The sequence below is a fragment of the Sphingomonas corticis genome, assembly GCF_012035195.1.
GTDB classification, from domain to species: domain Bacteria; phylum Pseudomonadota; class Alphaproteobacteria; order Sphingomonadales; family Sphingomonadaceae; genus Sphingomonas; species Sphingomonas corticis.
Genome location: NZ_JAAVJH010000008.1, coordinates 56,658 through 111,888, shown reverse-complemented (window position 1 = coordinate 111,888; position 55,231 = coordinate 56,658). Strand labels below are relative to the sequence as shown.

The window sequence follows — 55,231 nt, the reverse complement described above, 5'->3', positions numbered from 1 at the left end:
TGCAGTTCGGCAAGGCGCTGCGCTTCAAGCTGGCCGGCCACGCCGATTTCTGGCGCATCGGCGTGGTGACGCCGACGTTGAAGCCGGTGCGCAAGGGCGACCGGGTGGTGATCGCGTTCTGGGCACGCGCCACCGGCACCGACGCGGGCGCGCCCGGCCGCATCGGGCGGGTGCAGCTGGAGGAGACGCCCGTCGTGCGGGCGCTGTTCGAGAAATCCTTCGAGATCGGACCGGAGTGGAAGATGTATCAACTCGCCGGCACGGTGGCGCGCGACTATGCGCCCGGCCAATTGAACGCCGCGCTGCACATCGACGCGGCGAAGCAGGTGCTGGACGTGGGACCGGTGTTAGTCCTCGACTACGGCCAGGCGGCAGCGGAATGATCCGTCGCCTCGTCGCGCTCGCGCTCCTCGCCACCGCGGCGGTGGCGCCGGCGGAGAACCCGCAGTTCCAGGGCGCCGACCCGCACGCGGTAATGATCGACGGGGAGTTGTGGGTGTTTCCCACCGGCGGCCCGGGCGGCAGCTGGGCCGCCGACCGCTTCGGCGCCTTCTCCTCGCGCGACCTCAAGACGTGGCGCCCGCGCGGCGAGCTGATCCGCCGCGACCAGATCCGCTGGATCGGCGACGATGGCGCGAAGGAGCATTTCCTGTGGGCGCCGGGCGTCGCGACGCGCAACGGCAAATGGTATCTCTACTACTCCGTCGGCCCGCAGAACCCGACGCCGAGCCGCATCGGCGTCGCCGTCGCGAGCCGGCCCGAGGGCCCCTATGTCGACAGCGGCAAGCCGCTGGTGACGGGCGGCCCCGGTCCGACCGGGCGGGGGTTCGAAGCGATCGACCCGATGGTCTTCACCGACAGGCGATCGGGCAAGATCTACCTCTACGCCGGCGGCAGCGCGGGGGCGACGCTGCGCGTGTGGGAACTGGCGCCGGACATGGTGACGATCCGCCGCGAGGTCGCCGTGCCGACGCCGCCGCAATTCACCGAAGGCGCCTTCATGCACGAGCGCCGCGGCACCTATTACCTCAGCTACAGCCACGGCCGCTTCAACGGGCCGGACTATTCGGTCCACTATGCGACGGCGCGCTCCCCGCTGGGGCCGTGGCGCTATCGCGGCGCGATCCTGACCAGCGACGCGCGGCGGCAGGGGCCCGGGCACCACAGCTTCGTGACGACACCCGACGGCCGGACGCTGATCGTCTATCATCGCTGGGAACAGCCCCCTGCCCCCGCGCCGTTGAAGGGCGAGCGGCAGGTGGCGATCGACCGCGTGCGTTACGCCAAGGACGGCCGCATCCTGCCGATCCGCATGACCGAGGGCGCGGCATCGCCCGTCCTGCGCCCGCGCTAGTGCTTCCACACGCAAAACCGATTTTTAACATACATCAGTTACGTTCAGAAACATGGCAGCAGTATTCGACATTGCCTTCGACCACACGCGCGGGCTGATGCGCATCACGCTGGGCGGCTTCTTCGGCGCGACGGAGATGGCCGATTTCGTCGCTGCGCAGGCCGCGGCCTATCGGCGCATGACGACACCGCGCGGACAGCACGTGACACTGGTCGACGTGCGGGCGTGCAAGCTTCAGCCGCAGGAGACGGTGGAGGCGTTCCGCGCCATCCTGCGGGACCCCGCGGGACAGGGCCGGCGCCTCGCCTTCGTCACGGGTGCCTCCACGGTGAAGATGCAGATCCGGCGGCTGCTGGAGCGCGACACCGCGCGGGTGTTCGACGATGCGGAGAGCGCCGAGACGTGGCTCTGCGCCGCGGACGACGCCGCCGCCCGCGCGGCCTGACGCTTCAGCCGAGCGCGCGGCGCAGGTCGCCGCCCGCGCGGTCCAGCCGCGCCTGTGCCTCGTCGGGCGTCGCCCCGCCCGCCACCAGCACCGCCGCCCGTACCGACCAGCCGGTGGCGACAAGTGCCGCCTCGGCCGCGGGAGGATCGACGGTCGCGAGCCCGGCCACCATCGCCACCGCGCGGGCGCGCAGCTTCGCGTTGGTGGCGCGCATCGCCACCATCCGCCCGCGATAGACCCGGCCGAGCCGCAGCATCATCGCCGTCGACAGGATGTTGAGCGCGGCCTTCTGCGCCGTGCCCGCCTGCATCCGCGTCGATCCAGCCACCACCTCCGCCCCGGTATCGAGCACGACGGCATGGTCCGCATCGTCCAGCAGCGGGGCGCCCGGGTTGTTCGCGATGGCGATCGTCAGCGCCCCCGCCGCGCGCGCCGCCGCCACCGCCGCGCGCGTATAGGGCGTGCGGCCCGACGCGGCGACCGCGACCAGCACGTCGTCCCCGCCGAGACCGGCCCCCGCCACCGCGGCGCGGGCGGCGTCGGCATCGTCCTCCGCCCCCTCGATCCCGCGCATCATCGCCGCCGCGCCGCCGGCCAGCAGGAAGACGAGCCGATCGTCCGGCCAGTCGTAGGTCGGCGTCAGCTCCACCCCGTCCTGCACCGCGAGCCGCCCCGACGTGCCCGCGCCGGCATAGGCGAGGCGCCCGCCGCGTGCGAGCCGCGCCGCCCCCGCCTCCGCCGCCGCCGACAGCGCGGGCAGCGCGGGGGAGAGCGCGGCGACCGCCCTGCCCTGCGCGTCGGCCATGGCCGCGACCGCGTCCGCCACGGGCCAGCCGTCGATGTCGACGAAGCGCGGGTCGGCGCCCTCCGTCGTCACGCGGAAAGGCCGGCGAGCAGCAGCGCGCCGTCCAGCGCGTCGCCCTTGGCCTCGGACAGGCGCGCGACGGTGCGCTCGCGCAGCCACGGCCGCAGCCGCGGCGCGAGGCCGCCGAGCAGCGCGCAGGACGGCGCGCCCCGCTCGAAGATCGTCTCGATGAAGCGCTCGACGTGGGTGGCCGCATCCTCGACGATCGAGCGCGCGATGGCGTCGTTCGCCTCGGCGTGCTGGATCACGATCGGTGCCAGCGCGGCATAGTCCGCCGGGGTCGCGCGATCCATCCACGCCACCGCCTGCGGCACCGCGTGGCCGAAGCGTGCGGCGATGGCCAGCGCCAGCGGGGTGCGCGTCGTCCGCCCGTCCAGCGCGCGCAGCGCGTGGCGCATGGCGGACAGGCCGAGCGCGGCGCCGCTCCCCTCGTCGGAGATGGGGAAGCCGTAGCCGCCGATCGCGAAGTCGGTGCCGCCCACGCGCAATTGCGCGATGCTGCCGGTGCCCAGGATCAAGGTCGCGCCATCCGCGCCGCGGTGCGCGCCCAGGTTCGCGATCTGCGCGTCGGTGGCGAGCGCCACGCGGGCAAAGCCGAAGTCCACGTCCTCCAGCGCCGCGGTGGCGCCGGGACGCGAGAGGCCGGCAATACCCATCCCCGCCTGCGCCTCCGCCCGCGCCGCCGCGTCCAGCCCGGCGGCGGCGAACGCCTGCCCGATCGCCTCTTCCAGCGCGGCGGTGAGCGGACCCAGGCCGATTCGCGTGTTGGCCGGACCGGTCTGCCCCGCGCCCACCACGCGTCCATGCGCGTCGGACAGCCGCGCGCGGCAGTGGCTGCCGCCCGCATCGATGCCGAGGTACCAGGTCGCCATGCCCCTATGTGGCCCCTTCGCCGGGCCCGCGTCCATATCCGATCGTCGGCGAGGCATAACCGCGCGGCTTCCGCGGGATTGACGCGCCCGCGCGCGGCGTGGACGTTGACGCGGATGTCGAGCCGCGTGCTTCCTTCCCGACCGGATGCCCGGCTCGAACCGTCGACCCGGGCTTGTCCCGGGGTGGAGGGCCGCCATGGACCGCGGACCGTCGATCGGCTGACCCTGGATGCCGGGACAAGCCCGGCATGACGGAGGGCGGCCGGGAACATGGCGCAAGCATCGAACCGAGCGCCGCCGCCGCCGACCGCCGCGGCATGGCGCTGTACGGCCTGCTCGGCTTCGCGGCGGGGCTGCCGTTCTACATGTTCTCCACCGTGCTGGCGCTCAGGCTGCAGGCGCATCAGGTGCCGCTCGCCGTCATTGGGTTCTTCGCGTGGGTTCAGCTCCTGCCCACGCTGAAGTTCGTGTGGGCGCCGCTGCTGGACCGCTACGTCGTGCCGGGCTTCGCGCGCTTCTTCGGCAAGCGGCGCGGGTGGATCATGCTGGCGCAGCTGGGCATCATCAGCGCGATGGTGGCGATGGCGGCGACCGCGTCGGACGCCAGCCTGCCGCTGACCGCGCTGTTTGCCGTGCTGCTCGCGTTCTGGACGACCACGCTGGAGGTCGCGGCCGACGCCTGGCGTATCGAACTGTACCCGACGCAGGACGAGCAGGGGCCGATCGTGGCGGCCAACCTGTGGGGGTATCGCAGCGCGATGGTGGCGGCGGGATCGGGCGCGCTGATCCTGGCCGACTGGGGCGGGTGGACGATCGCGTATCTCGCCATCGCGGTCGCCGCCTTCCTGCCCTTCCCCATCCTGTCGATGATGCGGCCGGAGGCGGAGGGCGGCGGCGGGCGCGCGGCCGCCCTCGTCACCGGCACCGCCGCCGCGGCGGGGATCCTGCTGGCGACCGCGGCGGCGACGGCGCTGATCGGCTCCGCCCTGCTCGCCTCGGCGTCCGCGATCGGCATCGACGCCAAGGCGAACGTCACCCCCTGGGTCCTCGCGCTCTGCATGGCGCCGTTCCTCGCCATGGCCGCCGCGCTGCCGAAGATCCGCCGCGCCCCCGCGGATGCGCCGATCCGCGCCTCCGCGGCGATCGGACCCTATGTCGATTTCTTCTGGCGCTACGGCTTCGCGGCGCTGGTGCTGATGGCGTTCGTCTCGCTCTATCGCATGGGCGACGTGCTGGCGCTGAACCTGTCCAAGCCGATGATAAAGGAGCTGGGCTACTCGCTGACGCAGATCGGCCGCGCCGACAGCTTCGTGGCGCTCGTCTCCAGCGTGGTGGGCGTGGGGCTGGCCGGGTGGCTCGTCACCCGCTGGCCGATGATGTGGACGCTGGCGCTGGGCGCGATGGTCGCCGCTGTCGGCAATCTCGGCTTCGTGTGGCTGGCGCACCAGCGGGTGGACGAGACGATGCTGTACCTGGCCACCGGCGCCGACCAGTTCGGCAACGGCTTCGCCGGCGCGGTGTTCGTCGTGTACCTCTCGCTGCTGGTGAACCCGCGCTACCCGGGCGCGCAATATGCCTTCCTCACCGGCTTCGCCTTCCTGCTGCCGCGGCTGCTGGCGGGCGCGGGGGGCACGATGGTGAATGCGATCGGGTACGACGGCTTCTTCCTGCTCTCCGGCGTGCTGAGCCTCGCCGCGATCGTCTTCCTGCCGGCGCTGGCGCGGATCAGGGCGAGGGACGCGTGATCGAGACGGCCTTCGCCCCCGCCGCCGCCGCGCTCGCCTCCGGCCGCATCCCCGGTGCGACGCTGGGCATCGTCACCGCCGACGGGCAGCGCCACGTCCGCGTCGCCGGGCTGGCGCAGAAGGTGCCCGAAGCGGAGGTGCTGACGCGCGAGCATTGGTTCGACCTCGCCAGCGTCAGCAAGGTGATCGCCACGACCAGCTTCGTGCTGCGCCTCGCCGACGAGGGGCGGATCGACCTGGACCGGCCGCTGACCGACGCCATTCCCGACCTGCGCCAGTACGACGTCGCCAACGCCGCCGAACGCCGGCTGACCTTCCGCGACTGCCTGGTCCATCGCACCTTCCTTCCCGCGGTGGAGCCGATCTACACCTACGGCGGCGATCCCGATCGCCTGCGCGCCTTCATCCTGCAGCGCGAGTGGCGCCACGGCCCGCCGGTCTATTCCGACATCAATTTCCTGCTGCTGGGCATCGCGGTCGAGCGGATCACCGGCGCGGGGCTGGACGCGCTGCCGCTGGGTGCCGGCCTGTCGTGGGGCCCGCCGCCCGGCCGCGCGGTCGCGACCGAGCGCTGTGCGTGGCGCAGGCGCGTGCTGAAGGGCGAGGTGCACGACGAGAATTGCTCCGCGCTGGGCGGGCGGACGGGCCACGCGGGGCTGTTCGGCACGGTCGACGGCGTGCTCGACTTCGCGCACGGGCTGCTCGACGGCAGCGGCGCGTCGCCGGCGATGCTGGCGGCGATCCGCACCCCGGTGGAGGGGCATCGCACCTGCGGCTGGGAGATCCGCTTTCCCGGCTGGTCGGGCGGGCAGGCGTGCTCGGCGGGCACGATCGGACATACCGGCTTCACCGGCACAGGGTTGTGGGTCGATTTCGACCGCGGCCTGGCCTGGACGCTGCTGACCAATCGCGTCCACCCGACGCGGCACTTCGACAGCGGGATCTTCGACCTGCGCCCGGCGACAGGGGATGCGGTGGTGGCGGCGTTCGACGCTGGCTGACCCGTCAGGACAGCAGCGCCACCAGGCCCGCGATCACCGACGACCCCGCCAGCGGCCCCACGAACATCAGCAGCAGGAACAGCGCGACGAGCCGCATCAGCATCCGCTCCTGCCGCGGCGACAGTCGCGGTGGGGGCGGCGGATCGTCGCCTCCGGCGGGAGGCGGCCAGGCGCGGCTGTCGAAGAACATCGCGCCGCTCCGCCTAATTCGCCGCCGCCACCGCCAGCAGCGCCGCGTCCATCGCGGGCCGCGCGCTCGCGTCGCCGGGCATGTCGTTGGCGTAGATGGCGAAGGTCAACGTGCGGCCCGACGCGGCGGTCATGTAGCCGGCCAGCGCGTTGCTGGCGTTGAGCGAGCCGGTCTTCGCAAACAGCCGGCCTGCCAGCGGCGTGCCCTTGAACCGTCCGGACAGCGTGCCGTCCACGCCCGCGATCGGAAAGGTCGCGCGCCACGACGCGCCCCAAGGCTGCGTCGCGCCCCAGCGCAGCAGCGCCACCGTGCCGCGCGGAGTGACGCGATTGTAGTTGGACATGCCCGATCCGTCAGCGAATTCGTACTGCCAGCGCGGCACGCCCGCCGCGTCCATCATCGCGCGCATCGCCGCCTGCCCGTCCGCCACCGATCCGCTGCCCGTCACCGCGCCGGCGCGGCGCAGCAGCAGTTCGGCGTGCAGGTTCTGACTGACCTTGTTCGTCAGCACGAGGTCCTGGGCGAGCGGCGCCGGGATCAGCCGCGCCAGCGCCGCGGGTTCGGGCGGGCGGGCGGCAGGGCTGTTCCCGCGCGCCGCGGGATCGTCGGCGGCGGACGACGGGCGGTGGCGCACGGCGACCCGCCCCGCCACCCAAACGCCCCGCGCGCGCAGCAGCGTCGCCAGCCGCCAGGCGGCGCGATGCGCGGGATCGTCGACGCCGACGCGCAGCGTCTCCGCCGCACCCGCCGGGATCGTGCCCGACACGCGCAGCACGTCGCTGCCCGGCACCCGCGCGGTCGTCAGCGTCTCGCGCCCGGGAGCGGTCGTGGCGCGATTCTCGATCCGGTAATAGCCGTCCGCCGCGATGGCGGGCGCGGCGCCGGGGGCACCCGGCGTCACCGTCAGCGCGACCTCGTTGTCGTCGATCGTCAGCGCGGAGATGCCGGTGCCGTAGCGGCCGACCTGGTTGTTCCAGCTCATGCCCGCGGACCAGCGCTCGTCGGGAAAGGCGCTGTCGTCGCCGATCACGTCGCCCACGCGGCGGGTGCGCGCCGCGACCGCGTCGGCCAGCGTCGCCAGGCAGTCGACCGTGCAGTCGGCCGCGCTGGAGAGCCGCGCGTCGCCGTGCCCCGCCAGCACCACGTCCGGACGGGCGGGCCGCCCCTCCAGCCGCACCGTGGCGCCGGCATCGTCCGGTCCCGCCACCGGCAGCGTCGCAAAGGCGAGCGCGGTGGTGTAGAGCTTCGTGTTCGAGGCGGGGACGAACCGCTCGTCCGCGCGGATCGCGACGATCTCGCGACCGTCCTCGTCCGCGACGACCAGGCCGATGCGCGTGCCCGGTCCCGCGCTCGCCAGTGCCTGTTCCACCGCGTCCGGCGCCGCGAGCGTCAGCAGAATTGCCAGCACCATGCCTATCTCCCCTCGATCACGTCGCCCAGCACCGTCAGGAACTCCGCCGCCAGCGCGGTCGGCGGCCGGTCGATCAGGTGGATGGCGTGGACGTCGAACGCGATGCTGGGTTTCAGCGGGCGCGACGACAGTCCGGGACCGATCCACGCCTCCGCGGTGAAGCTGTCCACCACCGTCATGCCCACGCCCGCGCGCGCCAGCGCGGCGGCGATGTAGAAAGTGCGCGCCGCCGCCACCTCGTCCAGCGCGACGTCCAGCCGCTCCAGCTCGTCGGCCAGCGCCTGGCCGATCGGGCCGCTGCCCGCCAGCGAGATGAACGGCCGCCCGGCGAGCTGCGCCAGCTCCACCCGCGCGGGCGCGTCGGGCATCTCCTCCTCGCGATAGAGCACCACCAACTCGCCCTCGCCCAGCCAGGTGCGCGCCAGCGGAGCGCCGTGGGGCGGCTCGCTGGCGATGGCGACGTCGGTCTCGCGCTCGTACAATTTGCGCATCAGGTCGTCATGGTGGACGGTCTGCAGGTCGAAGCGCACTTCCGGTCGCTTCGCCAGGAAGCGCGACACGGCGGCGGGCAGCACGCCCAACGCGAGGCTGGGCAGCGCCGAGATGCGCAAGGTGGTGCCCGCGCCCGCGCGCAGGTTGCGCCCGGCCTCCTTCAGCGCGCGCACGCGTTCCTGGATGTCGGCGACGTCGGCGAACAGCGCGTGCGCGTCCTCCGTCGGCACCAGCCGGCCACCGGTGCGATGGAACAGGTCGAAGCCGAGCAGCCCCTCCGCGTGGCGCAGCGTCTTCGACACGGAGGGCTGCGACACGTTCAGCGCGCGCGCGGCGGCGGAGACGGAGCCGTTGACGTAGATGGCGTGGAAAATCTCGATGTGGCGCAATTTCATAGCGCCGTGTCGCCCCTGAACCGCCGTTCGTCCAGCGCGCCTTCGCCCCGTGCGACCAGCGTCGCCACGGTCAGGTTCGCCGACGCGCTGGGCACCGTGCGCGTCATGTCGAGCAGCCGGTCGAACGGCAGGACCAGACCGACGACCAGCGCGGTCTGCTCCGCACCCACGCCCACCGCGGAGAGCATCGCGGCGAGCATGAACAGCGACGCGCTGGGCACCGGCGCGGTGCCGAAGGCGGCGAGCGCCCCGGTCGCCAGCATCACGCCCAGCATCCACGCGTCGGGCACGACGCCCAGCGCCTGGAGCGCGAACTGGCCGAGCAGGCCGACGTACATCGCCGTGCCGTCCTTTCCGATTGCGGCGCCGAGCGGCAGGACGGTGCTGGCGACGGGCCGCGCCACGCCGAGATTGTCCTGCGCCACGCGCAGCGCGACGGGCAGCGTCGCCGAGGAGGAAGCGGTGGAGAAGGCGACCGCCAGCGCATCGACGATGCCGCGGAAGAAGCGCGCCACCGGCAGCCGCGCGACCAGCCGGATCAGCGCGGCGTGGACGACCAGCATCTGGAACAGCGAGGCGAGGACGACGCACAGCGCCAGCCACCCGACGTTGACGAACACCGCCGCGCCCCCGCCCGCCACCGCATTGGCGATCAGCGCGAAGACGCCGAACGGCGTCACCTCCATCACGATGCGCACGACGTGGAGCAGCACCGCGGTGAGCCCCTGGAGCAGCGCGACCACGGGCTTTCCCGCCTCCCCCGCCACCACGCTGCCGACGCCGAGAAGGACGGCGGTGAAGATGATCGCCAGCATGTCGCCCTTCGCCAGCGCCTCGACGATGTTGGCGGGCACGATGCCGAGCAGCTGGTCCGCGGGCGACACGGGCGGACCAAGGACGTGCGGCGCGACCCCGGCGAGCGCGATACCCGCCCCCGGCTGCAAGATCAGCCCCGCCGCCATGCCGACCGACACGGCGACCAGCGTCGTCAGCGCGAACAGCCCGACCGTCCGCCCGCCGATCGGTCCCAGCCGCCGCGGGTCGCCCAGCGCGGCGATCCCCGCGGCGATGGTGACGAGCACGACCGGCACGACCAGCATCTTGATGAGGCGGACGAACAGGTCGCCGACGATCTTCACCGCGGGCGCCGCGGCGGGAAAAAGGACGCCCAGCGCGATGCCGAGCACGAGGCCGCCGACGACACGCTTCCACAAGGGGATGGCGAACCAGCGCGTCATGATGCCGCTGCCTCTTCGTCATGCCGGGCTTGTCCCGGCATCCGGGGTCGCCAACGCCGAGGCTCGTGGCTCTGGATGCCGGGACAAGCCCGGCATGACGCGAGATGATGGCGGGTCAATCCGCCCCACCCCAGAAGCCCGGCACCGGCGGGTGGAGCCAGCCACCCTCGTCGCGCACGCCGCCGTCGCGGTCCTGCGCCAGCCACAGCGGGCCGTCGAGGTCGACGAAGGCGGCGTTGCGCGCCACGCGCAGCGCGGGTGCGATGCCGAGCGACGAGCAGACCATGCAGCCGACCATGATTCCGAAACCCTCCGCCCGCGCTTCCTCCGCCAGCGCCAGCGCCTCCGTCAAGCCGCCGGTCTTGTCGAGCTTGATGTTCACGAAGGCGTAGCGGTCGCGCAGCCGCGGCAGGTCGGCGCGGGTGTGGAGCGATTCATCGGCGCAGATCGGAACCACGCTGTCCAGAGCGGCCAGCCCGGCATCGTCCTCGGCAGGCACGGGCTGTTCCAGCAGGTCGACGCGGTGCGCCACCAGCAGGTCCTGCAGGCGCGCGACGTCCTCCACGCGCCAGCTCTCGTTGGGATCGACGATCAGCCGCGGGGCGGGAGCGGCGGCGCGCACGGCGGCGAGCTGCGCCTCCGCCCCGTCGCGATCCACCTTCACCTTCAGCAGCGGGACATGGGCGTGCCGGGCGGCGACCGCGGCCATCGCCTCCGGCGCGTCGATGCCGATCGTGAGCGCGGAGGGCAGCTTCTCCGCCGCGCCCGGCGCCGCGCGGCCGAGACGGGCGTCGAGGTCCCACAACGCGCAGTCCACCGCGTTGCGCGCGGCCCCTGCGGGCATGGCGGCGGCGAGATCGGCGCGCGTGCCGCCACGCTCGATCAGCCCGCGCGCCGCCTCGATCGCGGCGAGCGCGCCCGCCACCGTTTCGCCGTAGCGCGAATAGGGCACGCCCTCCCCGCGGCCGACGGCATCGCCCTGCCGGATCGTGACGGTGACGACGTCCGCCGCGGTCTTCACCCCCCGCGAGATGCGGAACGGGGTGCTCAGGCCGAAGCGGTCATCGCGGGCGTCGAGGGTGCGAAGCATCGGAGCAGTTCCTCGGCGATGGCGTCGGCGCCGAAGCGCCAGGGATCGGTGCAGGGCAGGCCCATCGCGTCCTGCGTCTCCGCGCACAGGCGCCGCGCCGCCGCCTCGTCCAGCTTGGCGGTGTTGAGCGCGACGCCCACGCCGCGCACGTCCGGGCTGGTCAGCCGCGCGACGCGGAGGTTCGCATCGAGACACTCGGCGAGGCCGGGCATGGGATAATGCGGCAGGCCGCGCATGTGCGGGCGGACCGGATCGTGGCACAGCAACAGCGCGGCGGGCTGCGCGCCGTGCAGCAGGCCGGTGGAGACGCCCGCGAAGCTGGGGTGGAACAGCGATCCCTGTCCCTCGATCAGGTCCCATCCGTCGTCGTCGCGCGCGGGCGCCAGCGTCTCGATCGCGCCGGCGATGAAGTCGGCCACCACGGCGTCCAGCGGCACGCCCCGCCCCGCGATCAGGATGCCGGTCTGCCCGGTGGCGCGGAAATCCGCCGCCACGCCGCGCGCGCGCAGCGCGTCGCGCAGGCACAAGGTCGCGTACATCTTGCCGACCGAGCAATCGGTGCCAACCGTCAGCAGGCGGTTGCCCGCGCGGCGCTTCCCGTTGCCGACCGGCAGGTCGCCGGGCGCGTCGCGCACGTCGAACAGCTCCACGCCGAACGCCTCCGCCGCCGCGACCAGCCGCGGTTCGTCGCGAAGCCGCTGGTGGAGCCCGCACGCCAGGTTCATGCCCGCCGCGATGGCGACGAGCGCGTCGTCGATCATCCACTCGGGAAAGCGCCCGCCCGGATTGGCGATGCCCAGCACCAGCGTGCGCGCGCCGGCCAGCCGCGCCTCCCCCGCGTCCATCCGCGGCAGGCCGAAGGAGAAGGGGCAGTCGTCGTGCCGCCACTCGCCCACGCAATCCTCGCGCCGGAAGGTCGCGAGCCCGCGCGAGGTCTTGAGGCCGACCTCGTCGTCGGAATGACCGAGGTAGAGGAGATAGGGCGCGGGGATCGTCATGCGGGGAGCGTAGCGGGTCTGCGGCGCCCGGCTAGTCGTCCTCGTGCGAGGCGCCATAAACGACGGTTATCCTCCCCGGCACGGGGAGGATGTTCAGCACCCCGCCGGCTTGGCGCGGAGCAGCGCGCGGCCTGCCGCGACGCCGGTGGCGGCACCGTCCTTCAATGCCGGCCTGCCGTTCACGAACAATGCGCGGACGCCGACGGTCGGCTTCTTGGGATGGACGTAGTCGGCGCGCGGGGCGTAGCGGGCGGGATCGAGCACCACCACGTCGGCGAAGGCGCCGGCGCGCAGGTAGCCGCGGTCCTTCAGACGGTACAGGTCCGCGGTCGCGCCGGTCGAGCGGCGGATGAAGTGCGCCAGCGTCACGACGCGGCGCTGCTTCACGTAGGTGTCGTACAGCTTCGGAAAGGTCGCATACTGCCGCGGGTGGCCGTCCGACCCGTCCGACGAGGTGACGACCCACGGCTGCTTCATGATGAGGTCGACGTCGCGGTCCGCCATGTTGAAGCTGGCGATCCCGGTCTTTGCACCCGGCGTCTTGAGGATGCGGATCGCGGCCTCGACCGGATCGAGCCGCCACTGCGCCGCCATCTGCCCGAGCGTCCGGCCGGTCCACGGCTGGTCCTCGCCGGTCAGCAGGATCGCTTCCTTGCCGCCGCGCCGGCGCAGGTTCTCGCGCATCTCCGCGCGCACCTTCGCCGCGGTCGCCGGATCGTCGAAGCGCGCCGCCATCCTCGCGTCACCGCCGTCGAGCGCCCATTTGGGTACCAGTGCCGCCGCCACCGCGCTGCCCGATGCCAGCCAGGGATATTGATCCGCCGTCACGTCCTGCCCGCGCGCGCGCGCCGCCTCGATCGTCGCGATCAGCGCTGGCGCCTGCCCCTGCAGGTCGACTCCCAGCGCCTTCAGGTGCGCGAAATGCACCGGCGTGCCGGCGCGGCGCCCGATCTCGATGGCCTCCTTCGTCGAGGCGATCAGGCCGATGCTGTAGCTCGACTCGTCGCGCTGGTGCGTGTCGTACATGCCGCCGCGCTTTCCCGCTTCCGCGGCGACGGCGGCGACCTCGTCCGTGGTGGCGAAGCTCTGCGGGGCGTAGAACAGCCCGGTGGAGAGGCCCAGCGCGCCCTGGCACATCGCGCCGGCCGCCAGCGCCTTCTCCTGTGCCAGTTCCGCCGCGTTCGGTACGCGATCGTCCTGGCCCATCACGCGGGCGCGGATCGCGCCGAAGCCGACGAAAGGCGCGATGTTGGTGCCGATCCCGCTCGCCTCCAGCTTGCGCGCGTCCGCCGCCACGTCGGGCGTGCCGCCGCCGTCCACGCCGGTCACGATGGTCGACACGCCCTGCGCCAGCCATGGCAGGTTGAGCCGCACCTTCGCGTCCGCGGAGCGGATGTACGTATCCGGATGCGTGTGCGCATCGATGAAGCCGGGGGCGACGATCATGCCCCGCGCATCGACCACGCTCGCCGCCGCGGTGCCACGCGACGGACCGACGTAGACGATGCGGTCGCCCGCGATCTCCACGTCCCCGGTCACCGGAGAAGCCTCCGCGCCGGTGTAGATCGTGCCACCGCGGATCACCACGTCCACCGCCGGGGCGGCGGTGGTGGGGCCGGAACAGGCGGCGAGCAGGGTGGCGAGAAGAAGGCGCTTCATCGTTCTACTTCCTCACTCTAACCCCCGTTCGTGCTGAGGAGGCATCGAGCGAACCTCAGGACGAACGGCGGGCCTCATGGCGGCGACAGCGTCGTGCGCGAGGCCGCCGCCGCGTCCACCGCGGCGCGGCTGAACGGCATCGGCTGCATCGCCCCGGCGATCCAGGGGCCATATTGGTCGCGATAGTGCCGGCTCGCCGGATCGTTCGACTGGCCCGGCAGGTTCAGCATCACCGAGCGATCCCAGTCGCCGACGTCGATGACCTGAAGGTAGCTCGCCCCGCCCCCGGTGCGCCAGCCCGGCCCGCCGCCCAGCCACCGCGCCATGACGGTGAAGCCGTCGCCGCCCGAACCGTCCCCCTCGATCGCCGGAAACGCCGCCGCGATCGCGGGAATGCGCGATAGCGGGTGGGCGATGCGCACCTGATGCAGCGCGCCCCAGCGCCACTGCGCCGGGTCCGGCCCCATCAGCCGCAGCGCCTGCTGCCACCCGCTCGCCAGCGCGGCGTCGACCATCTCCGGCCGCGACCTCGCCCGGTCCAGCAGGACGGAGGGTGCGATCTCGTCCACCAGCCCGCGCGCGCGCTCGGGCACGATCGCGGCCAGCATCCGCTGCGTCAGGTCGCGCCAGACGATCTCGAACAGCGCCGCCGCGCCGCTACCCTTGTCCAGCCGCGCGTCCCAACCGGCCAGCATCCGCGTCGCCGCCGCCGCGTCCTCGCCCGGCCGCTTCGGCAGCAGCGCCAGGAACTGCCGCGCGGGTGTCGACAGCGTATCGTGCTGGAGGGCCACGCTGTCCGCCACGCTGTGCTTCGCCTGCTTCGACAATATGTCGGCGATCCGATCGTAGCGATAGGGATCGCGGAAGGAGAAGGCGGGGATGCGGTCGCGCGGCCAGTTCGGCGGCAGATTGTTCTGATTGGCCGACGCGAACCAGCCCTTCGCCGGATTGTACTCGCTGGGCAGCGCGCGGAAATCGGAGAAGCCGGTCCAGTCGTAGCGGCCGTCGCCCGGCACCGGCATCAGCCCGTCGCCGCGCCTGCGCCGCGGCATGAAGCCGATCACCTGCCAGCCATGATTGCCGTCCACGTCGGCGTAGTGGAAGTTGGTGGGAGACGGATGCAGCCGGAACGCCTCCTTCAGCGACGTCCAGTCGCGCGCCAGGTTGATCGCGACCATCGCGAACGATCCCGCCCCGCCCGGCTGCATCCCGATCGAGGCGAGCGCGGTGGCGCGCCCGCGCGCGGGATCGTGCGACAGCACCGGACCCTGTATCGCGTAGCGCAGCACGACGCGGCGCGGGGCGGCATCCTTCACCGGCACGTCCACCTCGACCCGCTCGAATCGCTTCCACCCGCCCGCGTGGCGATATCGCTCCGGATCGGCGGAATCGAGTTCGAGGACGAACAGGTCCTGCTGGTCGATGTGGAAATTGGTGCGGCCGAAGGCGAAGCGATCGGTGTGGCCCTGCATGATGCCGGGCAGCCCCGGCGCACCGCCGCCGATCACGTCCAGCCCGGGCGCGGTCAGGTGCGCGACGTGACGCGGGCCGAAGCCGCCGATGCCCAGGTGCGGATCGTTCGCCAGGATCGGCCGCCCGGTGGCGGTGCGGCTGCCCGCCACGGTCCAGGCGTTGGAGCCGGCGTTGCCGCGGTCGAGCCGCGCCTCGTCGGGATCGCGCGTCGGCGTGCCCGGGCCGAACGGCAGACCGCCCAGCTGGAGCACGCCGAGGTCCGCCTCCGACACCCTGGCCGGGTCCAGCCCGTCGGGCACGCGCAGCGTCCAGGCGGGGCGCAGCGGCGCGACGACCGCGTCCAGCTCCAGCAGGTCGAGCGCGGCGAGCCGCGCGCGGCGGATCTCGTCGTCCGCGTTGCCGATGGCGCCGCCACGCGCCAGCACCAGCTCGCGCACGTCCCAGCGCATCGGCATGACGCCGAGGATGCGGTACTCCAGGGGAAGCAGCGCGGGGTCGCGCTCCACCTCCGCCACGCGTGCGTTGATGCCAGCGACGTAGCCGCGCACGCAGGCCAGCACCTCTGCCGGCACCGCGCGCAGCTCCGCATCCAGGTCGCCGCGATAGTGGAACAGCCGCGCCGCCGCGTCATGCTCGGCGAAGGCGGCGCCGTAGACCTCCGCCATCCGCCCCAGCTCGCGCCGGTGGGCAAGGTCGATCTGGAACAGCCGGTCGCGCGCGACCACATAGCCCTGGCCGAAGAAGGCGTCGGCCTTCGTGGCGGCGCGGATGTGCGGCACGCCCCAGCGATCGTCGAGGATCTCGACCGGCGCGGAAAGCCCGTCCACGGCGGTACTGCGCGGCGCGGGCGCGACCTGCGCACGGCAGGCGACCGGCAGCAGCGCGACGCCGGCGGCCGAGCCCAGCAGGAACGAGCGCCGGTCTATCGTGGGGCGGGCGAGCATCGGCGGGCCTCCTTCTTGCCGCAGGCTATCCGCCGGGCGCGTGCCGCCGCCCATCTCAACGGGGCCGCACCTCATAGCAAGCGGTTATGCGCCGACGCGCGCGATCATGCCCTGCGGCTATGCCTAAGCCACAGAACGGAAAGCACTTCATGCCTTGACGCCCTTTGCGCACAACCGGCACCTTCCCCCTAGCCGCCGATCCGCGACAACGGCGTGACGGAGGAGGCACCTGACGCCGCAACGGGCGCTTTATCGGGGGATACGGAGCATGATCGATCGCCACGCTCGTCGGAGCAGCTACGCCGGAGCGGCGCTGGCCGCCCTCGCCACCGCCCTCGCCGCGCCCGCCGCCGCGCAGACGCAGCCGAGCAACGCCGCCACCGCGCAGATCGGCGATCCCGCACCCGGAACGCAGGAGGATCCCGCGCAGGGCGACGTCATCGTCACGGGCACGCGGATCGTGCGCGACGGCTTCCAGGCGCCCACCCCGCTGACGGTGCTGACGCAGGAGGAGATCCTCAATTCCTCGCCGTCGAACAACATCGCCGACTTCGTCAACCAGCTGCCCTCGCTGGCGGGATCGACCCGCCCGGCGAACTCGCGCCTGAACCTGTCGAGCGGGCAGGCCGGCATCAACGCGCTGAACCTGCGCAACCTGGGCGAGACGCGCACGCTGGTCCTGCTCGACGGTCGCCGCTCGGTCGCCTCCACCATCACCGGGCTGGTCGACGTGAACACCATCCCGCAATCGCTGGTGAAGAGCGTGGAGGTGGTCACCGGCGGCGCCTCCTCCGCCTACGGCTCCGACGCGGTGGCGGGCGTCGTCAACTTCGTGCTCGACAAGAAGTACAAGGGGTTGAAGGTGCTGGTCGACAGCGGCGTCACCGACAAGGGCGACGGCTTCAATTATTCGTTCAGCGTGGCCGGTGGCACGTCCTTCGGCAGCGAGGGGCGCGGCCACATCCTGCTGTCGGGCGAGGTGGCGCATCGCGACGGCATCTTCGAGGTCGATCGCGACTGGAACGCGACCGGCTACGTCCGCATCCAGGACCCGAACTGGACCGCGACCAGCACGACGCCGCGCTACCTGATCCGTCGCCAGGTCGGCGCGGCGAACTCCACGCCAGGCGGGCTCATTACCAATTCGGCGGGCGGCACCGCCAACAGCCTGCGCGGCCTGTACTTCGGACCGGGCGGCGAGGTGCTGCAATATCAGTATGGCGCGCTCACCTTCCCCTCGCCCACCGGCACCGCCCCGCCCACGCTGACGCAGGGCGGGTCGTGGCAGGTGAACGATTCGGGACGGCGCATCGGCCTCGATCCGGAGGACGACCGCTACGGCCTGTTCGGTCGCGTCAGCTACGAGGTGGCCGACGGCGTGGAGGTGTTCGCCGAGGCGTCGTACAACCGGCAGAAGGTGTTCTTCAACGCCGGGCCGAACCTGGCCACCGGCATCGTGCTGAACGCCACCGGGTGCGGCGCGGCGGCGACCGCGGCGGCGGCGCCGACGACGTGCAACGCCTTCCTCTACAACACGCTGGGGCCGCAGCGGCTGGCCGGGATCACCAGCGTGACGCTGGCGACCACCGCGGTCGACCTGCCCTTCCGCGCGGTCGACAACCGGCGCGAGGTGCAGCGCTATGCGATCGGCGCGGAGGGCGCGTTCGACGCCTTCGGCAAGCGCGCCAACTGGAACGTCTACGGCCAGTACGGCCGCGCCGACCTGCGCGAGCAGCTGCGCAACATCATGAACAACACCCGGATGAACAACGCGACCAATGCGGTGTTCGCGCCCGCCGGCAATGCGGCGGGCTACGCCCCCGGCTCGATCCAGTGCGGCATCAACGTCGATGCCGACGCGACCAACAACGATCCCGCCTGCGTGCCGCTGAACCGGCTGGGCATCGGCGTCGCCAATCCCGCGGCCTTCGGCTACGTGCTGGGCGATCCCTATCGCGAGCAGCGGCTGGAGCAGATCGTCGCGGGCGCGAACTTCTCCGCCACGCCCTTCTCCACCTGGGCGGGCGAGGTCAGCATCGCGGTGGGTGCGGAATATCGCGAGGAGAAGGTCAGCGGCTTCGTGCCGGATGAGTTCCAGCCGGTGCCGATCCGCAACGCCGCCGGCGCGGTGACGGGCGCGACCAACCGCTGGTCGGTGGGCAATTACCTGCCCTCGCGCGGGCGCTTCGACGTGAAGGAGGCCTATCTCGAGACGGTGGTGCCGCTGGGCCTCGGCCTCGAGTTCAACGGCGCGGTGCGCGCCACGGACTATTCCACCGCGGGCTACGTCACGACGTGGAAGGCGGGCGCCACGTGGCAGCCGATCGACGATTTCCGCCTGCGCGTCACCCGCTCGCGCGACATCCGCGCGCCCAACCTGAACGAGTTGTACCAGGCCGGCACCGCGAACAGCGATGCCGTCACCAACCCCGGCTTCCCCAGCGCCAGCCCGCCGTTCGTGCCGGCAGGCCAGCCCCCGGTGGCGAGCTACGGCTACTCCGGCTTCTCCACGGGCAACCCGCTGCTGCAGGAGGAGCGCGCGAACCAGTGGAACGTGGGCGCGGTCTTCACGCCGACGTTCCTGCCGGGTTTCAACCTGTCGGTCGACTATTTCGACATCGACCTGGACCAGGGCATCAGCACGTTCACCGCGGCGCAGATCGTCAACCTGTGCTTCCAGGGTCAGGATGATTTCTGCAATGCGATCACGATCGACGCGGCGCGGACGCAGAACCCGTCGCAGCCGTACCTCATCATCCGCAACCAGCCGTTCAACGCGGCCAGCCAGACCGTGCGCGGGGTCGACTTCGACGTCAGCTATCGCCTGCCCATGGACCGGCTCGGCGCCGGTTCGCAAGGAGCGGTGACGCTGCGCGGGCTCGCGACGCGCTACATCGACAACAAGTTCGACAGCGGCGTGCCCGGCACCGTCGTGCTCAACTCGGTCGGCGTGAACGGCGGGCAGGCGAGCACGCCCGACTGGATCTTCCGCGGCAGCATCGCCTATGACGCGCCCGATTTCTCGATCACCGCGGTGGGACGCGGGGTGAGCGCGGGCAAGTACGTCGCCAACGGCATCGAATGTTCCACCGCCTGCCCGGCGAACGATCCCAACTTCTTCACCTACGACACCAACCGGGTGTCCGGCGTGTTCTACGCCGACCTCAACCTGACGCAGAAGATCGAGATGGGCGGGGCCGAAGCGCAGTTCTTCATCAACGTGACCAACGTGTTCGACCGCTGGCCGCTGCTGCTGCCGGAGACGGGGCTGGCCGCCAACCCGACCTATTCGGACCTGCTGGGCCGCGCGTTCCGCTTCGGCATCCGGATGGAGACGCGCTGACGCGGGCATCCGCCGCGCACCGCATGGGGCCGCCCGCGGCGTCGCGGGCGGCCCCTCATTCGACCGTGAGAACCGGCTCCGGCACGTCCGCAGCCGTCAGGCGGACGCCCGGCCGCCCACGCGGCTGGCCAGCCACAGATAGAGCGCGACGCTGTCGTCGGCGAACTGATGCGCCTTGCGGTCGCCGACGACGGTGGGGCGCAGGATCCCCAGCTCGGCGGCGACGCGGACGGCGGGATCGAATTGCGACGTGGCGTCCGCCGGATCGAGGATGACGCCGAAATGCGCCAGCCCGTCCGCCGCGATGCGGCCGATCTCGGGCATCGGCAACCGCGCCTCGACCGTTTCCACCTGCTGCTGCGAGCGCGGGGACAGGCGCACCCATACGTCGCGCATGGCGCGGCGGATCGCCTCCGTCACATCCTCGCGCGCGACGTCGCGCGCCTCGCGGTCCAGCGCGCGGGCGGCGGCGTGCTGCGCCAGCAGCCCGGTGACGTAGGGCGAGCCCTGCGCCGCGGCGACGATATCGTCCAGCGCGCCGGGCTCGAACGACATCTGCCCGATGGCCTCGCCCAGGGCGATCATCTCCGCCATCTCCTCCCTGGTCATCGCCGGCATCGGCAGGCCCAGGATGTTGCGGCGGATGGAGGGGATGTGCTCGACCAGCTCGGTCAGGTTCGCGGCGACGCCGGCGATGACGATCTGCACGCGGATCGAACGGTCGGACAGGCTCTTGATGAGCTCCGCCACCGACCGCTTGAACTCGGGCGAGGTGGCGCGGTCGAACTCGTCGAGGATGATGAGGAGGCGCGTGCCGGACAGCTTGGCGAACACCTCGGTCAGCGTCGCCACCGTCAGCTCGCGCTCGGGCAGCAGGGTGTCGAGCGCCGCGCCGCGCTCCGCCGGCTCCGACGTGGGATCGAAGTCGGCGTGGTAGAGCAGCGGCACGTCCGCCGCGATCGCGCGGAACGTCGCGTCGAACTCGCTGCGCTCGGTACAGGAGGTGTAGCGCACGATGTAGCGCGCCTCGCGCGCCAGCTGCGCGAAGACGTGGAGCAGGCTGGTCTTGCCGATGCCGCGGTCGCCGAAGACCACGGCGTGCAGCTGCTGGTCCTCGATCGCGCGGATCAGCGACAGCAGGATCTCGCGTCGGCCAGCGAACATGCGCACGTCGCTGACCGGCTGCGACGGGGTGAAGGCGCGCTGGAGCCGCGTGCGCTGCTGGTCCACCGGTCCGTCGCGACCGCGCAGCGGCCGCTCCAGGTCGCTCGCCTCCCCCTTGAACCGGGGCAGGCGCGAGGTGGCCGCGCGCATCCGCGACGGCCGCTGCGGCACGTCCAGCGCGACGATGGGCTGGGGGCGCGGCTTGCGGCCGAGCAGCAGATCGGTGAAACGGGACCAGACCATCATTTCTCTCGCTTGGACACGCGCCACGCGCGCGTGAAGGAACGGACGCGACGCGGATCGCGTCAGAAGTTGAAGCGCGGGCGCAGCACGTAGAAGATATAGGCGACGACGAGCACCAGGCCCAGGATGGCGGGAATCACATACCCCTCGTTACCCAGCCAGTTCACCACCGCGCAGCCGACCGCGGGCGGCGCATATTGCCACAATTTGTCGCCCGGATCCTCCTGGGAGGAGCGCTGCAGCAGGAGCACGACCAGGCCGGTGAAGACCATCAACGTCAGCCAGTCGAAAGGTGTTTCCATCGTGCTCTTCCTGTCCCCCTGCAGGCGAACCGGCCGAAAGGGGCGCCTGTGCCCGATGCCGACCCGTCCACCGTGCCAATCAGGGATGACTATTTCGTTCCCAAGTCGCAAGCGAAGCTTGCGCCAAAAACGGCGGCTGGCGTAATCGCGGGCCGAGCAGACGTTCCGGGGGGATGTACGTCGCATGATCGTCGATGACCAGCTTCTGTCGCCATACCGCAACAACCTGACGCTGGTGCGACTGGTGCTCGCCTCCGCCGTGATCTGGACGCACAGCGTGTGGCGGGTCAGCGGGCGGCAGGGGACGGACGAGTTCGCCGCCGTGCTGGGCGCGCCGATCTCGCAATTCGCCGTGGACGGGTTCTTCTTTCTCAGCGGAATGCTGGTCTACGCCAGCCTGCTTCGCCGCGGCAGCGCGCTGGCCTTCGCCACAGCCCGGTTGGCACGGCTGTGGCCGGCGTTGGCGGTGTCCGTGCTGGCCACCGTGGCCGTGGGCGCGTTCGTGACGACCGCGCCGGGCCTGTCGTACTTCGGCGGCGCGACGGCGCGCTTCGTGCTCGGCAACCTGTCGCTGTCGTCGGGCCATTACCTGCTGACCGGCATCCTGTGCGGCGGCGTGCCGTGCAACGTCAACGGATCGCTGTGGACGATCCCGTGGGAGGTGCGCTGCTACCTCCTCCTGCTGCTGCTGTTCGTGACCGGCCTCTCCTCGCCCGCGGCGATGAAGCGGCTCGTCCTCCCCGCCACCCTCACCTTCGCGCTGGCGATGGACGTGCCGCAGGTGCAGGCGGCGATCGCCGCGGCGGCGGGCAAGGGCGTGCTGTGGAACCTGACGATGATCGACCGGCTGTGGTCGATGTTCGCGCTGGGGATCGCGGCGTACCTGTTCCGCGACAGGATCCGGCTGTCTTGGGCGGCGTGCGCGGGGCTGCTGGCGCTGGTCGTGCTCAGCGCGTGGCTGCTGCCGGTGCCGCACCTTTCCGGCATCTTCGTCGGCTATGCCGTGCTGTGCGCCGGGTTCCTCAGCGCGCGCGGCGGCGCGATCTCCGGTCGGTGGCCCGACTATAGCTACGGCATGTACATCTACGCCTTTCCGGTGATGATGGCGATCGCCGCGCTGCTGCCGGTGAGGCACCATGGGCAGCTGGCGGTGCTGAACGCACTGGTCACGCTGCCGCTGGCGGCGCTGTCGTGGCACGGGGTGGAGAAGCCGGTGCTGGACCTGACGCGCCGCCGCCGCACTCCGCCAGAAGGACGCGGCGCCGTCGCCGCCTAGCGAGGACGCTTGGCTCCGCCCAGCGCGGACAGCACGCCGCGCACCGTGCGTACCTCCTGCGACGACCAGCCCGGCTTGGTCAGCAGCGTGCGCAGCGTGCGGCGCGTCGCCGGCGTGCGATCGGGCGGGTGGTAGAAGCCCGACGCGTCGAGCATCGCGTCCAGCTGCGCGATCATGCCGTCCAGCTCCGCCTGCGGCGCGGGTGGATCGAGCTCCACCTCCGGCGGTGAGGCGAGCGCCACGCCCTTGGACCATTCGTAGGCGACGAGGATCACCGCCTGCGCCAGGTTCAGGCTGCCGAACTCCGGATTGATCGGCACCGTTACGATCGTGCGGGCGAGAGCGACGTCGTCCGTCTCGAGGCCCGACCGCTCGGGACCGAAGAGAATGGCGGAGCGCCCCGCCTCGGCGTGGATCGTGGCGGCGGCCTCCTCGGGCGTCACCACCGGCTTGGTGATCCCGCGCTTGCGCACCGTGGTGGCGTAGACGTGCGCGCAATCCGCCACCGCAGCCGCCACGGTGTCGAAGACCTGCGCCCCCGACAGCACCACGTCCGCGCCCGACGCCGCCGGCCCGGCGGCGGGGTTGGGCCAGCCGTCGCGCGGGGCGACGAGCCGCATCTCGACCAGGCCGAAGTTCAGCATGGCCCGCGCGGCCTTGCCGATGTTCTCGCCCAGTTGCGGTCGGACGAGGACGATGACGGGGGGCGGGGCGGGGGTGGACGGGGTGGTTCGGCTTTGCTCCGGACGAACGGATTGCGGAAGGTGATCGTCAACCCCGGCCGTTGTCACAGGACGGCCACGCTCCTCACCTCCCGTTCGCCCTGAGCGAAGTCGAAGGGCACGTTTCGACGGCGGCATGGCGGCTTCATGCAGATCATACCAGTCACCCGCAATCAACGCTTCCTTCTTCCGGCGTGACCAGCCCTTGATCTGTTGCTCCGCCGCGAGCGCTTCGTCGCGCGACGGAAAGTCCTGCGACCAGACCAGCTCGACCGGCCGGCGATCGTGCGTATCACCGGGCATCTCGCCGGTCCGATGCTGTGCGATCCTCACGTCGAGATTGTCGGTGTGGCCCGTGTAGATGCCGCCATCGGCGCAGCGCAGCATATAGGCGTAGAAACTCATGCCTGCCCCCGCTCGCCCTGAGCGCAGTCGAAGGGCAGCCGCGTCGCATGGGCTGCGACTTCGCTCAGCCCGAACGGAGGTCGCGCGTCGGCGGTCGGCGTCACAGCTACCCTCACCCCCGCCCCGCCTCCTCCACGCTGCCGGCGAACTCCTCGAAGTCGCGCGCCTCGCTGAAGTCGCGGTAGACGCTGGCGAAGCGGATGTAGGCGACCGAATCAAGCCCCTTCAGCCCCTCCATCACCATCTCGCCGATGCGCTTGGCCGCCACCTCGGGTTCGCCGCTGGTTTCCAGCTGGCGCTGGATGCCGCTGACCAGCCGCTCCAGCGCGATGGCGTCGATCGGCCGCTTGCGCGCGGCGACGGAGATCGAGCGGAGCAGCTTCTCGCGGTCGAAGGGCTCGCGCCGCCCCTCGCTCTTCGCGACGGTCAGGTCGCGCAGCTGGATGCGCTCGAACGTGGTGAAGCGGGCCGCGCAGCCCTCGCACTGGCGACGGCGCCGGATCGCGGCGCCGTCGTCGGTCGGTCGGCTGTCCTTTACCTGGCTGGCCTCATGGCCGCAGAAGGGACAGCGCATCAGCTCCGCTTGGTCCCCTTGTGATAGGCGTAGGCCGCGCCCGCCAGCGCGCCGAAGATCGGGCCGACGATCGGGACCGGGATGGCGACCACGGCGCCCAGCGCGCTCCACTTCGCCATGCTCTTGCCCAGGCCGGGGCGGCTCTTCACGTTGGACTGCACCTCGGCGAACTTCTGGTCGATCTGCGCCATCTGATCCTCTTAGCTATAGATGGGGAAGCGCGCGCACAGGGCACGCACGCGGGTCCGAACGTCCGCCTCGACTGCTGGGTCCCCCGCCTCGCCCTTTTTGGCGAGCCCGTCGAGCACGTCGGCGACCATGTTGCCGATCTCGCGGAACTCCGCCGTGCCGAAGCCGCGGGTGGTACCCGCCGGGCTGCCGACGCGGATGCCGCTGGTCTTCACCGGCGGCAGCGGGTCGTTGGGGATGCCATTTTTGTTGCAGGTGATGCCGGCGCGCTCCAGCGCCTCGTCGGCGTCCTTGCCGGTGACGCCCAGCGGCGTGAGATCGACCAGCGCGAGGTGCGTGTCGGTGCCGCCGGAGACGAGGTCCGCGCCGCGCTCCTTCAGCGTCGCCGCCAGCACCTTGGCATTCTCCACCACCGCGGCGGCGTAGCTCCGGAACTCCGGCCGCAGCGCCTCGCCGAAGGCCACCGCCTTCGCCGCGATGACGTGCATCAGCGGCCCGCCCTGCAGGCCGGGGAAGACCGCAGAATTGATCTTCTTCGCGATTCCCTCGTCGTCGGTCAGCACCATGCCGCCGCGGGGGCCGCGCAGCGTCTTGTGCGTGGTCGTCGTCACCACGTGCGCGTGGCCGAAGGGCGACGGGTGGACACCCGCGGCGACCAGCCCGGCGAAATGCGCCATGTCGACCATGAACAGCGCGCCCGCCTTGTCGGCAATGGCGCGGAAACGGGCGAAGTCGATCTGGCGCGGATAGGCGCTGCCCCCGGTGATGATGAGCTTGGGCTTCTTCTCGAGCGCCAGCCGCTCGACCGCGTCATAGTCGATCAGGTGGGTGTCGGGCGTGACGCCGTACTGGACCGCGTCGAACCATTTGCCGCTCATCGCCGCGCGCGCCCCGTGGGTCAGGTGCCCGCCGGCGTCGAGGCTCAATCCCATGATCGTGTCGCCCGGCTTCACCAGCGCCAGCATCACCGCGCCGTTCGCCTGCGCGCCCGAGTGCGGCTGGACGTTGGCGAAGCCGCAACCGAACAGCTGCTTGGCGCGGTCGATCGCCAGTTGCTCCACCTCGTCGGAGGGATGGCAGCCCTGGTAGTAGCGCTTGCCGGGATAGCCCTCGGCGTATTTGTTCGTGAAGACGCTGCCCTGCGCCTCGAGCACCGCGCGGCTGACGATGTTCTCGCTGGCGATCAGCTCGATCTGCGTCTGCTCGCGATCCAGCTCGTGCTCGACCCCCGCGAACACCGCCGGATCGGCATCGGCGAGACCGCGGGTGAAGAAGCCATCAGGCTGGACGTCGGCGATGCTCTGCGGGTTGGTGCTCATGCCGGCTCCTTCAGCTTGGCGACGCGGGCGGCGTGGCGGCCGCCCAGGAAATCGGTGGACAGGAACGCGCGGACGCAGGCGCGGGCCATCTCCGGCCCCACCAGCCGCGCGCCCAGGGCGATGGCGTTGGCGTCGTTGTGGCTGCGCGCCAGTTCCGCGGACAGCGGCTCGCTGACCAGCGCGCACCGCACCGCCGGGTTGCGGTTCGCCGCGATCATGATGCCGATGCCGGAACCGCACAGCGCGATGCCGCGATCCGCGCTGCCGTCCGCCAGCGCACGACCGATCGCGGCGCCGTAATCGGGATAGTCGACGCTGGCATCCGAATCGGTGCCGAGGTCCGCGACCTCGTGCCCCTCTTCCCGCAACCAGTCGCGCAGCTCGCGCTTCAGCGAGACGGCGGCGTGATCGGACGCGATGGCGATGCGCACGGGCGTGGGTCCTGTCGTGGAGGCGTGCGCGCGCCTTTAGCGGTGCAGCGCCGCGGACGCCACCCCGAACACCCGGGGGAACGTCCGCCCCGACGTGTTCGTTACGCAGCCATGACGATCCGCACCCTCTCCGTCGCGCTGCTCGCCGTTCTGGCGGCCTGCTCCTCACCCACGCCGGTCGCGAACGATGCCGCGCTGACCGGTACGGGCGAGTATGACGGCGTCAAGAACGAGGCCGAGCCGGTCTCCACCTCCGCGCCCGCCGCCAACACGATGACGCCCGCGCCCGCGCCCGCGGCGACGGCGAAGCTGGAGGCGGACTATCTGGGCAAGTGGATCGGCGTGGAGGGCATGTTCCTCGATGTCACGAAGCGCGATGGCGGCGGCGTGACGCTGGAGATGCAATGGGACCTCGACCACCGCGGCACGTTCCCGGGTTCGGTGACAGCCGAGGGACTGCGGTTCCGGCGCGACGGCAAGGACGAGATCCTGGTGCCGGGCGACGGCGACGCGACGGGGCTCAAGTGGCTGGCGGGAAAGAAGGATTGCCTCACGGTAAAGCCGGGCGAGGGTTACTGCCGGGCGTAGAAGCGCCGGCCCGACCCGAACGGCCGCCGCATCAGGATCGCGTCGTCACGGCTTCGTGGATCGCCAGGGTGCGTCGTGCCTCTTCCAGGTGCAGGCGCTCCACCATCTTCCCCTCCACGCGGATCGCGCCCTTGTCCTCGGCCTCCGCCCCGTCGAACGCGCGCGCCACCGCTCGCGCCCAGCGCACCTCCTCCTCGTCGGGACCGAACACCGCATTGGCGGGCGCGACCTGCGAAGGGTGGATCAGCGTCTTGCCGTCGTAGCCGAGTGCCCGCCCCTGCCGGCATTCCGCCTCCACCGCGGCGGGATCGTCCAGCACGTTGCTGACCCCATCGAGCGCCACCAGCCCTGCCGCGCGCGCGGCGACGACGATCTGCACCAGCACGGGCACGAGCGGCGCCCGGTCGGGGAAGGGCCTGCAGCGCAGCTCCTTGGCGAGGTCGTTGGTGCCGGCGATCAGCGCGGCCAGCCCCGTCGCCGCCGCGGCGGCGACGATGACGGGCAGATCGAGGATCGCGCGCGGCGTCTCGATCATCGCCCACAGCGCCGGCCCCTTGCCCAGCACCGCGCGCGCGCGGTGCAGCGCCTGCGGATCGTCCACCTTGGGCAGCAGCACCGCCGCCGCGCCGCTGCCCGCCAGCGCGGCCAGGTCCGCCTCCGCCTCCGCGGTGCCGATCGCATTGGCGCGCACCACCAGTTCGCGATGGCCGAACCCGCCCGATCGCACCGCCGCCACCGCGGCCTCGCGCGCGGTCGCCTTTTGGTCGGGTGCGACCGCGTCCTCCAGGTCGAGGATGACGACATCGGCGTCCAGCGCGCGCGCTTTCTCGATCGCCCGGGCGTTGGACGCGGGCAGGAAGAGCGCGGAGCGGCGGGGGCGGTGGGTCATGTTGTTGGCCATGGAGTTCGGTTTGAAAGGCTCAGGACGAACGGGCGGGGTGCGCACATCACGTCCTAGGCGATCGCGCGGCGCCACACCATGTCGTCGCCCTCTGGCGCGATCTCGCCCGTGGTGCCGACCGGCTCCGCCGCGCCGTCGGTCAGGAAGGCGATCATCGCCTCATCCTCCCCCGGCACCTTCGCCAGCGTGCGCTCCCCCGCCGGGGTGCGCGCCACCACCACGCCCTTCGTCGGCGCGCCGTCGCGGGCGTAGAACACGGTGTAGCTCTCGATCGTCGCCGGGCCGGCATAGTCCTTGGCCAGCACCGGCACCTCCCCGCGCGCCGCATCCGCCTCCGCCTGCACGTCGAAGTCGTGCGACTCGCCCGCACCGGGCAGCGGGTGGGTGGCCAGTACGATGGCGTGGTTGTGCGTCGCGAAGCCGCCGTTGGCGAACAGGAGCCCCCGCTCCCCCTCGCCCGCCCGCAGGCCGTCCACCATCTCCGCCACGGCGTGACTCATGTAATTGCCGATCGGCCCGCCGCCGAAGGTGAGCCCGCCGAACACCGTAGCGGGCTTCTCCACCGGCCAGCCGATGACGCGGCGCGCCATCTTGGGGACGCAGGGAAAGCAGGAATAGAGTTCGGCGAGGTCGAGGTCCTCGGCGGTCACGCCGTTCCACTCCAGCGTGCGACGCAGGCACACCTCCATGCTCGGGGACGCGTCGTAGCGGTCGCGGGCGAGGAAATCGTCCGCCTCGTGCGCCGCCGCGCCGCGACCGACGTAGACGATCCGCGCCTCCGGCACGCCGCGCGCGCGCGCCTGCGCCAGGCTGGTGACGAGGAAGCCCGCGCCCTGGTTGACGCTGGAATTGGCGACCATCAGCTTGGTGTAGGGAAAGGCGATCGGTCGATTGTCCGGGGTGGTCCGGACTCTCCCGCCCCCCGCGCGGGCGGCGTGGATCCACGCCGCGGGGGTCTGCGCCGCCACCTGGCTGAACCGCGACCAGATCTCGCCCGATTCGCGCTGCCCCTCCACCAGCGTCTGTCCATAGGCGGCGCGGCCGGCGTTCTCGTAGAGAGGATAGACGTCTACCGGCGCGGCGAGGCCGTAGCGCTGGCGATAGCCGGGCGCGGCACCCTTCTGCAGGTTGCGGATCGGGTTCTGCGCCGCGACGTCGGTCTTCGCGCGCGCCGCCGCGCGCTGGCTGGCGGTGCGCAGCGCCTCCGCCCCCGCCACCGCCGCCACGCGCACCTCGCCGCGCGCGATACGGTTCGCCGCCTCGTTCAGCAGCAGGATCGGGCTGTCGCCGTTGGGACCGACCGATTCGTAGGCGAGCGCCGGCGTGGCGCCGATCGCCGCGCCCAGCTTCTGCGCCAGCGGGTTCTGCGCGCGAAAGCTGATCTGCTGCACCACCGCCACGCTGTCGACGTCGGACAGCCAGCCGCCTCCCGCATCGGCATCCGCCGCTTCCAGCGCGGCGCGCATCAGGTCGAGCGGCTCCAGGCCCTGCGCCGGGTCGGCGGGCCGGTCGTTGACCTGGCCGACGCCGACGATGACGGCGATGCGGGCGGGGTCGCCCATCACTGCGCCTGCCACACCGGCGCGCGCTTCTCCGCGAACGCCTTGGGCCCCTCGCGCGAATCCTTGCTGGTGAAGACGACGCGCGTTTCCACGCGGTTCTGCGCCCACGCGTTTTCCTCTCGCGCGACCTTGCCGTCGCTGATCCCCTGCGCCATCCGCTTCGATGCCTGCACCGACAAGGGCGCATTTACCGCGATCCGTTCGGCCAGCGCGAGCGCCGCGTCCACCACGCCGCCGGCGGGCGCCAGCGCGTTGACGAGGCCCAGCTGAAGCGCGCGCTCGGCGCTGATCGGGTCGCCCGTCAGAATCATCTCCATCGCGATCTTCTTCGGCAATTGCTCGGGCAGGCGGAAGACGCCGCCGGCCGCGGCGAACAGCCCGCGCTTCGGCTCGGGCAGGCCGAACTGCGCCGTGTCCACCGCGACGGCGAGGTCGCAGGCGAGCGTGATCTCCAGCCCGCCGCCCAGCGCGTGGCCGTTCACCGCGGCGATGACCGGCTTGGAGATGGCGTGGCTGACGATGCCGGCGAAGCCCCACGCCTGCTTGGCGGGATCGTCGGGCGCCAGGCTCTCGCCGCGCGACAGCGCGACCAGGTCCGCCCCGGCGCAGAACGACTTGTCGCCGGCGCCGGTGACGATCACCGCGCGCACCTGCGGGTCGGCGTCCGCCGCGGCCAGCGCGTCGCCGACGCCTTCGTGGACGTGGCGGTTCACGGCGTTGCGCGCTTCCGGCCGGTTGATCGTGACGATCATCACGTGGCCGCGGCATTCGACGGTGACGGCTTCGTTCCCCAGCTGGCTCATGCGGCTTCTCCTTTGACGGTGTCGATGACGCGGGCGGCGACGAGCGCGTCGACCTCCGCGCCGGGAAGCCCGAGCCACTCGGCGACGACGGCGGCGGAATCCTCTCCCACGCGCGGCGCCGGGCGCTGGTCGGGCACGGGCAAGCGGCTCAGCGCCGGAGCCGCCTCCACGGCGAACGCGACGTCGATCAGCGGGTGGCGCGCTTCGCGAAAGGTGCCGCGGGCGCGGTGCTGCGGTGCGGCCGGCAGCTCGACCACGCGGAGCATCGGCCCGGCAGGCACGCCGGCGGCCTGCAACGCCGCGGCAGCGTCCAGCGCGGGCCGCTCCCCAGTCCACGCCGCCACCCCGCGCTCGATCCGCCCGCGCTCGGCATCGCGCGCCGCGGCGTCGCCCAGCGTGGGATCGACCAGCCATTCCTCGTGCCCGATCGTCTCGCACAAGGCGCGCCAGTCGGCATCGTCGCGGGCGGTGACGACCACCCACTCGTCCTCCCCCGCCGCGGGGAACAGGCCCCAGGGCACCGGCGGGATCGGCCAGTCGATCGACCGACCCTCCGCCGCGGCGCCCAGCGCGGCGACGTCCGCGGCCATGTGACCCAGCATCACCTCCGCCTGCGACACGCTGGCACTGCCGCCCCGGCCCGTGCGCATCCGCCGGATCAGCAGCGCCAGCACGCCGACGATGCCGATGCGCGCGGCGACATGGTCGGGATAGACGGTGACGCCGTCGGAGAAGCTGTCCGGCTCGCCCGGATAGGTCCAGCGCTTCGCCAGCCCCGCCGAGGCACGCACCAGCGGCCCATAGCCGAGCCGCCGGCTCCACGGCCCGGTGGGGCCGTAGGCGGCGCTGTCCACCGTCACCAGCCGCGGGTTGATCGCCGCCAGCCGCGCCGCATCGAAGCCTAGCGAGGCGAGCGTGCCGGGCTTGAAGTTCGAACACAGCACGTCCGCCTCCGCGACCAGCCGCTCGAACAGCGCCTTGCCCGCGTCGGAACGCAGGTCGATCGACAGGCCGCGCTTGTTGCGATGACCGGCGGCGAAGGTGATCGAGACGGGCGCGTCGTCGCGCGACTGACGCTGGCCATCGGGGAAGGCGCCGTTCTCCACCTTCACCACCTCCGCCCCCATGTCGGCGAGGAAGCGGCCCGTTTCCGCGCCGACGACGATGATGCCCATGTCGAGCACCTTCAGCCCGGCGAGCGGACGGTCGGCGGCAGGGGGCGCAATCCAGTCGGCCGCGGGGGCGCCGAAGCCCTCCGCCTCCGCCAGCACCGGCGCCGGGCCGCGGATGCCGGCGCGCACGCCGTCGATCTCGATCGTGCCGTTGGGAAAGGGCGCGGCGATGCCCGGGGCGATCTCCACCCTCGCCACCGCGTGGCGCGCCACCATCTGCGGCGTCTCCACCGCCTCGTGCAGGTCGAGCAGCGCCGCGGCGGGGACCCCGTGGGCCTCCGCCTCGCGCTCGATCTCCCCGCGCGTCTTCGAGGCGAAGAAGCGGGTGATGGCGGGGATCAGCTCCTTGGAGCGGAAGCGGGTCTGCAGCTTCTCCCACTCCGGCCCGGCGAACTCGGCCGGCTCGCCCATCCACGCGAACATGCCGCGCCACTGCCGCGGGGCGAGCACGCACAGCCGGACGAAGCCGTCGGCGCAGGGGATGATCGGATAGCGGAAGCGCTCGTCCATCCGCCCGCGCGACATCTTCCACAGCGGCACGCCCGATTGCGCGCTTCCCGCCACGCCGAAGCCGGGATCGAGCGCCGCCATGCCCGCCTCCAGCAGCGCGACGTCGACGTGGTCGCCGCGGCCGTCGCGCAGCCGCTGGATGAAGGAGGCGAGCGCCAGTGCCGCCACCTGCGCCGCCGCGGTCTCCAGCACCAGCTCGCCCGGCGGCAGCAGCGGCGCGCGACCGGGCAGGCCGGATCGGGAGAGGCCGCCCGTCACCGCGTGGAGCACCCCGTCCGTGGCCTGCCACGCCGCCCATGGCCCGTCGAGGCCGAACGGGGAGACGGACACGACCACCAGCCGGGGGTGCCGCGCCGCCAGCGCGGCGCCGTCGCCGCCCGGCCCCGCATCCTCGATCAGCAGGTGCGCATCGCCGAGCAGCGCGTCCAGCGCCGCGGCGTCGCGCGGCGCCGTGGCGCGCTTGCCCAGGTTGGCGGCGGCGAAGGACAGGCTGACACCGTGCAGCATCGGGCCGGCGCGCCGGTCCGCACTGCCGGCCGCGGGTTCGACGCGGATCACCTCGGCGCCCAGCTCGCCGAGCAGCCGCGCCGCCGCGGCCATCGCACCCGTCGTGCGATCGACGACGCGGACGCCGGCGAGGGGTAGGTCCGTCACGTCGGCCATGGCAGTTCCCGTCGCTCCGTGCTCTCGCGATAGAAGGCGAGGATCGCGGCGGCGTCGCCGCCCGCCTCCTCCACCGCGGCGTGATGCGCGATCAGGTCGCGCGACAGGGCGTCCCACGCGGCGTCCAGCGCGGGGAGCGAGAGGTCGGCGGGCACCGCTTCCGGCCGGCCGAGCAGCGCCTGCATCGAAGTGATGTCGGCCACGCGCCACGCCGCCGCCCGCTCCGCCTCCGCCGCCGCCATCAGCGACAGGATTCCGGTGACGGTCAGCATCGCGCCGCCGTAGGCGCCGGCGGCGCCGCCCTGTTCCGCCGCCTGCATGCCGGCGCCCGCGGCAATCTGCCCGGTGCCGACCAGCACATCGGTGAGAGAACTCATGCCCAGCTCTCCAGCGCGCGCGCGATGATCGCGTCCTGCCGCCGCGCGACGTACCAGCCCGACAGGCCCAGCACCGGATCGATCCGGCCGCCGTCCACGAACTCGCGGAACGACGACGTCCAGATCGCGCGGCCCTTCACCGCGTTGAACAGCGACCACCAGCGCAGCGCGACCGGATCGGCGACGAGCCCGCTCGCCGCCTCCCACCAGCCGATCGCGCGCTCGCGCGTGGTCATGCCGGCGACGGTGCCGGCGGCGTGGTGGTTCCAGATCGGGTCGAGCGCCCAGCCCAGATCCTCCAGCGGGTCGCCGAGGTGCGCCATTTCCCAGTCCAGCATCGCCAGCATCCCGCCCCGCCCGTCGTGCATGACGTTGCCGGTGCGATAGTCGCCGTGGACGATGCCGACCCGCTGCGCCGGTGGCGGGGGGGTGCGGCGCAGGCGGCGGATCGCGGCGCGCACGACGGGCAGCGGCTCGATCTCGTCCTCGTCGATCACGCCTTCCCAGTAATCGAGCTGCCCGCGCCACGCCTCGTCCGCCGCGGGCATCGGCAGGTGCGCGGCCAGCGGCGTGCCGCGCGCGTCGTGCGCGGCGAGGCGGCCGAGCGCGGTGAAGAACGCCTCTCCCAGCGCCTCTCCGTGATCGCCATAGGCGCCGGCGGCGAAGGGCGAGGCGACCTCCCCGCCGTCGATCCGCTCCATCACGATGAACGGGCGCTCCAGCTCGGCGCCGTCGCGCTCCAGCGCAATCGCGCGCGGCACGGGCAGCACGCCCCAGGCGCTCTGATAGGCGCGGAACTCGGTCTCGCTCTCCGTGTCGATCAGGCTGCCGCCCGGATCGCGGCGCAGGATCAGCGGGCGGACCTCCCCCGCCACCTCCGCGTCGAACCGCCACGTCTCGCGGCTCGCCCCGCCGGGGATGCGGGCGAGCCCGGTGACGGCGACCGGCGCCTGCCACAGGCGCGACAGATACGCCTCGACCTGGTCGGCATGGAGCGGGGTGCCGGTCATGCCGGGTCCAGCAGCCCGGCGAAACCCGACGGCGCGTGCGGGCCGATCGCCAGCTGCTCCAGCACGCCACGCCCGCGCCGGACGCTGCCGTTGGGCGCGGTCATCGTCACGTCCGCCAGCGCCTGGACGTGCAGGTGGTGGGGCAGCATCGGCGACAGGTCTGCCACCGTCCAGTCCTCGCGTTCCACGGTCACGTTCTCGCCGTGGTGGCGGCCATGCGCCCACGTCGGATGGCCGTAGCCGAGGCCGAGCATCATGAAATTGCCGCGCAGCGCGAAGTCCACCGTCGTCGTGCCCCGCGCATCGGTCAGCGCGAGCGACGCGGCGGCGGCGTGACGCGTGCCCGGCGTCCAGCGGATGCTCGCGTCCGCCCCGTCCCAATGCGTCTCGTCGTCGGCGCCGCCGCCCTCTGGCCGCCACGCCGCGCGGCGGTTCCAGAAGCGGCCGTGCGCGTCGTCGTTGGTGTGGAAGTAGAGGTCGCCGCCTTCGACCACGCAGGGGCTCCACAACCAGAAGAATTGCGGGTCGACCGGCGGGCTCGCCGGCTGCTCGTCGCGCGCGCCGACCGGGCGCACGCCCCACGACCGGTCGCGCGTCCCTACCCAGTCGGCCACGTCGGTGCGCACGCCGTCCACCTCGATCCAGCCTTGCCAGCGCCCATTCTGCGTCAGCCGCGTCACGTCCATCAGCACGCGCGGGCCGTTGCGACGGGTGAAGCGCGGCTCCTCCAGCGGGAAAGCGCGGCCGGTGAAGACGAGGTCGGCGCGGATGCCCTCCCCCGGCGCCTCGACGGTGACGCGGAGCGACTTCAGCGGCTCGATCACCTCCACGGCGATGCCGCCGACCTGCGTGTCCATCCGCTCCATGCCGAGGCCGCGGCTGCCGTGCAGGTTCACCTGCCGCCCGTCCTTCAACCAGCAGAAGCTGGCGTCGATGACGTTGAGGTGCGGATAGACGCCCAGCGCGGCGGCGAAGAAGCCGTACTCGCCGGGTTCGGCGGGATAGCCGTTGAAGAAGTACCGGTCGTAGAAATTGCGGTCGGTGCCGGCATAGGCGACCGGATCCGCCGTCTGGTGGATCGGATAGTCGTCGCCCCGCGTCAGCACCATCGCCGCTCTCCTCGACCGGGCGCTCTGCCGGCGCCCCGGGATGGAGGTGGACCAGCCGCCCGCCGGCTGTCAATCGCTCGATAACAAAAGTTACGCAGCTGCCAGCGGGGCGAAGCGCGCCACCTGGCGGCCCACCAGCCGCAGCTGGTCGATCACCGCCTGGTCGCTCGCCCCGCCCTCGTCGTCGAAGCGGGTCAGCTGCGTGTTGATCGCCGCGGCGAAGGGCGTCGGCCAGCCGCGCAGCGCGTGGACGATCGAGCGCAGCGCGGCGATGGTCGATCCCGTCGCCTGCCAGCCATAGGCGGTGGCGATCAGCCCCACGGGCATGTCGGCGAGATAGGGCCGCCCCTCGTCCCGGGCGGTTTCCTCCAGCAGGTCGAGCGCGTTCTTCACCACGCCGGAAATGCTGCCGTGATAGCCGGGCGAGGCGATGATGACGGCGGAGGCGCGGCGGACGCAGGCGACGAACGCTTCCTCCTCCGCGGTGCGCGTCGCGGCGCGCGGATCGTAGAGCGGCAGCCGGGCCATGTCGGCGCCGCCGAACATGCGCGTGCGAAAGCCTTCCGCCGCCGCCGCATCCAGCGCGATCCGCAGTGCCCGCTCGGTGGAGGAGATCCCGCCGATCGTGCCGCCGATGCCGACGACCAGCGGCATGTCTTTCGCTTCATCTTCCATCACGCTACGCTGATGCCACGTCGTCGCGGCTTGCGGCAACTGTCGTATTTCCGTAAAACACCGGCCGCGCCATGAACCCTCCCTATGATTCCGGCCGCGTCAGGTACAACCATGGCCCGGGCCAGCCCGCCGCCGGCCAGACGCCCGCGCCTCCCGCGACGCCGCTGCCCTCGTTCGATCCATGGCGCGAGCCCGCGCCCGAGCCGCCGCGCTACGACCGGCCGCCGGAGGAGCTCGGCGGCGGCGGCGAGCCGCCGCGCCGGCGCTTTCCCTTCGGCAAGTGGATCGTCCGCGGCCTCGCCGCGCTGCTGGTACTCTTCTTCGTGGCGGTCGCGTGGCTGGCGGTCACCGCGCCGCTGTCGCAGTCGCTGAAGCCGCCCACGCCGCCGTCGATCACGCTGACCGACAGCCAGGGAAAGCCCATCGCGCGGCGCGGCGCGGTGATCGGCGCGCCGGTGGACGCCGCCACGCTGCCCCCGCACGTGCGCGAGGCGTTCCTCGCCATCGAGGACCGGCGCTTCTACTCGCACTGGGGCATCGACCCGCGCGGCATCGCGCGCGCCGCCTGGGCGAACGTGGGCAGCGGCGGGGTGCGGCAGGGCGGATCGACGATCACGCAGCAGCTGGCGAAGAACGCCTTCCTCGATTCGGATCGCACCGCGGCGCGCAAGCTGCGCGAGGTGCTGATCGCCTTCTGGCTGGAGGCGTGGCTGACGAAGGACGAGATCCTCTCGCGCTACCTCTCCAACGTCTATTTCGGCGACAACGTCTACGGCATGACCGCGGCGGCGAAGCACTATTTCGGCCGCACGCCGGACCGGCTGAACGTCGGCCAGGCGGCGATGCTGGCGGGCCTCGTCAAGGCGCCGTCGCGGCTGGCGCCGACCGGCAACCTGAAGGGTGCGCGGGCGCGGCAGGCCGTGGTGGTCGCAGCGATGGTGGACGCGGGATTCCTGACGCGGCGAGAGGCGGACGCGGTGCAGCCGCAGCGCGTCCTGCCGCTCGCCGCCAAGGCGGTGCCGAGTGGCACCTATTTCGCCGACTGGGTCCTGCCCGAAGCGCGCGACCAGGCCGGCGAGATCCGCGACGAGGCGACCGTTCGCACGACGCTGGACGCCGGATTGCAGGCGACGGCGGAGCGGATCGTGCGGCAGGCGGGGCTGCGCAAGGCGCAGGCCGCGATCGTCGCGATGAAGACCAGCGGCGAGGTGGTCGCGATGGTGGGCGGGCGCGACTACAAGGCGTCGCCATTCAACCGCGCGACCCAGGCCAAGCGCCAGCCCGGCTCCACCTTCAAGCTGTTCGTCTATCTCGCCGCGATGCGCGCGGGGATGGAGCCCGCCTCCACCGTGGATGATTCGCCGATCGAGATCGCCGGGTGGAAGCCGAAGAACGACGACGGCCGCTACCAGGGCGAGATCAGCCTGGCGACGGCCTTCGCCCGCTCCTCCAACGTCGCCGCGGCGCGGCTGACGCAGCAGGTGGGCGTGCGCAACGTGATCCGCGCCGCGCGCGACCTCGGCATCTCCACGCCGATCGCAAACGAGGCGACGATCGGCCTCGGCACGTCGGAGGTGACGCTGCTGGAGCTGACCGCCGCCTACGCCGCGATCGCCAACGGCAGCTACCCGGTGCAGCCGCGCGGCCTTGCCAGTCCCAAGAACAAGAGCTGGTACCAGTCGCTGTCGGGCGGGCAGACGCGCATGGCGGAGGGCGTGCGCACGAACATGCTGTCGCTGCTCAATTCCTCCATCCGCGGCACCGGGCGCGCGGCGAACCTGCCGATGATGGCCTATGGCAAGACGGGCACGTCGCAGCAGGGGCGCGACGCGTGGTTCATCGGGTTTGCGGGCGACCTGGTGGTCGGCGTGTGGGTCGGCAACGACGACAACAGCCCCAACCCGGGCCTTCACGGCGGCGGCATCCCGGCGCAGATGTGGCGCCAGTTCATGGCGAGCGCGCTCAACATCCCCGATCCGGAACCCGAGCCCGAGCTGATCGAGGCGGGCGAGGACCAGGACGCGGGCAACGCCACGCTGGAGTTCGGCTTGCCCGAAGAGCTGCTGGAGCGCAGCGGCGAGGCGATCGACCAGGTGAACGAGCGGCTGGAGCGGCTGGGCGTCGGCACGCGCGTCAATCCCGACGGTTCGATCGACATCGGCCCGTCGCGCCGCGACTCCCCGCCCCGCGACCGCCGCGACGACCGCCGCCCGCCCGATGACGAGCCGCCGGGGCCGGACGAGTTCTAGCGCGATCGACATTCGCGCCGCCGGAGGAGCCTTCACCGCGCCTGGATGGCCATCCCCGCCGCCCAGCCGCTCGCCCAGGCCCATTGGAAATTGTAGCCGCCGAGCCAGCCGGTGACGTCCACCGCCTCGCCGATGGCGTACAGGCCGGGGACCCGGCGCGCCTCCATCGTCTTCGACGACAGGCCGTCGGTGGCGATGCCGCCGACCGTCACCTCCGCCTTGGCGAAGCCCTCCGTGCCATCGGGATGGAAGCGCCAGTCGGCCAGGCGGCGCTCCGCCTCCGCCAGCGCCTTGTCCGTCGCCTCGCCGAGCAGCGAGACGCCGAGCCGCTCCGCCAGCGCCTCGCCCAGCCGCGCGGGCACCGGCAGCGCGGCGGCGAGGGTCGAGCGCGGCTTCGCGCGCTTGGCGGCGGCGAGCCAGCCGGGAGCTTCGCCTGGCGCGAAATCGATCGCCACCGCCTCGCCGCGCCGCCAGTAGCTCGATGCCTGCAGGATCGCCGGGCCGGACAGGCCGCGATGGGTGAACAGCGCCGCCTCCGCGAAGGCGGCCTTCCCCGCGCGCGCGACGACGGGCGTGGCGACGCCGGAGAGCGAGCGGAACAGCGCCTCCTTCCCCGGCAGCGTCAGGGGCACCAGCGCGGGCCGCGGCTCCACCACCTTCAGGCCGAAGCGGCGCGCCAGGTCGTAGGCGATGCCGGTCGCACCCAGCTTGGGAATCGACGGCCCTCCGGTCGCGATCACCAGCGCGGGCGCGGTGCAGCCCGCCACAGCGAAGCGGCCGTCGGCGTGCGCCACCTCGCCGACCGGCGTCGACAGGCGGAGCGCTGCGCCCGCGCTCGCGTCCAGCAGCATCCGCACGATCTGCCGCGCGGAGCCGTCGCAGAACAGCTGGCCCAGCGTCTTCTCGTGCCAGGCGATGCCGTGGCGATCGACCATCGCGACGAAGTCCGCCGGGGTGTAGCGGTCGAGCGCGGAGCGCGCGAAATGCCGGTTGGCGGACAGGTAGCGCTCGGCCACGGTGCCGGTGTTGGTGAAGTTGCAGCGCCCGCCGCCGGAGATGAGGATCTTCTTTCCCGGCTCCTCCGCGTGGTCGATCACGACGACGCGGCGGCCGCGCTGCGCGGCAACGGCGGCGCACATCAGCCCCGCCCCGCCCGCGCCCAGGATGATGGCGTCGTACTCGGTCATGAGCGGCGGGTGGCACACTTTTCCGCCGCCGTCGCCCCTGCGTCAGTCCCGTCGACGTCCGTTGGGCCTGAGCGCAGCCACCGTCGCGCGTGGCCTTCGACTTCGGTCAGCACGAACGGATGCAGGCTTTCCCTACGTGATCGCCACCGCCTCCCGGTCCACGCACGCGGTCGCCGCGGCATAGTCGCCGCAGCTGCCGGCCCAGTTCTGGTAGACTCGCCCGTTCGCTGCCTTGTACCAGCTGCGGCAGTTCGGATCGGACCACACCGTCCGCTCCAGCAGCGCGGCGATGCGCTGGTTGAAGGCACGCTGGCCAGCGGGCGTCACCGCCGCGGCGCGGCCGCCCTCCGCCTCCACCTCGGCCAGGGCGGCGAGCATATAGTCGACCTGCCGCTCGATCATGAAGCTGATCGAATTGTGCCCGAGGTTCGTGTTCGGTCCATACAGCATGAACATGTTGGGAAAGCCCGCGACCATGATGCCCAGATACGCCTCCGGCCCGTCGCGCCACGCCTCGCGCAGCGACACTCCGCCCTCGCCCGTCACGTCCATCGACCAGTTCCACTCGGTCGTCTCGAACCCGGTAGCGAAGATCAGCACGTCAAGGTCGGCGAGGCCCGCCGCGGTGCGCACGCCCGCCGCCTCGACCCGCTCGATCGCGGCGGTTTCGAGATGCACGTTGTCGCGCATCAGCGCGGGGTAGAAGTCGTCGCAGATCAGGATGCGCTTGCACCCGATCGGATAGTCGGGCGTCAGCTTCGCGCGCAGCCCGGCGTCGGGCACCTGCGCCTCCAGATGGTCGAGCGCGGCACGGGTGAAGGCGGCGCGGCCCTCCGGCGTGAACTGGAACGCCTGCCAGAAGAAGGCGTCGGCGTTGTCGAAGATCATCGCGCGGCTGGCGGCGCCCAGTCGCATCGCCATGTCGATGTTGGTCGCCATCAGCGCCTTGGTCTCGTCGGTCACCGCGTGGTCGTTGCGCGGGATCACCCAATTGGGCGTGCGCTGGAACACGGTGAGGTGCGCGGCCTGTTTCGCGACCTCGGGGATCAGCTGCACCGCGCTGGCGGCGGAGCCCACGACGCCGACGCGCTTGCCGGCAAGGTCCAGCCCCTCGGGCCAATCCGCCGCGTGGAACATCGTGCCGGCGAAGTCGCGCACCCCGGCGATGTCCGGCAGCTGCGGACGGGAGAGCTGGCCCAGCGCGGGCACGATCGCGTCGACGGTCTCGCGCGCGCCCTTCTCCGTTACGATCTCCCACGCCGCGCCGTTCCACGCGGCGCTGGCGACGCCCTCGTTCAGGTGGAGGCAGTCGGCGAGGCCGAACCGGTCGACCAGCGAGCGCGTGTACGCGTGGATCTCCGGCCCGCGCGCGTAATGGTGGCTCCAGTGCGGATTGGGGGCGAAGCTGAATTGGTAGAGGATGGCGGGCACGTCGCAGGCGACGCCGGGGTAGCGGTTCGCGCGCCAGGTGCCGCCCACCGAGTCGGCGTGCTCGTACAGCAGCACCTCATGCCCCGCCTCGCGCGCCTTGATGGCGGCGCACAACCCGCCCATGCCCGCGCCCACGATCGCGATCCGCTTCGCCATTCCGGCCTCTCCTTCCACGACACGATGGCGCGATCGGGCGGCGATGGGAAGAGTTTAAGTCGATCCGCTTAGCGGTCGGCGATGCCGTAGCTGACGAACACCTGCTGGCGCGTTTCGATCGGCGCGGGCTTCACGTCGATCGCGACCGGAGCCGCCATCTGCTCGGGCGGCGGCGGGGGCGGCGCGGCGAGCGCGTTGGGAAAGGCGCCGAGATCCGCGGGCGCGTAGCTCGCCTGGTCGTTGACCGACACGAGCGCGCCGAGCCGCGCACCCGCGCCGGCCGCCACCGCCTCCGCCCGCACCTTCGCGTCGGCGATCGCGGCGGCGGTGGCGGCACGCTGCGCCGCGGCGCGGTCGGCCAGTTCGAAGGCGGACAGGCGCGCGTCGCTGGCGCCCAGCCGCGCCGCGAGACCAACCGCGGTGCCCGCCTTCTCGACCGCGCGGGTCCGCACCAGCCCCTGCGCGCGGGCGAGATAGCCGGTGACGGCGCACGCCCCCTGGCTGAGCCGCGGCTGGCCGTTGTAGCCGCTGTCGTCGCAGCCCTTCTCCTTCACCTCGATGACCAGCACGTTGCTGGTCGTCACGTCGGTACCCGCGCCGAGCAGCTGGGCGAGCGCACCCGCCACCGCGCGCTGCCGGGCGGCGAGCGCCTGCGACGCGGCATCGGGCGTCGCGCCCTCGCCGCGGATCCAGTAATCGATCCGCGCGAGATCGGGCGGGGTGCGGACGACACCCACGCCGGTAACGCGGATCGTCCGCTCCGCCGGCACCTGCTGCGCCGCGGCGGCGGCGGGGAGGAGGGTGACGGCGGCGAGTATCAGAGGTTTCACGGAGTCTCTCCTCGTGCACGAAATTTCGTCGTCATGCCGGACTCGTTTCGGCCTCCAAGCGTCTCGCGAACCGCTCCGGGCTCCCCGGCAAGGCTCTCCCGAGCTTCGCCGAAGGGTCCGGGGTGACAAGGACCCCCACCGATCAGATCGCCGCCAGCGCCTGTTCCATGTCGGCGACCAGATCGTCCGCGTCTTCCACGCCGATCGAGATGCGCACGAGGTTGTCGGTGATGCCCAGCGCCTGCTTGCGCTCGTCCGCCACCGACAGGTGCGTCATGCCCGCGGGGTGCGACGCCAGCGTCTCCGTGCCGCCCAGCGACACCGCCAGCTTCGCGATCTTCAGCGCATCAAGAAAGCGGAACGCCTCCGCCTCGCCCCCCTTCAGGTAGAGCGAGAAGGTGGAGCCGCCGCCCGAGCAATGGCGGCGGTAGATGTCGGCCTGTCGTCCTTCCGCCTCCTTCAGGAAGCCGAGGTAGCCGACCCGCTCCACCTTGGGGTGGTCGCGCAGGAAGGTGCAGACCTTCTCCGCATTCTCGCCCGCGCGGCTCATCCGCAGCTCCAACGTCTCCAGGCTGCGCAGCAGCATCCAGGCGGTGTTCGGGTCGCAGATCGTGCCGATCGTGTTGCGCATCAGCCGCACCGCGTCGATGTGCGCCTTCGACCCCAGCACGCCGCCGGCGACCAGGTCCGAGTGGCCGCCCGCATATTTGGTCAGTGAGTAGACGACGAGGTCCGCCCCGTGCCGCAGCGGCTGGTGCCACAGCGGGCCGAGGAACGTGTTGTCGATCGCGATCGGCGGGGCCTCCGCCTCGCCGTCGAAGGTGGCGTCGCGGCTCGCCGCCACCGCCTCCACGTCGACCAGCGCGTTGGTCGGGTTGGCGGGGCTTTCCAGGTAGATCAGCGCGACCCGCCCCTGCCCCTTCGCCTTCGCCAGCACCGCGTCGATCTCCTCGCGCGTGGCGCCGGCGGGAAAATCGAGCCACTGCACGCCGAACTTGCCCAGGATGCGCGCGATCAGCGTCTCCGTCGCGGCGTACAGCGGACCGGAATGGACGATCGTGTCGCCCGGCTTCACCATGGCGAGGAACAGCGTCGCGATCGCGGACATGCCGCTGGAGAAGGCGAGCGCATCCTCGGCCCCTTCCCAAATCGCCAGCCGGTCCTCGAGGATCTCCTGATTGGGGCCGTTGAAGCGCGAGTAGACGAGGCCCTCCGCGCCGCCCGGCCGCTTGCCCGTCACGCCCTCGAAATGGCGCTTGCCCGCCGCGGCGTTGGGGAACACGAAGGTGGAGGTGAGGAAGACCGGGGGCTTCAGCGAGCCTTCGGACAGCATCGGATCGTAGCCGTGGCCCATCATCAGCGTGGCCGGCTTCAGCTTGCGACCGCCGATCGCCTCCGTCTCCGGCCTCGGCGATACGCGCCCGGCGACGCCGGTCAGGTCGTCCTCGGTTTCCATCTGATCTTCCTCATTTCTTAACGTAGGGCACGAACTCGCCGAAGCGGCAGAAGGCCGACGGGATGGTCGTGCCGGGTTGCAGCGTACGGAAGCGATCGTTGCGGCACAATTGGCTGCCCCACACCTCCAGCACCAGCGTGTCGTTGGGGTTCAGCCGGGTGCACTGGCCGATCGGGTGGGTGATCCACAGCCGCCGGCCGTCGCGCAGCGTCAGCGTATTCGCGTCGGCGATGACGACGCGGTTCGTCTGGTCCAGCCGCACGCAATTGGCGGGCTTCCCGGCGACGCGGCCGGCGCGCGGATCGGTCGACTTGGCCGACGCGACCGCCGTGCCGGCGAATGCGAGCAGCGCGATGGCGCGCAGCATCTCAGCGCGCCGCCGTGTACGGCGTGAAGGACCCCAGCGCGCAGCCGCCCGTGCCGATGCCGGTCTGCCGGTCCACCGTCTGCGCGATGTCGCCGCGGCACAGGCGGGTCTGATACTGGCGCGTCACGAGCACGTCGTTCAGCCCCACGCCCTGGCACCCGCCGTTGGTCTCGCTGACGTAGACCAGCTTGCGGCTGACGCGATAGATCAGCTTGTCGCCATAGGCGCTGAGCGAGGGGCGCGTGAAGCGGGTGTCGATGCAGCTGACCGGCTTGCCCGGCGTCTTGCCCGCGACCAATTTGCGATAGTCCGCCTCCGCGCGGCTCGGCCGGTCCTGCGACACGCCCGCACCGGCCGCGAACGTGGCCGCGCCTGCACCGGCAGCAATGAGGAAGATCAACGACTTACGCATCACCCTTCTCCTTCGCGCGTCCAACGCGCTAGCCGCGAAAAGCATCCTTGCCGGCGCGCAATTCGGCGAGCGCCGCGGCATCGGTCGCGCGCAGGAACGGATTGGTGGCGCGCTCCTCGCCGATCGTCGTCGGCACCGTGGGCTGCCCCCCGGCGCGCAGCCGGTCGACCTCCTCCATCCGCGCGGCCAGCGCGGCGTTGCCGGGGTCGACGGAGCGCGCGAAGCGGCCGTTCGACTGCGTATATTCGTGCCCGCAATAGACGCGCGTCGTATCGTCCAGCGCGGCGAAGCGGCGCATGTTGCCGAACATCTGCGTCGCATCGCCCTCGAACAGCCGGCCGCACCCCATCGCGAACAGCGTGTCGCCGGTGAAGATCGCGCCGTCCTGCGCGAAGTGGAAGGCGATGTGCCCCGCGGTATGCCCGGGCACCTCCATCACGGTGGCGACGTGCGCGCCCAGCGTGGCGGTGTCGCCCTCCCTCACGCCGTCGTCCAGCGCGGGGATCTTCGCCCGCTCCGCCTCCGGCCCGATCACGCGCGCGCCGGTGGCGGCGACCACCGCTTCGTTGCCGCCGGTGTGGTCGGGATGCCAGTGGGTGATCCACACCGCGCCGATCGACCAGCCGCGTTCCTGCGCGGCAGCCAGCACGGGGGCCGCCTCGCCGGGGTCGACCACCATCGTCGCGCCGCTGTCGGAATCGCGCACGAGCCAGCTGTAATTGTCGCCGAGAACGGGGACGCGCACGATCTCCAGCACGGCCTACCAGGTCCCGGTGTTCGGCATCGAGGCCCACGGCTCGGCGGGGGCGAGCACGCCGTCCTGCAACAGCTCCACGGAGATGCCGTCGGGGGACTTGACGAACGCCATGTGGCCGTCGCGCGGAGGGCGGTGGACGGTGTAGCCCGCGTCGAGCACGCGCTGGCAGGTCTCGTAGATGTTGTCGACGCGATAGGCGAGATGCCCGAAATTGCGCCCGCCGCCATATTCCTCCGGCGCGCTGCCGTCCTCCGCGGGCCAATTGTACGTCAGTTCCACTTCCGCCCGCGCGCGCTCGCCCGGCTTGTTCATGTCCTCGGGCGCGGCGAGGAAGATCAGCGTGAAGCGGCCCGCCTGGTTCTCCATGCGCCGGACCTCCTTCAGTCCGAGCACCTCGAAGAAGCGGATCGTGGCGTCGGGATCGGCGACGCGGACCATGGTGTGCAGGTATTTCACTTCGGCTCCTTCGATGCGAATTGTGCGAGGGCGTTGGCGGCGGAACGCCCGGCGGGGGCATCGGGTGCCAGCCGAGCGGCCTCCTTCCACGCCGCCTCCGCCTTGTCCGCCTCCCCCGCGGCGGCGGCGATGTTGCCGGCCTCCAGCTGGACCTGCGCGTCGTCGGCGGAGCGGCGCAGCGCCTGCGCGATGTCGGCGCGGGCGCGCGGCAGGTCGCCCTCGCGTCGCGCCAGCGTGGCGGACAGCAGCCAGGCGAGCGGATCGTCCCCCGCCAGCGCGGTCGCCTGATCGAGGTCGGTGCGCGCCGCCGCCGGCTGCCCTGTGGCGACGAGCGCGCGGGCGCGGTCGAGATGCGCCTCGCCGCGCGCCAGCCCCTCCAGCGTGCCCGCGGCCAGCGCGGCGTCGAGCGCGGCGCGCGCCTTCGCCGCACTCCCGGCGGCAAGCCAGGCGTTCCCCGCCTGCGCCCAGTAATCCGCCGCCTTGCCGTCGCGCGCCAGCTCGCCAGCGCGCGCCGCTTCCGTGAAGGCGGCGGCGGCCTCGGCGAAGCGCTCCTGCCCGGCGAGGGCGAGGCCCAGGCACTGGCGCGCGGTCGCCCCGCCGCCCACGGTCGCGCGGGCGGCACGCTCGGCCGCCGCCGGATCGGTGCGCGCCAGCGCGGTACAGGACGGCGCGGCGGCTTGCGCCAGCAGCGCGAGAAGGATCATGGCACGACGTCCTCGACCGCGCGGATCAGCAGCGCGAGGTCGTCCTCGCGCGACAGGCGGTGGTCGCCGTCCTTGACCAGCCACGTCTGAACGTGGGGCGAACGGATCAGCTGCGCCAGCGCCACGGTGCGGTGCCACGGCACGTCCGGATCCGCCTGTCCCTGCAGAAAGCGGACCGGCCCGTCGAAGGCGATGGGCCCGTGCATCAGCCGGTTGGCCTCGCCCGACTGCCAGAAGCGGCGGGTGTAGACCGTGGGCGCCGGGCCGTAGGGATTGGCGCGCTCCAGCCGGCCGTGCTGGAGGAGGTACATCTTCTCGTCCTGGCCGAAGCCCCAGTCGGTGAAATCGGGCGCGGGCGCGATACCGACCAGCGCGGCCACGCGATCCGGCCGGGCGAGCGCGGCCAGCAGCATGATCCACCCGCCCATCGAGCTGCCCACCAGCACCACCGGCCCGTCGAGACGATCGATCATCGCCAACGCGTCGTCGCGCCAGTCGGCCAGCGCCTGCTCCTCGAACGCACCCTCGCTCTGCCCGCAGCCGGCATAGTCGAAGCGCAGGAAGGCGCGGCCCCGCGCCTTGGCCCATTGCTCTAGCGCGATCGCCTTCGTGCCGGTCATGTCGCTGGCGTAACCGGGCAGGAAGACGATCGTCGGGCCGCGGCCGGGCGTGTGGTGGAAGGCGAGTTGCGGGCGGAGCGTGTCGGTCATGCGCCGGGAGATAGGGCCGGCGACGGGCGGCGTCACCCGCCCTTGGACAGGCTGTCGAAGACGTCCTCGATCCGCCGGTCGAACAGCTCGGCGATGTGCCGCTGGCTCTACCCGCGCTCGGCTGGCAGGTCCTTCAGCCCGTTCCTCATGCCCGGCGCTCCTACACCCGGTTCACGCCGGCGCCGAGGCCCGGCCCGGCGAGCCGGGCCACCGGGTTGTGACAGACCTCGACCCGCAGCGCCACGCCGGAGCGCTCGAGCGAGTCCCGGGCGGTCGCGATGGAAAGGGCGAGCGCGCCGGCGGCCATCAGTGCGCCAGCCTTACGTCAAGCGTGCTTTCCATCGAGCATCCGCACCATCTCGGCCGCGAGCAGCGACAGCGTGTCGTCGCGCGCTCCCATCACGACGATGCGGTCGCCCGCGCGCGCCTCCGCCACCAGATACGCGGCGGCGGCCGCGCGGTCGGCGATGTGGCGGGCGGGAGCGCCGGCGACGGCGAGGTCGCGCACGATGTCGGCGCTGGTCACCTCGCGCGCCACGGTCCCGCCCTGGTAGACGGGATCGCACAGCACCAGCCGGTCCTCCGCCGCCAGCCGCCCGGCGAACATCGCGACCAGTTCGGCGCGCATCACCTTCAGCGGGCCGAAGCCGTGCGGCTGGAACAACGCCAGCACGCGGCCGGGAAAGGCGTGGAGCGTATCGAGCGTGGCGGCGATCTTGTCCGGATTGTGCCCGAAATCGTCGATCACGGCGACGCCGCCGGCTTCACCGACGCGGTCGAAGCGACGGCGCAGGCCGGTGAACCCCGCGATCGCGGCGCAGGCGTGCGCCAGCGGCACGCCCGCGGCCACCGCCGCGCCGATCGCGGCGAGTGCGTTGGCGACGTTGTGGCGGCCGGGCACCTGGAGCCGCACCCGCTCGCCGGCGACGGTGAAGGCGATGGCGAACGGCTCCTCGACGATGTCGGTCGCGACGAGATCGCCCTGCCCGCCGAGCGAGAAGGACGTGACGCGGTCGCGCGGCAGCCGCATCGCCAGCGTGGCCGCGTCCGCATTGTCGGCGTTGACGATCGCGTGGCGCGCGTGCGCGATGAAGTCGCCGAACAGCCGGTTCAGCTCGTCGAGCGACTTGTGGTCGAGGCTGACGTTGTTCAGCACCGCCACGTGCGGCGCGTAGAGCGCGATCGATCCGTCGCTCTCGTCCACTTCGCTGACATAGGCGTCGCCCGCGCCCACCAGCGCGCTGGCGAAGGGGCGGTCGGCGCGCGCGAAATCCTTCATCACCGCGCCGTTCATCACAGTGGGATCGCGTCCCGCGGCGTGGAGGATCGCGGCGATCATGCCGGTGACGCTGGACTTGCCGCTGGTGCCCGCCACGCCGATCGGCAGGCGGCTGGCGTTGAACAGCGCGGCGTTCAGCTCCGCGCGCGACAGCCGCGGGCAGCCGAGCCGCCGGGCGGCGACCATGTCCGCCACCGTCTCCTCCACCGCGGCGGAGGCGACGACGGTCTGCACGGGCGAGACGATGCCGCTGCCGTCCTGCGGATGGAGTGCGATGCCGAGCGCGCGCAGCGCGTCGAACTTGGCGGGCACCCGCCCCTGGTCGAGGCCGCGATCCGACCCGGCGACGACCGCCCCGCGCCCGGCGAGGATCATCGCCAGCGGCATCATGCCCGACCCGCCGATGCCGACGAGGAAGAAGGAGCACCCGTGAAGATTGCCGTCCTGCATGGGCGCGCTATCGGCGGTTCGGCGCACGCGGGCAAGCGTGCAGGCCGTCATGCCGGGCTTGTCCCGGCATCCACCGTGCCGCACAAGCACCCCGCTCCGCTCCTGCGGTTCGGTGAAATGCCGGGACGAATCCGGCACGACGGAGCGGGCCGGAAGGGAACAGGCGATGCGGATCGGGGTACTGGCGGCGAGCAGCGTGGCGAACCCGGACGTGATCGCGCCCGTGTCCGCCTTCGCGGCGATCGCCTACCCCGAGGTCGACCTGGTCTTCCACCCGCAATGCTACGCGCATGATGGCCATTTCGCCGGGTCTGACGCGGTGCGTGCGGCCGCGTTCCTGCAATATGCCAACGATCCCGCGTTCGAGGCGATCTGGTTCCTGCGCGGCGGCTACGGGTCCAACCGCCTGCTCTCCACCGTCATGCCGCAGCTGAACGAGGCGGCGCGGCGCAAGACGTATCTCGGCTATTCCGACGTCGGCTTCCTCCTGTCCGCGCTCTACGCCCGCCGCATCGGGCGGCCGGTGCACGGCCCGATGGCGAGCGACATCCGCCGCAGGCAGGGCGACGCCACCGTCGCGCGCGCGCTCGGCTGGATGGCGCGCGCCGACCGCAGCGCGCTGGAGCCGGGGTTGCGCGGCCAGCCTTCGGTGGCGCTGAACCTTTCCATCCTGACGGCGCTGGTCGGGACGCCGTGGCTGCCCGACCTCGCCGACCACGTGCTGATCGTGGAGGAGGTGTCGGAGCAGATGTACGCGATCGACCGAATGCTGTTCACGCTGGGCAACGCGACGCAGCTGCGCACGCTGGCCGGGGTGCGGCTGGGTGCCGTCACCGACGTGGGCGAGAACGATCCGCCCTGGGGCGAGACGCTGGAGTTCATGATGGAGCGATGGTGCCGGGAGCTGGGCGTCCCCTATCTCGGCCGGGCGGACGTGGGGCACACGCAGACGAACCGCGTCGTGCCGTTCGGCATCGCGTGAGGCAACTCGCCATCCTGCTCGCGCTCGCCGCCCCGGTCGTGGCGCAGGAGGCGCCGCCCGGCGCGCCGGTGACGCCTTACGTCCATCCGGCCAAGGCGTATCTCTTCGCGCACATGACGAAGGCGCGCTACGGCGTCCTCCACTACTCGGTCAGCCTGGACGGGCTGCACTGGCGCGCGCTGAACGGCGGGCGACCGGTGTCGAACGAGTATCGCGGCCACGCCTCGATCGCAAAGGGTCCGGACGGGCGCTGGTACCTCGTCGGCAACCGCAGCGACGACGACCCGCTGATCCGCTTCTCCGTCTCCGACGACCTGATCCGCTGGACGCCGTTCGGCACCTACCGGCCCGACCTGAAGGCGGGGATGCGCGACGCGCTGCCCCGGATCGGCGCGCCCAAGCTGATGTACGACGCGCCCTCGCGCCGCTTCCTGCTGACGTGGCACACGCCGACGGTGCCGGGCGACGATCGCGATCCGGAGCGCTACTGGGCCAGCCAGCGGACGCTGTACGTCACCTCGCCCGACCTGAAGGCGTTCACCGGACCGCCGCGACGGCTGTTCGAATGGGACATGGCGACGATCGACACGATCGTGCAGCCGGACGGCGCCCGCGGCTATTGCGCGATCGTGAAGGACGAGCGCTATCCGTCGTTCGAGTGGCCGACGGGCAAGACGATCCGCGTCAGCTGCGCGCCGCGGCTGACCGGCCCCTACCCGTTCCCCGGCCCGCCGCTCAGCCCGAATTTCCGCGAGGCGCCCACGCTGATCCGCTCGCCCGACGACCGCGAGTGGTGGCTCTACTACGAGCAATATGCGGGCACCGCCTACGGGCTGACACGCGGGCGGACGCTGCAGGGACCGTGGTATCAGGCGTCGGGCAACACCGGCATGCCCGCGTGGGATCGCTTCGGGCTGCCCCCCGGCGTGCGGCACGGATCGATGATCGCGATCTCGCGACGCGAGTATGACGGGCTGGCGCGCGCCTTTCCCGACTAGGTTGCGCCTGCTACGGCGCTGGCCGGTTTCGCGTTCGCCCAAGGTAGTCGCCGTCATGATCCTCCCCCTCCTGCTCGCCGCCGCCGCGCCGCAGGACGCGCCGCCGATCGTCGTCAGCGGCCCCCTGCCCGCCACGCCGCAGACGCCGGCGACGATGGTGGTCGAGCCGGTGGCGATGATGATCGCCGCGTTCGACGGCGATGGCGACGCGCTGGTCGACCGATCGGAGCTGATCGCCGGCGTGAAGGCCTCGTTCGAGGCGATCGACACGGCGAAGACCGGCACGCTGCGCTACATCGCCTTCTCCGACTGGGCGCTGCGCTACCTGGGCGACCGCGCCGCGCTGCCCAGTCCGTTCGAGGTGGACAAGAACCAGGACGACCAGGTCTCGCTGGACGAGTTGCAGGACCATTTCAGCCGTCTGTTCGCGCGCTACGACCGCGACGGCAGCAAGACGATCAGCCGCGCCGAGTTGCTGACGTTCCGCACCGGGCCGATCGACGCCAACGGCCCGACGCAGGGGCTGCGACCCGGCGACAAGCCCAAGGCACCGCCGCCGGCGGGACGGCCACGGCGGCGATGACGCGCTTCGCCTTCACCATCGCCGCCATCGACGGGCGGGCGCGCACCGGCACCATCGCGATGGCGCGCGGCGAGATCCGCACGCCTGCCTTCATGCCGGTCGGCACCGCCGCCACGGTGAAGGCAATGAAGCCAGGCGACGTGCGCGCCGCGGGCGCCGACATCATTCTGGGCAACACCTATCACCTGATGCTGCGTCCGGGCGCCGAGCGGGTGGCGCGGCTGGGCGGGCTGCACGCCTTCATGGCGTGGGACCGGCCGATCCTGACCGACTCGGGCGGCTATCAGGTGATGAGCCTGTCCGAACTGACGAAGCGCAGCGAGGAAGGCGTCGCCTTCGCCAGCCACCTCGACGGCAGGCGCCACCTCATCACGCCCGAGCGGTCGATCGAGATCCAGCGACTGCTGGGAAGCAACATCGTGATGGCGTTCGACGAACTGGTGCCCACCACGTCGACGCGCGAGGTGCAGGCGGCGGCGATGGAGCGGTCGATGCGCTGGGCCCGCCGGAGCCGCGACGCGTTCGACGCCGGTGGCGATCACGCCGCGCGCAACGCCGTCTTCGGCATCCAGCAGGGCGCGCTCGACGAAGGGCTTCGCTGCGCCAGCGCCGACGCGCTGATCGACATCGGCTTCGACGGCTACGCCATCGGCGGGCTGGCGGTGGGCGAGGGGCAGGAGGCGATGTTCGCCTGCCTCGACTACGCCCCGCAACAGCTGCCGGCGGACCGCCCGCGCTACCTGATGGGCGTGGGCAAGCCCGACGACATCGTCGGCGCGGTGGAGCGCGGGGTCGACATGTTCGACTGCGTGCTGCCGACGCGGTCGGGCCGCACCGGGCAGGCGTTCACGCGCGCCGGGCCGATCAACATCCGCAACGCGCGCTTCGCCGAGGATACCGGCCCGCTCGACCCCGCCTGCGCGTGTGCGGTATGCGCCACGTGGAGCCGCGCCTATCTCCACCACCTCGTCCGCAGCGGGGAAATTCTGGGCGCGATGTTGATGACGGAACACAATATCGCCTTCTATCAGGCGCTGATGGCCGATCTGCGCGCCGCGATTGCGGAGGGACGGCTGGCGAGCTTCGCCGCCGACTTCCGCACCCGCTACGCCGCCAAGGGAGAGAAGGCATGACCGACGAACCGAACGAGATCCTGGCCGCCGTCGCCGCCGCCAAGGCGCACGAGGAAGCGGGCGCGGGCAAGGCCGCGGCGGAGCGGCGCGAGCGCAACTGGCAGCTGGGCAAGATCGGCCTGGGCGTCGGCATCGGCTCGGCCGCGGTGGCCGCGGCGGTGCTGTTCGCCAATCGCGGCAAGAAGGACTGAGCCGAGCCCTCCGCGGGGCCGGCATCGACGAAATGTAAGGCTTTCGCGGGCTACAGCCGCGCGCGTGACGGCGCTTTCCCTCCCCCGCTCCGCTGCGCAGGCCGCGGTCGTGCTGGCGGCCGCCGTGTGGAGTGCGGTGGCGCTGGCGGGCGGATGGTTCGCCGCGCAGGCGGCGCTGCGCTGGCTGGCACCGGCGCCGGTCGCCGCGGCTCCGGTCGTCAGCCGGATCGTTCCCTCTCCAGCCGCTCCGCTGCTGTCCTCGCCCGGGCGCGGCGCGACGGGAACGATCGCGCTGCCGCGGCTTCCCGCCGTCGCGCCGACGCCCGGCGTCGCGGCGCGCGCCTTCTCGCTGGCCGGCATCGCCGCGGTCGATCGCGGGCGCGCGCTCCAGTGCCTCGCCACCGCGGTCTATTACGAGGCGGCGAGCGAGAGCGACGACGGCCAGCGCGCGGTGGCGCAGGTGGTGCTGAACCGCGTACGCCATCCCGCCTTTCCGGGCACCGTGTGCGGCACCGTCTACCAGGGATCGGAACGCGCCGGCTGCCAGTTCAGCTTCGCTTGCGACGGCGCGATGGCGCGCGCACCGTCGCGAGACGGCTGGGCGCGGGCGCTGCGCAACGCGGCGGCACTGCTGAACGGACAGGTCTTCGCGCCGGTCGGCTGGGCGACACACTATCACACCTTCGCGGTGACACCGGCGTGGAACCGCACGTTGGTGATGACGGACGCGATCGGCGCGCATTTCTTCCATCGCTGGAAGGGGTTCTACGGCACGCCGGCGGCCTTCACCCGGCGCTATCGCGGCGGCGAGCCGCTGCCCGGCCCGCACGTCGACATCGTGCCGGCGGAGGTCGAGCCGCCCCCCGCCCTCGCAGCAATCGCCTCGCCCGCGCCGGAGCGCGTGTCCGCATCCGCCGCCGTGCCGGCCTTACCCGAATCGACGATTCTCGATCGGTGGAAGGACACGGGCAAGCCGCTGCGCTGAGCGGGATCGATGCTAGCGGCAGCGCACGTTGTTGCGATCGACCGACTTGCCGAGCGCCGCGCCGCCCGCGCCGCCCAGGATCGCGCCCAGCAGACCCGACCCGCCCGGCGAGATGACCGCGCCCAGTGCGCCGCCCGCCAGGCCGCCGACGATCAGTCCGGTCGTGCCGTCGCTGCGGCGGCAATAGTAGCGGCCATCCTGGCCGGCGTAGACGCGGTCGCGATTCCCGAGGCGGCGCTCGCGATAGCCCGGTCCGTCACGATAGTAGCGGTCGGCGTAATAGCCCCCGTATGCGGGATCGACGCGATCGTAATCGTACGCGCCCCAGCCGTTGTAGCCTGCACTGCGCGGGCCGTAGCCGCTGCCGTAGCTGGAGCATCCCGCCACCATCGCCGCCGCGCCGATCACCGCCGCCGTTATCGCCTTCATCGCCCGTCTCCCATCGCCTGCACGGCTGGGGAATGATCGGCATCAGGTTTCGGTTGCATGTGAAACGTTCGCCCCGCCGGAGGTGTCCGGCGGGGCGGGTGGAGGGCTGGCTCAGCGGCGATGGCCGCCGCGGTGACCCTGGCGATCGTGCTTCTGGTTATAGACCCGCGCGCTCAGCTGGTCGAAGCGCCGGTTCAGGTCCTGCCGCTCCCAGTTGGAGAGGCCGTTCGAGCGGCGGTAGCGCTGCTCGAGGTTGGCGAGATCGCGGAACTGGGTGCGCAGGCGATAGGCCTCGTTGCGGTTCAGCGCGCCCGACCGGATGCCCTGGTCGATGCGCTGGTCCAGCCGCTGCTGGCGCTGGTTGATCGACTGCCACGGCGCGGCCGAGGCGACCGAGGGCGCCGCGACGGCGGCGATGCCCAGGGCGGCGACGAAAGCGGTCTTGATGCGGTTCATGTCCTACACTCCTCTTTCACCGGCGTTTCCGGCCGATGAGAAGGAGATAGGCGGCGATCGTCGCGAATGTTTCGCGGGCAAGCGGCGAAAGTGTAACGGCGTGTCGCGGACGCGGCGGGTCCGTTCAGCTTTACTCCCCTCCCCTTACCGGGAGGGAAGCAAGGAGGTCACCGCGCGATGCCGCCCGCCGCCAGCACCGCCAGCGTGACGAGGTCGCTGGCGCTCGACGTCATCGGCGCGATCTGGACCGCCTTCTCCATGCCGACCAGCATCGGCCCGATCATGTGGTCGCCGCCCAGTTCGCGCAGCAGCTTCGCCGAGATGTTGGCCGATTGCAGCCCCGGCATCACCAGCACGTTGGCCGGGCCGGACAGGCGCGCGAAGGGATAGTTGGCCAGCTGTCGCGGATTAAGCGCGACGTCGGGCGCCATCTCGCCCTCATATTCGAAGCCGACCTGCCGGCCGTCCAGCACCTCCACCGCGGCGCGGATGTTGTCGAGCCACTGGCCTTCCGGATTGCCGAAGGTCGAATAGCTGAGGAAGGCGACGCGCGGCTCGTGCCCCATGCGCCGCGCCACCGCGGCGGTCTGCTCCGCGATGTCGGCCAGTTCCTCGCCGGTGGGACGCTCGTTCACCGTCGTGTCGGCGATGAAGACGGTGTGCGACTGGCCGACCAGCACGTGGATGCCGAACGGCGTGCGGCCGGGCGCGGGATCGATCACCCGCTTCACCTCGCGCATCGAATGCGCCCAGGTGCGGGTGATGCCGGTAATCATCGCATCCGCCTCGCCCAGCTGGAGCAGCACCGCGCCGAAGATGTTGCGGTCCTGATTGATCATCCGCTCGCAATCGCGGCGCAGGAAGCCGCGGCGCTGAAGCCGCTGGTAGAGGAAGTCGGCCATGCGCGGCACCAGCGGCGAGATGCGGCTGTTGTGGACCTCATATTCCTCGGGATGGGCGATGCCGAGCGCGCGCAGACGGTCGTGCACGTCGTCGCGGCCCACCAGCACGGGCACGCCGTAGCCGCCTTCTTTGAAGGCGATGGCGGCGCGCAGGACCACCTCCTCCTCGCCCTCCGCGAACAGCACGCGCTTGGGATGCGCGCGCGCGCCCTCGTAGGCGAGGCTGAGCACCGCCGTCGTCGGGTTGAGCCGGGCGCGCAGCTGCTGGCGATAGGCGTCGAGATCGAGGATCGGCTTCGTCGCGACGCCCGAGTCCATCGCGGCCCGCGCCACCGCCAGCGACACGTTCTCCATCAGGCGCGGGTCGAAGGGTGCCGGGATGATGTAGTCGGGGCCGAAGACGTGCCGCACGCCGTAGGCGGCGGCGACTTCCTCGGGCACGCGCTCGCGCGCCAGTTCGGCGATCGCCTGTGCCGCGGCGATCTTCATCTCGTCGTTGATGCCGGTCGCGCGCACGTCCAGCGCGCCGCGGAAGATGAAGGGGAAGCCGAGGACGTTGTTGACCTGGTTGGGATAGTCCGACCGACCCGTCGCGACGATCGCGTCCGGACGCGCCGC

General features: G+C 72.0%; 55 protein-coding genes (2 of these 55 only partly in view). 15 read left to right on the top strand and 40 right to left on the bottom strand.

Annotated elements, in window-relative coordinates; genetic code table 11:
- The 3 genes in view from HBH26_RS13685 to HBH26_RS13675 are tightly spaced (at most 52 nt apart) and all read left to right on the top strand, a layout consistent with a single transcriptional unit that may run on beyond the window.
- A protein-coding gene (locus HBH26_RS13685) for a hypothetical protein (protein WP_168135183.1) crosses the window boundary here: on the top strand, positions 1-383 show its 3' portion. 172 nt of this gene lie to the left of the window's left edge; 383 of the gene's 555 nt are visible here — the last part of the coding sequence; the start codon falls outside the window, past its left edge; its stop codon occupies positions 381-383.
- The gene (locus HBH26_RS13680) at positions 380-1,354 is read left to right on the top strand and encodes a family 43 glycosylhydrolase (protein WP_168135182.1); all 975 of its coding nucleotides are present in this window, start codon (positions 380-382) and stop codon (positions 1,352-1,354) included. Before HBH26_RS13685 ends, HBH26_RS13680 begins: the two co-directional genes overlap by 4 nt.
- Positions 1,355-1,406: 52 nt before the next feature.
- Positions 1,407-1,799 carry a hypothetical protein gene (locus HBH26_RS13675; RefSeq protein WP_168135181.1) on the top strand — a complete coding sequence of 131 codons (393 nt, stop codon included), beginning with the start codon at positions 1,407-1,409 and terminating at the stop codon, positions 1,797-1,799.
- Positions 1,800-1,803: 4 nt separating this feature from the next.
- Here the strand turns inward: HBH26_RS13675 and HBH26_RS13670 are convergent, their stop codons facing one another.
- Together HBH26_RS13670 and HBH26_RS13665 are read right to left on the bottom strand one after the other, a co-directional pair.
- Positions 1,804-2,676 (bottom strand): N-acetylmuramic acid 6-phosphate etherase, encoded by an 873-nt coding sequence (locus HBH26_RS13670; RefSeq protein ID WP_168135180.1) that lies wholly within the window; start codon positions 2,674-2,676, stop codon positions 1,804-1,806.
- Positions 2,673-3,536, bottom strand: coding sequence for a glucosamine kinase nucleotide-binding domain-containing protein (locus HBH26_RS13665; protein ID WP_168135179.1), 864 nt, complete (start codon positions 3,534-3,536; stop codon positions 2,673-2,675). The genes HBH26_RS13670 and HBH26_RS13665 overlap by 4 nt, the downstream gene beginning before the upstream one ends.
- 248 nt (positions 3,537-3,784) lie before the next feature.
- On the opposite strand from HBH26_RS13665, the gene HBH26_RS13660 reads away from it, so the two are divergent.
- Both HBH26_RS13660 and HBH26_RS13655 read left to right on the top strand, forming a co-directional pair.
- Positions 3,785-5,281 (top strand): MFS transporter, encoded by a 1,497-nt coding sequence (locus HBH26_RS13660; RefSeq protein WP_239024791.1) that lies wholly within the window; start codon positions 3,785-3,787, stop codon positions 5,279-5,281.
- Positions 5,278-6,282, top strand: coding sequence for a serine hydrolase (locus tag HBH26_RS13655; RefSeq protein ID WP_168135178.1), 1,005 nt, complete (start codon positions 5,278-5,280; stop codon positions 6,280-6,282). Before HBH26_RS13660 ends, HBH26_RS13655 begins: the two co-directional genes overlap by 4 nt.
- Before the next feature lie 4 nt (positions 6,283-6,286).
- On the opposite strand, the gene HBH26_RS13650 is transcribed toward HBH26_RS13655, so the two are convergent.
- From HBH26_RS13650 to HBH26_RS13615, 8 genes are all read right to left on the bottom strand, one after another.
- Complete coding sequence (locus tag HBH26_RS13650) at positions 6,287-6,472, bottom strand: hypothetical protein (RefSeq protein ID WP_168135177.1); 186 nt, start codon at positions 6,470-6,472, stop codon at positions 6,287-6,289.
- A 13-nt stretch (positions 6,473-6,485) separates the two neighbouring features.
- Positions 6,486-7,883, bottom strand: a complete 1,398-nt coding sequence (gene dacB / locus HBH26_RS13645; RefSeq protein WP_168135176.1) for a D-alanyl-D-alanine carboxypeptidase/D-alanyl-D-alanine endopeptidase — start codon at positions 7,881-7,883, stop codon at positions 6,486-6,488.
- Positions 7,884-7,885: 2 nt separating this feature from the next.
- Complete coding sequence (locus HBH26_RS13640; RefSeq protein WP_168135175.1) at positions 7,886-8,770, bottom strand: LysR family transcriptional regulator; 885 nt, start codon at positions 8,768-8,770, stop codon at positions 7,886-7,888.
- Positions 8,767-10,008, bottom strand: coding sequence for a dicarboxylate/amino acid:cation symporter (locus HBH26_RS13635; RefSeq protein WP_168135174.1), 1,242 nt, complete (start codon positions 10,006-10,008; stop codon positions 8,767-8,769). Before HBH26_RS13635 ends, HBH26_RS13640 begins: the two co-directional genes overlap by 4 nt.
- Before the next feature lie 115 nt (positions 10,009-10,123).
- Positions 10,124-11,098, bottom strand: coding sequence for an N-acetyl-D-Glu racemase DgcA (gene dgcA / locus HBH26_RS13630; protein ID WP_168135173.1), 975 nt, complete (start codon positions 11,096-11,098; stop codon positions 10,124-10,126).
- On the bottom strand, positions 11,056-12,096 hold the full coding sequence (gene dgcN, locus HBH26_RS13625; RefSeq protein WP_168135172.1) for an N-acetyltransferase DgcN: 1,041 nt from the start codon (positions 12,094-12,096) through the stop codon (positions 11,056-11,058). Before dgcN ends, dgcA begins: the two co-directional genes overlap by 43 nt.
- Positions 12,097-12,189: 93 nt before the next feature.
- Positions 12,190-13,755, bottom strand: a complete 1,566-nt coding sequence (locus tag HBH26_RS13620) for an N-acyl-D-amino-acid deacylase family protein (RefSeq protein ID WP_168135171.1) — start codon at positions 13,753-13,755, stop codon at positions 12,190-12,192.
- A 74-nt stretch (positions 13,756-13,829) separates the two neighbouring features.
- Positions 13,830-16,172, bottom strand: coding sequence for a penicillin acylase family protein (locus HBH26_RS13615; protein WP_168135170.1), 2,343 nt, complete (start codon positions 16,170-16,172; stop codon positions 13,830-13,832).
- 268 nt (positions 16,173-16,440) lie between these two features.
- Between HBH26_RS13615 and HBH26_RS13610 the strand changes: the two genes are divergently transcribed.
- Positions 16,441-19,515 (top strand): TonB-dependent receptor plug domain-containing protein, encoded by a 3,075-nt coding sequence (locus HBH26_RS13610; RefSeq protein ID WP_168135169.1) that lies wholly within the window; start codon positions 16,441-16,443, stop codon positions 19,513-19,515.
- 96 nt (positions 19,516-19,611) lie between these two features.
- On the opposite strand, the gene HBH26_RS13605 is transcribed toward HBH26_RS13610, so the two are convergent.
- On the bottom strand, positions 19,612-20,925 hold the full coding sequence (locus HBH26_RS13605; RefSeq protein WP_168135168.1) for an ATP-binding protein: 1,314 nt from the start codon (positions 20,923-20,925) through the stop codon (positions 19,612-19,614).
- A gap of 59 nt (positions 20,926-20,984) precedes the next feature.
- Positions 20,985-21,224, bottom strand: coding sequence for an XrtV sorting system accessory protein (locus tag HBH26_RS13600; RefSeq protein WP_168135167.1), 240 nt, complete (start codon positions 21,222-21,224; stop codon positions 20,985-20,987).
- A 184-nt stretch (positions 21,225-21,408) separates the two neighbouring features.
- On the opposite strand from HBH26_RS13600, the gene HBH26_RS13595 reads away from it, so the two are divergent.
- Positions 21,409-22,500, top strand: a complete 1,092-nt coding sequence (locus HBH26_RS13595; protein ID WP_168135166.1) for an acyltransferase family protein — start codon at positions 21,409-21,411, stop codon at positions 22,498-22,500.
- On the opposite strand, the gene HBH26_RS13590 is transcribed toward HBH26_RS13595, so the two are convergent.
- From HBH26_RS13590 to rpiB, 5 genes are all read right to left on the bottom strand, one after another.
- On the bottom strand, positions 22,497-23,627 hold the full coding sequence (locus tag HBH26_RS13590) for a TrmH family RNA methyltransferase (protein WP_168135165.1): 1,131 nt from the start codon (positions 23,625-23,627) through the stop codon (positions 22,497-22,499). The genes HBH26_RS13595 and HBH26_RS13590 overlap by 4 nt on opposite strands.
- A 112-nt stretch (positions 23,628-23,739) precedes the next feature.
- Positions 23,740-24,201, bottom strand: a complete 462-nt coding sequence (gene nrdR, locus HBH26_RS13585) for a transcriptional regulator NrdR (protein WP_168135164.1) — start codon at positions 24,199-24,201, stop codon at positions 23,740-23,742.
- Positions 24,201-24,392, bottom strand: a complete 192-nt coding sequence (locus tag HBH26_RS13580; RefSeq protein WP_168135163.1) for a hypothetical protein — start codon at positions 24,390-24,392, stop codon at positions 24,201-24,203. Before HBH26_RS13580 ends, nrdR begins: the two co-directional genes overlap by 1 nt.
- Before the next feature lie 9 nt (positions 24,393-24,401).
- Entirely contained in the window at positions 24,402-25,709 is a 1,308-nt protein-coding gene (gene glyA / locus HBH26_RS13575) for a serine hydroxymethyltransferase (RefSeq protein WP_168135162.1), read from the bottom strand.
- On the bottom strand, positions 25,706-26,140 hold the full coding sequence (rpiB, locus tag HBH26_RS13570) for a ribose 5-phosphate isomerase B (protein ID WP_168135161.1): 435 nt from the start codon (positions 26,138-26,140) through the stop codon (positions 25,706-25,708). Before rpiB ends, glyA begins: the two co-directional genes overlap by 4 nt.
- Before the next feature lie 111 nt (positions 26,141-26,251).
- Here rpiB and HBH26_RS13565 point away from each other — a divergent pair, with 111 nt between their 5' ends.
- Positions 26,252-26,728 (top strand): hypothetical protein, encoded by a 477-nt coding sequence (locus tag HBH26_RS13565; RefSeq protein ID WP_209308557.1) that lies wholly within the window; start codon positions 26,252-26,254, stop codon positions 26,726-26,728.
- 31 nt (positions 26,729-26,759) lie between these two features.
- On the opposite strand, the gene HBH26_RS13560 is transcribed toward HBH26_RS13565, so the two are convergent.
- From HBH26_RS13560 to HBH26_RS13525, 8 genes are all read right to left on the bottom strand, one after another.
- On the bottom strand, positions 26,760-27,617 hold the full coding sequence (locus HBH26_RS13560) for an HpcH/HpaI aldolase/citrate lyase family protein (protein WP_168135160.1): 858 nt from the start codon (positions 27,615-27,617) through the stop codon (positions 26,760-26,762).
- 65 nt (positions 27,618-27,682) lie between these two features.
- A complete protein-coding gene (locus HBH26_RS13555; protein ID WP_168135159.1) occupies positions 27,683-29,191 on the bottom strand; it encodes an acetyl-CoA acetyltransferase in 1,509 nt (502 codons plus the stop codon).
- Positions 29,191-29,994 carry a crotonase/enoyl-CoA hydratase family protein gene (locus tag HBH26_RS13550; RefSeq protein ID WP_168135158.1) on the bottom strand — a complete coding sequence of 268 codons (804 nt, stop codon included), beginning with the start codon at positions 29,992-29,994 and terminating at the stop codon, positions 29,191-29,193. The genes HBH26_RS13555 and HBH26_RS13550 overlap by 1 nt, the downstream gene beginning before the upstream one ends.
- A complete protein-coding gene (locus tag HBH26_RS13545) occupies positions 29,991-32,339 on the bottom strand; it encodes a CaiB/BaiF CoA-transferase family protein (RefSeq protein WP_168135157.1) in 2,349 nt (782 codons plus the stop codon). Before HBH26_RS13545 ends, HBH26_RS13550 begins: the two co-directional genes overlap by 4 nt.
- Positions 32,327-32,716, bottom strand: coding sequence for a hypothetical protein (locus tag HBH26_RS13540; protein WP_168135156.1), 390 nt, complete (start codon positions 32,714-32,716; stop codon positions 32,327-32,329). The genes HBH26_RS13545 and HBH26_RS13540 overlap by 13 nt, the downstream gene beginning before the upstream one ends.
- Entirely contained in the window at positions 32,713-33,726 is a 1,014-nt protein-coding gene (locus HBH26_RS13535; RefSeq protein ID WP_168135155.1) for a phosphotransferase family protein, read from the bottom strand. The genes HBH26_RS13540 and HBH26_RS13535 overlap by 4 nt, the downstream gene beginning before the upstream one ends.
- Positions 33,723-34,835, bottom strand: a complete 1,113-nt coding sequence (locus tag HBH26_RS13530) for an Rv3169 family protein (protein ID WP_168135154.1) — start codon at positions 34,833-34,835, stop codon at positions 33,723-33,725. The genes HBH26_RS13535 and HBH26_RS13530 overlap by 4 nt, the downstream gene beginning before the upstream one ends.
- A 90-nt stretch (positions 34,836-34,925) precedes the next feature.
- Entirely contained in the window at positions 34,926-35,510 is a 585-nt protein-coding gene (locus tag HBH26_RS13525) for an NADPH-dependent FMN reductase (RefSeq protein ID WP_168135153.1), read from the bottom strand.
- A 71-nt stretch (positions 35,511-35,581) separates the two neighbouring features.
- Between HBH26_RS13525 and HBH26_RS13520 the strand changes: the two genes are divergently transcribed.
- On the top strand, positions 35,582-37,759 hold the full coding sequence (locus HBH26_RS13520; protein ID WP_168135152.1) for a transglycosylase domain-containing protein: 2,178 nt from the start codon (positions 35,582-35,584) through the stop codon (positions 37,757-37,759).
- A gap of 32 nt (positions 37,760-37,791) precedes the next feature.
- Here the strand turns inward: HBH26_RS13520 and HBH26_RS13515 are convergent, their stop codons facing one another.
- The 12 genes from HBH26_RS13515 to HBH26_RS13460 form a co-directional block, all read right to left on the bottom strand.
- Positions 37,792-38,946 (bottom strand): BaiN/RdsA family NAD(P)/FAD-dependent oxidoreductase, encoded by a 1,155-nt coding sequence (locus HBH26_RS13515; RefSeq protein WP_168135151.1) that lies wholly within the window; start codon positions 38,944-38,946, stop codon positions 37,792-37,794.
- Positions 38,947-39,078: 132 nt separating this feature from the next.
- The gene (locus tag HBH26_RS13510; RefSeq protein ID WP_168135150.1) at positions 39,079-40,533 is read right to left on the bottom strand and encodes a flavin-containing monooxygenase; all 1,455 of its coding nucleotides are present in this window, start codon (positions 40,531-40,533) and stop codon (positions 39,079-39,081) included.
- A gap of 68 nt (positions 40,534-40,601) precedes the next feature.
- Positions 40,602-41,363: an SIMPL domain-containing protein gene (locus HBH26_RS13505; RefSeq protein WP_168135149.1), complete on the bottom strand. Its 762-nt coding sequence runs from the start codon at positions 41,361-41,363 to the stop codon at positions 40,602-40,604.
- Positions 41,364-41,505: 142 nt separating this feature from the next.
- A complete protein-coding gene (locus HBH26_RS13500) occupies positions 41,506-42,819 on the bottom strand; it encodes a cystathionine gamma-synthase family protein (protein WP_168135148.1) in 1,314 nt (437 codons plus the stop codon).
- Positions 42,820-42,829: 10 nt separating this feature from the next.
- Entirely contained in the window at positions 42,830-43,186 is a 357-nt protein-coding gene (locus HBH26_RS13495) for a hypothetical protein (RefSeq protein ID WP_239024790.1), read from the bottom strand.
- Between the two features lies 1 nt (position 43,187).
- Positions 43,188-43,598: a hypothetical protein gene (locus HBH26_RS13490; protein ID WP_168135147.1), complete on the bottom strand. Its 411-nt coding sequence runs from the start codon at positions 43,596-43,598 to the stop codon at positions 43,188-43,190.
- 28 nt (positions 43,599-43,626) lie between these two features.
- Entirely contained in the window at positions 43,627-44,355 is a 729-nt protein-coding gene (gene gloB, locus HBH26_RS13485) for a hydroxyacylglutathione hydrolase (protein ID WP_168135146.1), read from the bottom strand.
- A gap of 3 nt (positions 44,356-44,358) precedes the next feature.
- Positions 44,359-44,793 carry a VOC family protein gene (locus tag HBH26_RS13480; RefSeq protein WP_168135212.1) on the bottom strand — a complete coding sequence of 145 codons (435 nt, stop codon included), beginning with the start codon at positions 44,791-44,793 and terminating at the stop codon, positions 44,359-44,361.
- A gap of 14 nt (positions 44,794-44,807) precedes the next feature.
- A complete protein-coding gene (locus tag HBH26_RS13475) occupies positions 44,808-45,515 on the bottom strand; it encodes a tetratricopeptide repeat protein (RefSeq protein WP_168135145.1) in 708 nt (235 codons plus the stop codon).
- The gene (locus HBH26_RS13470) at positions 45,512-46,225 is read right to left on the bottom strand and encodes an alpha/beta hydrolase (protein WP_209308556.1); all 714 of its coding nucleotides are present in this window, start codon (positions 46,223-46,225) and stop codon (positions 45,512-45,514) included. Before HBH26_RS13470 ends, HBH26_RS13475 begins: the two co-directional genes overlap by 4 nt.
- 160 nt (positions 46,226-46,385) lie before the next feature.
- Positions 46,386-46,532, bottom strand: coding sequence for a hypothetical protein (locus HBH26_RS13465; RefSeq protein ID WP_168135144.1), 147 nt, complete (start codon positions 46,530-46,532; stop codon positions 46,386-46,388).
- Positions 46,533-46,550: 18 nt separating this feature from the next.
- On the bottom strand, positions 46,551-47,954 hold the full coding sequence (locus HBH26_RS13460; RefSeq protein WP_168135143.1) for a glutamate ligase domain-containing protein: 1,404 nt from the start codon (positions 47,952-47,954) through the stop codon (positions 46,551-46,553).
- 166 nt (positions 47,955-48,120) lie between these two features.
- On the opposite strand from HBH26_RS13460, the gene HBH26_RS13455 reads away from it, so the two are divergent.
- The 6 genes from HBH26_RS13455 (at position 48,121) to HBH26_RS13430 (ending at position 52,826) form a co-directional block, all read left to right on the top strand.
- Positions 48,121-48,936 (top strand): LD-carboxypeptidase, encoded by an 816-nt coding sequence (locus HBH26_RS13455; RefSeq protein WP_168135142.1) that lies wholly within the window; start codon positions 48,121-48,123, stop codon positions 48,934-48,936.
- On the top strand, positions 48,933-49,934 hold the full coding sequence (locus tag HBH26_RS13450; protein ID WP_209308555.1) for a glycoside hydrolase family protein: 1,002 nt from the start codon (positions 48,933-48,935) through the stop codon (positions 49,932-49,934). The genes HBH26_RS13455 and HBH26_RS13450 overlap by 4 nt, the downstream gene beginning before the upstream one ends.
- Positions 49,935-49,989: 55 nt before the next feature.
- Positions 49,990-50,517 carry an EF-hand domain-containing protein gene (locus HBH26_RS13445; RefSeq protein WP_168135141.1) on the top strand — a complete coding sequence of 176 codons (528 nt, stop codon included), beginning with the start codon at positions 49,990-49,992 and terminating at the stop codon, positions 50,515-50,517.
- Positions 50,514-51,650, top strand: coding sequence for a tRNA guanosine(34) transglycosylase Tgt (tgt, locus tag HBH26_RS13440; protein WP_168135140.1), 1,137 nt, complete (start codon positions 50,514-50,516; stop codon positions 51,648-51,650). Before HBH26_RS13445 ends, tgt begins: the two co-directional genes overlap by 4 nt.
- Positions 51,647-51,841 (top strand): hypothetical protein, encoded by a 195-nt coding sequence (locus tag HBH26_RS13435; protein WP_168135139.1) that lies wholly within the window; start codon positions 51,647-51,649, stop codon positions 51,839-51,841. The genes tgt and HBH26_RS13435 overlap by 4 nt, the downstream gene beginning before the upstream one ends.
- A gap of 64 nt (positions 51,842-51,905) precedes the next feature.
- On the top strand, positions 51,906-52,826 hold the full coding sequence (locus HBH26_RS13430; RefSeq protein ID WP_168135138.1) for a cell wall hydrolase: 921 nt from the start codon (positions 51,906-51,908) through the stop codon (positions 52,824-52,826).
- Between the two features lie 12 nt (positions 52,827-52,838).
- Here the strand turns inward: HBH26_RS13430 and HBH26_RS13425 are convergent, their stop codons facing one another.
- From HBH26_RS13425 to HBH26_RS13415, 3 genes are all read right to left on the bottom strand, one after another.
- Positions 52,839-53,255 (bottom strand): hypothetical protein, encoded by a 417-nt coding sequence (locus HBH26_RS13425; protein ID WP_209308554.1) that lies wholly within the window; start codon positions 53,253-53,255, stop codon positions 52,839-52,841.
- A 111-nt stretch (positions 53,256-53,366) separates the two neighbouring features.
- Entirely contained in the window at positions 53,367-53,711 is a 345-nt protein-coding gene (locus HBH26_RS13420; protein ID WP_168135137.1) for a hypothetical protein, read from the bottom strand.
- A 167-nt stretch (positions 53,712-53,878) separates the two neighbouring features.
- Positions 53,879-55,231, bottom strand: partial view of an NADP-dependent malic enzyme gene (locus HBH26_RS13415; RefSeq protein ID WP_168135136.1) — the 3' portion only. Its footprint extends 921 nt past the window's final position; 1,353 of the gene's 2,274 nt are visible here — the last part of the coding sequence; the start codon falls outside the window, past its right edge; it ends in the stop codon at positions 53,879-53,881.

Bases quoted from the DNA above. Each gene is read 5' to 3' on its own strand.
- HBH26_RS13680 (WP_168135182.1), top strand. From the start codon at position 380: ATGATCCGTCGCCTCGTCGCGCTCGCGCTCCTCGCCACCGCGGCGGTG.
- HBH26_RS13675 (WP_168135181.1), top strand. From the start codon at position 1,407: ATGGCAGCAGTATTCGACATTGCCTTCGACCACACGCGCGGGCTGATG.
- HBH26_RS13665 (WP_168135179.1), bottom strand. From the start codon at position 3,536: ATGGCGACCTGGTACCTCGGCATCGATGCGGGCGGCAGCCACTGCCGC.
- HBH26_RS13660 (WP_239024791.1), top strand. From the start codon at position 3,785: ATGACGGAGGGCGGCCGGGAACATGGCGCAAGCATCGAACCGAGCGCC.
- HBH26_RS13650 (WP_168135177.1), bottom strand. From the start codon at position 6,472: ATGTTCTTCGACAGCCGCGCCTGGCCGCCTCCCGCCGGAGGCGACGAT.
- dacB (WP_168135176.1), bottom strand. From the start codon at position 7,883: ATGGTGCTGGCAATTCTGCTGACGCTCGCGGCGCCGGACGCGGTGGAA.
- HBH26_RS13640 (WP_168135175.1), bottom strand. From the start codon at position 8,770: ATGAAATTGCGCCACATCGAGATTTTCCACGCCATCTACGTCAACGGC.
- HBH26_RS13635 (WP_168135174.1), bottom strand. From the start codon at position 10,008: ATGACGCGCTGGTTCGCCATCCCCTTGTGGAAGCGTGTCGTCGGCGGC.
- dgcA (WP_168135173.1), bottom strand. From the start codon at position 11,098: ATGCTTCGCACCCTCGACGCCCGCGATGACCGCTTCGGCCTGAGCACC.
- dgcN (WP_168135172.1), bottom strand. From the start codon at position 12,096: ATGACGATCCCCGCGCCCTATCTCCTCTACCTCGGTCATTCCGACGAC.
- HBH26_RS13620 (WP_168135171.1), bottom strand. From the start codon at position 13,755: ATGAAGCGCCTTCTTCTCGCCACCCTGCTCGCCGCCTGTTCCGGCCCC.
- HBH26_RS13615 (WP_168135170.1), bottom strand. From the start codon at position 16,172: ATGCTCGCCCGCCCCACGATAGACCGGCGCTCGTTCCTGCTGGGCTCG.
- HBH26_RS13610 (WP_168135169.1), top strand. From the start codon at position 16,441: ATGATCGATCGCCACGCTCGTCGGAGCAGCTACGCCGGAGCGGCGCTG.
- HBH26_RS13605 (WP_168135168.1), bottom strand. From the start codon at position 20,925: ATGATGGTCTGGTCCCGTTTCACCGATCTGCTGCTCGGCCGCAAGCCG.
- HBH26_RS13600 (WP_168135167.1), bottom strand. From the start codon at position 21,224: ATGGAAACACCTTTCGACTGGCTGACGTTGATGGTCTTCACCGGCCTG.
- HBH26_RS13595 (WP_168135166.1), top strand. From the start codon at position 21,409: ATGATCGTCGATGACCAGCTTCTGTCGCCATACCGCAACAACCTGACG.
- HBH26_RS13590 (WP_168135165.1), bottom strand. From the start codon at position 23,627: ATGAGTTTCTACGCCTATATGCTGCGCTGCGCCGATGGCGGCATCTAC.
- nrdR (WP_168135164.1), bottom strand. From the start codon at position 24,201: ATGCGCTGTCCCTTCTGCGGCCATGAGGCCAGCCAGGTAAAGGACAGC.
- HBH26_RS13580 (WP_168135163.1), bottom strand. From the start codon at position 24,392: ATGGCGCAGATCGACCAGAAGTTCGCCGAGGTGCAGTCCAACGTGAAG.
- glyA (WP_168135162.1), bottom strand. From the start codon at position 25,709: ATGAGCACCAACCCGCAGAGCATCGCCGACGTCCAGCCTGATGGCTTC.
- HBH26_RS13565 (WP_209308557.1), top strand. From the start codon at position 26,252: ATGACGATCCGCACCCTCTCCGTCGCGCTGCTCGCCGTTCTGGCGGCC.
- HBH26_RS13560 (WP_168135160.1), bottom strand. From the start codon at position 27,617: ATGACCCACCGCCCCCGCCGCTCCGCGCTCTTCCTGCCCGCGTCCAAC.
- HBH26_RS13555 (WP_168135159.1), bottom strand. From the start codon at position 29,191: ATGGGCGACCCCGCCCGCATCGCCGTCATCGTCGGCGTCGGCCAGGTC.
- HBH26_RS13550 (WP_168135158.1), bottom strand. From the start codon at position 29,994: ATGAGCCAGCTGGGGAACGAAGCCGTCACCGTCGAATGCCGCGGCCAC.
- HBH26_RS13545 (WP_168135157.1), bottom strand. From the start codon at position 32,339: ATGGCCGACGTGACGGACCTACCCCTCGCCGGCGTCCGCGTCGTCGAT.
- HBH26_RS13540 (WP_168135156.1), bottom strand. From the start codon at position 32,716: ATGAGTTCTCTCACCGATGTGCTGGTCGGCACCGGGCAGATTGCCGCG.
- HBH26_RS13535 (WP_168135155.1), bottom strand. From the start codon at position 33,726: ATGACCGGCACCCCGCTCCATGCCGACCAGGTCGAGGCGTATCTGTCG.
- HBH26_RS13530 (WP_168135154.1), bottom strand. From the start codon at position 34,835: ATGGTGCTGACGCGGGGCGACGACTATCCGATCCACCAGACGGCGGAT.
- HBH26_RS13525 (WP_168135153.1), bottom strand. From the start codon at position 35,510: ATGGAAGATGAAGCGAAAGACATGCCGCTGGTCGTCGGCATCGGCGGC.
- HBH26_RS13520 (WP_168135152.1), top strand. From the start codon at position 35,582: ATGAACCCTCCCTATGATTCCGGCCGCGTCAGGTACAACCATGGCCCG.
- HBH26_RS13515 (WP_168135151.1), bottom strand. From the start codon at position 38,946: ATGACCGAGTACGACGCCATCATCCTGGGCGCGGGCGGGGCGGGGCTG.
- HBH26_RS13510 (WP_168135150.1), bottom strand. From the start codon at position 40,533: ATGGCGAAGCGGATCGCGATCGTGGGCGCGGGCATGGGCGGGTTGTGC.
- HBH26_RS13500 (WP_168135148.1), bottom strand. From the start codon at position 42,819: ATGGAAACCGAGGACGACCTGACCGGCGTCGCCGGGCGCGTATCGCCG.
- HBH26_RS13495 (WP_239024790.1), bottom strand. From the start codon at position 43,186: ATGCTGCGCGCCATCGCGCTGCTCGCATTCGCCGGCACGGCGGTCGCG.
- HBH26_RS13490 (WP_168135147.1), bottom strand. From the start codon at position 43,598: ATGCGTAAGTCGTTGATCTTCCTCATTGCTGCCGGTGCAGGCGCGGCC.
- HBH26_RS13480 (WP_168135212.1), bottom strand. From the start codon at position 44,793: ATGGTCCGCGTCGCCGATCCCGACGCCACGATCCGCTTCTTCGAGGTG.
- HBH26_RS13475 (WP_168135145.1), bottom strand. From the start codon at position 45,515: ATGATCCTTCTCGCGCTGCTGGCGCAAGCCGCCGCGCCGTCCTGTACC.
- HBH26_RS13470 (WP_209308556.1), bottom strand. From the start codon at position 46,225: ATGACCGACACGCTCCGCCCGCAACTCGCCTTCCACCACACGCCCGGC.
- HBH26_RS13465 (WP_168135144.1), bottom strand. From the start codon at position 46,532: ATGGCCGCCGGCGCGCTCGCCCTTTCCATCGCGACCGCCCGGGACTCG.
- HBH26_RS13460 (WP_168135143.1), bottom strand. From the start codon at position 47,954: ATGCAGGACGGCAATCTTCACGGGTGCTCCTTCTTCCTCGTCGGCATC.
- HBH26_RS13455 (WP_168135142.1), top strand. From the start codon at position 48,121: ATGCGGATCGGGGTACTGGCGGCGAGCAGCGTGGCGAACCCGGACGTG.
- HBH26_RS13445 (WP_168135141.1), top strand. From the start codon at position 49,990: ATGATCCTCCCCCTCCTGCTCGCCGCCGCCGCGCCGCAGGACGCGCCG.
- tgt (WP_168135140.1), top strand. From the start codon at position 50,514: ATGACGCGCTTCGCCTTCACCATCGCCGCCATCGACGGGCGGGCGCGC.
- HBH26_RS13435 (WP_168135139.1), top strand. From the start codon at position 51,647: ATGACCGACGAACCGAACGAGATCCTGGCCGCCGTCGCCGCCGCCAAG.
- HBH26_RS13425 (WP_209308554.1), bottom strand. From the start codon at position 53,255: ATGAAGGCGATAACGGCGGCGGTGATCGGCGCGGCGGCGATGGTGGCG.
- HBH26_RS13420 (WP_168135137.1), bottom strand. From the start codon at position 53,711: ATGAACCGCATCAAGACCGCTTTCGTCGCCGCCCTGGGCATCGCCGCC.